This is a genomic window from Paenibacillus sp. GCM10027630, from assembly GCF_042676305.1.
Taxonomy (GTDB): domain Bacteria; phylum Bacillota; class Bacilli; order Paenibacillales; family NBRC-103111; genus Paenibacillus_S.
Genome location: NZ_JBHTGY010000060.1, coordinates 288,358 through 346,028, shown reverse-complemented (window position 1 = coordinate 346,028; position 57,671 = coordinate 288,358). Strand labels below are relative to the sequence as shown.

At 46.0% G+C, this 57,671-nt stretch carries 44 protein-coding genes (2 of these 44 only partly in view); 11 read left to right on the top strand and 33 right to left on the bottom strand.

Annotated elements, in window-relative coordinates:
• The 3 genes from ACFQ0C_RS31490 to ACFQ0C_RS31480 form a co-directional block, all read right to left on the bottom strand.
• Positions 1-3,172: the 5' portion of a glycoside hydrolase family 44 protein gene (locus tag ACFQ0C_RS31490; RefSeq protein WP_379372784.1), read on the bottom strand. Its footprint begins 173 nt before the window's first position; 3,172 of the gene's 3,345 nt are visible here — the first part of the coding sequence; it begins with the start codon at positions 3,170-3,172; its stop codon lies beyond the left edge, outside the window.
• A gap of 264 nt (positions 3,173-3,436) precedes the next feature.
• Positions 3,437-5,920 carry a tol-pal system YbgF family protein gene (locus ACFQ0C_RS31485; protein WP_379372782.1) on the bottom strand — a complete coding sequence of 828 codons (2,484 nt, stop codon included), beginning with the start codon at positions 5,918-5,920 and terminating at the stop codon, positions 3,437-3,439.
• A gap of 73 nt (positions 5,921-5,993) precedes the next feature.
• On the bottom strand, positions 5,994-6,734 hold the full coding sequence (locus ACFQ0C_RS31480) for an SDR family NAD(P)-dependent oxidoreductase (protein WP_379372780.1): 741 nt from the start codon (positions 6,732-6,734) through the stop codon (positions 5,994-5,996).
• Positions 6,735-6,861: 127 nt separating this feature from the next.
• Here ACFQ0C_RS31480 and ACFQ0C_RS31475 point away from each other — a divergent pair, with 127 nt between their 5' ends.
• Positions 6,862-7,392, top strand: a complete 531-nt coding sequence (locus ACFQ0C_RS31475) for a LysR family transcriptional regulator (RefSeq protein WP_379372778.1) — start codon at positions 6,862-6,864, stop codon at positions 7,390-7,392.
• Positions 7,393-8,160: 768 nt separating this feature from the next.
• Here ACFQ0C_RS31475 and ACFQ0C_RS31470 read toward each other — a convergent pair.
• Together ACFQ0C_RS31470 and ACFQ0C_RS31465 are read right to left on the bottom strand one after the other, a co-directional pair.
• Entirely contained in the window at positions 8,161-8,553 is a 393-nt protein-coding gene (locus ACFQ0C_RS31470; RefSeq protein ID WP_379372776.1) for a response regulator, read from the bottom strand.
• An 87-nt stretch (positions 8,554-8,640) separates the two neighbouring features.
• Positions 8,641-9,042, bottom strand: coding sequence for an HPr family phosphocarrier protein (locus tag ACFQ0C_RS31465; RefSeq protein ID WP_379372774.1), 402 nt, complete (start codon positions 9,040-9,042; stop codon positions 8,641-8,643).
• Positions 9,043-9,421: 379 nt separating this feature from the next.
• Between ACFQ0C_RS31465 and ACFQ0C_RS31460 the strand changes: the two genes are divergently transcribed.
• The 6 genes from ACFQ0C_RS31460 (at position 9,422) to ACFQ0C_RS31435 (ending at position 17,514) form a co-directional block, all read left to right on the top strand.
• The gene (locus ACFQ0C_RS31460; protein WP_379372772.1) at positions 9,422-11,341 is read left to right on the top strand and encodes an aliphatic sulfonate ABC transporter substrate-binding protein; all 1,920 of its coding nucleotides are present in this window, start codon (positions 9,422-9,424) and stop codon (positions 11,339-11,341) included.
• A 173-nt stretch (positions 11,342-11,514) separates the two neighbouring features.
• Positions 11,515-13,056, top strand: coding sequence for a spore germination protein (locus ACFQ0C_RS31455; RefSeq protein WP_379372770.1), 1,542 nt, complete (start codon positions 11,515-11,517; stop codon positions 13,054-13,056).
• Complete coding sequence (locus ACFQ0C_RS31450; RefSeq protein WP_379372768.1) at positions 13,053-14,153, top strand: GerAB/ArcD/ProY family transporter; 1,101 nt, start codon at positions 13,053-13,055, stop codon at positions 14,151-14,153. Before ACFQ0C_RS31455 ends, ACFQ0C_RS31450 begins: the two co-directional genes overlap by 4 nt.
• Positions 14,150-15,274, top strand: a complete 1,125-nt coding sequence (locus ACFQ0C_RS31445; RefSeq protein ID WP_379372766.1) for a Ger(x)C family spore germination protein — start codon at positions 14,150-14,152, stop codon at positions 15,272-15,274. The genes ACFQ0C_RS31450 and ACFQ0C_RS31445 overlap by 4 nt, the downstream gene beginning before the upstream one ends.
• Positions 15,275-15,295: 21 nt before the next feature.
• Positions 15,296-16,393 (top strand): GerAB/ArcD/ProY family transporter, encoded by a 1,098-nt coding sequence (locus tag ACFQ0C_RS31440; RefSeq protein ID WP_379372764.1) that lies wholly within the window; start codon positions 15,296-15,298, stop codon positions 16,391-16,393.
• Entirely contained in the window at positions 16,393-17,514 is a 1,122-nt protein-coding gene (locus ACFQ0C_RS31435; RefSeq protein ID WP_379372762.1) for a Ger(x)C family spore germination protein, read from the top strand. Before ACFQ0C_RS31440 ends, ACFQ0C_RS31435 begins: the two co-directional genes overlap by 1 nt.
• Before the next feature lie 86 nt (positions 17,515-17,600).
• Here the strand turns inward: ACFQ0C_RS31435 and ACFQ0C_RS31430 are convergent, their stop codons facing one another.
• From ACFQ0C_RS31430 to ACFQ0C_RS31410, 5 genes are read right to left on the bottom strand one after another with little or no spacing between them, the layout of a single operon-like run.
• Positions 17,601-18,809 (bottom strand): VWA domain-containing protein, encoded by a 1,209-nt coding sequence (locus ACFQ0C_RS31430; protein ID WP_379372760.1) that lies wholly within the window; start codon positions 18,807-18,809, stop codon positions 17,601-17,603.
• Positions 18,810-18,812: 3 nt separating this feature from the next.
• The gene (locus ACFQ0C_RS31425; protein ID WP_379372758.1) at positions 18,813-21,209 is read right to left on the bottom strand and encodes a DUF5682 family protein; all 2,397 of its coding nucleotides are present in this window, start codon (positions 21,207-21,209) and stop codon (positions 18,813-18,815) included.
• Positions 21,167-22,258 carry an AAA family ATPase gene (locus ACFQ0C_RS31420; RefSeq protein WP_258211620.1) on the bottom strand — a complete coding sequence of 364 codons (1,092 nt, stop codon included), beginning with the start codon at positions 22,256-22,258 and terminating at the stop codon, positions 21,167-21,169. Before ACFQ0C_RS31420 ends, ACFQ0C_RS31425 begins: the two co-directional genes overlap by 43 nt.
• Positions 22,234-24,033 carry a HEAT repeat domain-containing protein gene (locus tag ACFQ0C_RS31415; RefSeq protein WP_379372755.1) on the bottom strand — a complete coding sequence of 600 codons (1,800 nt, stop codon included), beginning with the start codon at positions 24,031-24,033 and terminating at the stop codon, positions 22,234-22,236. Before ACFQ0C_RS31415 ends, ACFQ0C_RS31420 begins: the two co-directional genes overlap by 25 nt.
• A gap of 23 nt (positions 24,034-24,056) precedes the next feature.
• Positions 24,057-25,499 (bottom strand): SWIM zinc finger family protein, encoded by a 1,443-nt coding sequence (locus ACFQ0C_RS31410; protein ID WP_379372753.1) that lies wholly within the window; start codon positions 25,497-25,499, stop codon positions 24,057-24,059.
• 187 nt (positions 25,500-25,686) lie between these two features.
• On the opposite strand from ACFQ0C_RS31410, the gene ACFQ0C_RS31405 reads away from it, so the two are divergent.
• Entirely contained in the window at positions 25,687-25,971 is a 285-nt protein-coding gene (locus tag ACFQ0C_RS31405) for a PsbP-related protein (protein WP_379372751.1), read from the top strand.
• Positions 25,972-26,163: 192 nt separating this feature from the next.
• Complete coding sequence (locus tag ACFQ0C_RS31400; protein ID WP_258211624.1) at positions 26,164-26,382, top strand: hypothetical protein; 219 nt, start codon at positions 26,164-26,166, stop codon at positions 26,380-26,382.
• Positions 26,383-26,412: 30 nt separating this feature from the next.
• On the opposite strand, the gene ACFQ0C_RS31395 is transcribed toward ACFQ0C_RS31400, so the two are convergent.
• Positions 26,413-27,669 (bottom strand): Gfo/Idh/MocA family protein, encoded by a 1,257-nt coding sequence (locus tag ACFQ0C_RS31395; protein WP_379372748.1) that lies wholly within the window; start codon positions 27,667-27,669, stop codon positions 26,413-26,415.
• Positions 27,670-27,963: 294 nt separating this feature from the next.
• Between ACFQ0C_RS31395 and ACFQ0C_RS31390 the strand changes: the two genes are divergently transcribed.
• Entirely contained in the window at positions 27,964-29,019 is a 1,056-nt protein-coding gene (locus ACFQ0C_RS31390) for a substrate-binding domain-containing protein (RefSeq protein WP_379372746.1), read from the top strand.
• A 2-nt stretch (positions 29,020-29,021) separates the two neighbouring features.
• Here the strand turns inward: ACFQ0C_RS31390 and ACFQ0C_RS31385 are convergent, their stop codons facing one another.
• The 20 genes from ACFQ0C_RS31385 to ACFQ0C_RS31290 form a co-directional block, all read right to left on the bottom strand.
• A complete protein-coding gene (locus tag ACFQ0C_RS31385) occupies positions 29,022-31,331 on the bottom strand; it encodes a helix-turn-helix domain-containing protein (protein WP_379372744.1) in 2,310 nt (769 codons plus the stop codon).
• 71 nt (positions 31,332-31,402) lie between these two features.
• Complete coding sequence (locus tag ACFQ0C_RS31380; RefSeq protein ID WP_379372742.1) at positions 31,403-32,773, bottom strand: ABC transporter substrate-binding protein; 1,371 nt, start codon at positions 32,771-32,773, stop codon at positions 31,403-31,405.
• Between the two features lie 360 nt (positions 32,774-33,133).
• Positions 33,134-33,760: a fumarylacetoacetate hydrolase family protein gene (locus ACFQ0C_RS31375; RefSeq protein WP_379372740.1), complete on the bottom strand. Its 627-nt coding sequence runs from the start codon at positions 33,758-33,760 to the stop codon at positions 33,134-33,136.
• 13 nt (positions 33,761-33,773) lie between these two features.
• On the bottom strand, positions 33,774-34,460 hold the full coding sequence (locus ACFQ0C_RS31370) for an RraA family protein (RefSeq protein WP_379372738.1): 687 nt from the start codon (positions 34,458-34,460) through the stop codon (positions 33,774-33,776).
• 102 nt (positions 34,461-34,562) lie between these two features.
• Entirely contained in the window at positions 34,563-35,396 is an 834-nt protein-coding gene (locus ACFQ0C_RS31365) for a carbohydrate ABC transporter permease (protein ID WP_258211631.1), read from the bottom strand.
• 10 nt (positions 35,397-35,406) lie between these two features.
• Entirely contained in the window at positions 35,407-36,291 is an 885-nt protein-coding gene (locus ACFQ0C_RS31360; protein WP_379372735.1) for a carbohydrate ABC transporter permease, read from the bottom strand.
• Between the two features lie 52 nt (positions 36,292-36,343).
• Positions 36,344-37,711: an ABC transporter substrate-binding protein gene (locus tag ACFQ0C_RS31355; RefSeq protein ID WP_379372733.1), complete on the bottom strand. Its 1,368-nt coding sequence runs from the start codon at positions 37,709-37,711 to the stop codon at positions 36,344-36,346.
• Positions 37,712-37,989: 278 nt separating this feature from the next.
• Positions 37,990-40,416, bottom strand: a complete 2,427-nt coding sequence (locus tag ACFQ0C_RS31350) for a golvesin C-terminal-like domain-containing protein (RefSeq protein WP_379372731.1) — start codon at positions 40,414-40,416, stop codon at positions 37,990-37,992.
• 194 nt (positions 40,417-40,610) lie between these two features.
• A complete protein-coding gene (locus ACFQ0C_RS31345; RefSeq protein ID WP_379372729.1) occupies positions 40,611-41,006 on the bottom strand; it encodes a hypothetical protein in 396 nt (131 codons plus the stop codon).
• 99 nt (positions 41,007-41,105) lie between these two features.
• The gene (locus tag ACFQ0C_RS31340; protein WP_379372727.1) at positions 41,106-42,461 is read right to left on the bottom strand and encodes an FAD-dependent oxidoreductase; all 1,356 of its coding nucleotides are present in this window, start codon (positions 42,459-42,461) and stop codon (positions 41,106-41,108) included.
• A 41-nt stretch (positions 42,462-42,502) separates the two neighbouring features.
• Positions 42,503-43,393 (bottom strand): carbohydrate ABC transporter permease, encoded by an 891-nt coding sequence (locus tag ACFQ0C_RS31335; RefSeq protein WP_379372725.1) that lies wholly within the window; start codon positions 43,391-43,393, stop codon positions 42,503-42,505.
• A gap of 27 nt (positions 43,394-43,420) precedes the next feature.
• Positions 43,421-44,323, bottom strand: a complete 903-nt coding sequence (locus tag ACFQ0C_RS31330; RefSeq protein ID WP_379372723.1) for a carbohydrate ABC transporter permease — start codon at positions 44,321-44,323, stop codon at positions 43,421-43,423.
• A 987-nt stretch (positions 44,324-45,310) separates the two neighbouring features.
• Complete coding sequence (locus tag ACFQ0C_RS31325) at positions 45,311-46,645, bottom strand: ABC transporter substrate-binding protein (protein WP_379372721.1); 1,335 nt, start codon at positions 46,643-46,645, stop codon at positions 45,311-45,313.
• 97 nt (positions 46,646-46,742) lie between these two features.
• Positions 46,743-48,335 carry a response regulator gene (locus tag ACFQ0C_RS31320; protein WP_379372719.1) on the bottom strand — a complete coding sequence of 531 codons (1,593 nt, stop codon included), beginning with the start codon at positions 48,333-48,335 and terminating at the stop codon, positions 46,743-46,745.
• The gene (locus ACFQ0C_RS31315; protein ID WP_379372717.1) at positions 48,310-50,088 is read right to left on the bottom strand and encodes a sensor histidine kinase; all 1,779 of its coding nucleotides are present in this window, start codon (positions 50,086-50,088) and stop codon (positions 48,310-48,312) included. The genes ACFQ0C_RS31320 and ACFQ0C_RS31315 overlap by 26 nt, the downstream gene beginning before the upstream one ends.
• A gap of 265 nt (positions 50,089-50,353) precedes the next feature.
• A complete protein-coding gene (locus ACFQ0C_RS31310; RefSeq protein ID WP_379372715.1) occupies positions 50,354-51,115 on the bottom strand; it encodes an SDR family oxidoreductase in 762 nt (253 codons plus the stop codon).
• 19 nt (positions 51,116-51,134) lie between these two features.
• Positions 51,135-52,154 carry a zinc-dependent alcohol dehydrogenase gene (locus tag ACFQ0C_RS31305; protein ID WP_379372713.1) on the bottom strand — a complete coding sequence of 340 codons (1,020 nt, stop codon included), beginning with the start codon at positions 52,152-52,154 and terminating at the stop codon, positions 51,135-51,137.
• Between the two features lie 33 nt (positions 52,155-52,187).
• Positions 52,188-53,162 (bottom strand): 2-hydroxyacid dehydrogenase, encoded by a 975-nt coding sequence (locus ACFQ0C_RS31300; protein ID WP_379372711.1) that lies wholly within the window; start codon positions 53,160-53,162, stop codon positions 52,188-52,190.
• Positions 53,163-53,383: 221 nt separating this feature from the next.
• Entirely contained in the window at positions 53,384-54,067 is a 684-nt protein-coding gene (locus tag ACFQ0C_RS31295) for a GntR family transcriptional regulator (protein ID WP_379372709.1), read from the bottom strand.
• Between the two features lie 84 nt (positions 54,068-54,151).
• Positions 54,152-54,994 (bottom strand): AraC family transcriptional regulator, encoded by an 843-nt coding sequence (locus ACFQ0C_RS31290; RefSeq protein WP_379372708.1) that lies wholly within the window; start codon positions 54,992-54,994, stop codon positions 54,152-54,154.
• A gap of 148 nt (positions 54,995-55,142) precedes the next feature.
• Here ACFQ0C_RS31290 and ACFQ0C_RS31285 point away from each other — a divergent pair, with 148 nt between their 5' ends.
• Complete coding sequence (locus tag ACFQ0C_RS31285; RefSeq protein ID WP_379372706.1) at positions 55,143-56,654, top strand: sulfatase family protein; 1,512 nt, start codon at positions 55,143-55,145, stop codon at positions 56,652-56,654.
• A 71-nt stretch (positions 56,655-56,725) separates the two neighbouring features.
• On the opposite strand, the gene ACFQ0C_RS31280 is transcribed toward ACFQ0C_RS31285, so the two are convergent.
• Both ACFQ0C_RS31280 and ACFQ0C_RS31275 read right to left on the bottom strand, forming a co-directional pair.
• The gene (locus ACFQ0C_RS31280) at positions 56,726-57,649 is read right to left on the bottom strand and encodes a cyclic di-GMP-binding domain-containing protein, MshE-related (RefSeq protein ID WP_379372704.1); all 924 of its coding nucleotides are present in this window, start codon (positions 57,647-57,649) and stop codon (positions 56,726-56,728) included.
• On the bottom strand, positions 57,642-57,671 hold the 3' portion of the coding sequence (locus ACFQ0C_RS31275; protein WP_379372702.1) for a response regulator transcription factor. It continues 363 nt past the right edge of the window; only the last 30 of its 393 coding nucleotides appear in the window; its start codon lies off the right edge, out of view — the gene reads right to left on this strand; it ends in the stop codon at positions 57,642-57,644. The genes ACFQ0C_RS31280 and ACFQ0C_RS31275 overlap by 8 nt, the downstream gene beginning before the upstream one ends.

Genomic DNA, 57,671 nt, shown 5'->3' with positions numbered 1-57,671 from the left:
TATCCTTATTAAATAACAGGATATAAACCTTCCCGTCTGCTCCGTGAATCGAGTACGCACCCAGCATATCCGCATTCGTGCTGACCGTTTTAACGCTGTCCCCGTTGATCCGGCTTCCTTTACCGTCATAGTCGAGGAACAGCTTAAACGCATCCTCCACCGACGTATTTGCCAAAGGCTGCCCCCAACGCGTTGCCAAATCCACACCCTCGCGGCCGAAGATGGCCATTGCTTCCGCCTGTGCCAAGCCGCTGCTGATGCCTTTACTATTGCCGAAGTTGTATTCGGTAATGGCCAGCTTCGTTCCGGGAGCCGTCTTATTGATCATTTCCCTCATCCGGGGAATGAGATTAACCGGCTCGCCGATCCATGAGGAGCTATCTTTGAATTTCGGATCGTACAGAGCCTTCAAAGATTTTAACCTCCGTGCCGCGATCGAATTAGACTCGTCCGTAGATAAAGCTACGCCTGCTTCCGTCGGATAATAATGAATATCCAAATAGTCGAGAAGACGGGTGCCTGTCCGGTCTTCGTACGCTTTTACTTTGGACAAATACCACTCCAGGAACGGCTTACCGTCATGAGCTTGCATATCCGGACCCGGCGAACAGCCGTCTGATGCCGAGTAGAAATAAGCACACCAGCCCCAGACGACCGGACCGAAAATTTTCCCTGCGGGATCCTTTTCTTTAATCGCTTGGCCGTAAGCCTGCGTATAACCCCATACCTCATCGTAAGTGGTCATCTGTGGATGCACATCGCGGTGAGTGTAAGGCCACAGCATCGGTTCATTATCAAGCGCATAATAATTAACTTGATTGCCTACGCGGCTTTGAATATGGCCGATCCAGCGGCTGACAAATTCGGGTCCGATTACTTTGGAGGTGTCCTTCGGATCATTGCCCTTCACATACTGGCCATTGGTCTTCACACCGTTGCCGGCATCAGGGTTGCACCACCACTCTCCCCAAGCGCATTCGGTTTGCTGTTGGGAGCCGTATTTTTTCACCGAAAAGCCGACATCGACCTTTCGCTCTTTAGGTGTCCAACCGATCGTAGGTACGGTTAACAGCACTTTGCCTCCGTTGCTTAACGTTTGATCGATCAGTTGATCCGTCCTCGAGCCGTTAGGAAGCTGAGTGTTCGGGCTGTTCTCCTTCGGCAGGTTCATGAAGAACCAGTCCGATGCGTGATTTTGGACATTTAATTCCCAATTGTAGCGGGTTGTAGAATTTCCGCCCCAACGGACAACCGGATACTTGGAGAAAGGCGACATGTCCTTCGGTTCAATCTCTTCAAAGTTGACGCCATAAATATCCGGATTTACAGGCTTGCGGTTCGCATTCGTATCAATCTGTATACTGACCTCATTAACGGGAGGCTTCGGATTCTGAACTCTGTCTTTATACCGGAGCAGCTTAACATCATCTATATAAACCAGCTCCTGCTCCTTCCAATCCCAAGCCTGGAATACGAGCGAGTCGAAGTAACCTTCGGTAATGCCCAAATCCGCCAAGCGTACCGTAACTTTATTCCATTTTCCCGCTTCAATGCCACGCGGCATAATATCATTCAGTACGACGGATCCCAGTATGCTGTTCATATCCTGTACGACGAAACGAATTTTTTGCCTGCCGTCATCCCCGCCGTGAATATAAAATTCAAACCCGTAATAGTCTTTTACTTCGTAATCCTCGTCATGATCGAGATAGACGCCCTGCCACCATCTTGGTAAAAAGCGGATCGAACGGTTCCCCGAGTGAACCACATCGCGCTCATTGAGGTCTACCGTTCCCCAGCTCCAGTTGGCGTAATTATTTTGCAGCTCATCGTCATATACAGTTTCACTGTCAACTTGAATTACATTTACTTGCAAGGATGCATTCAAGTTTTCATAGGTAGCTGTAAGTACGCTGCTCCCGGATTGCAAAGCTTTTATCGTACCGTCATTGTCAACAACTGCAATATCTGGCCGCGTAGAGGCCCAGTACACATTAGCGGTTACTCTTTCCGTATAGCCGTTGTCATAGTTTGCTGTGAGCAGAGACGGCTCTGAATTGCCCGCATACATCTGAATCGAAGGAACGGGAAATACGATCTCCTTGACCTTAGGCTGCAGGTAGGTTTCCTTGATAAACTTAATATCATCCAAATACAGCTTGCTTTGCTGCCCTGGCAGCCGGCCTTTGAATACGATACCGTCCATAAGTCCGTTAGGCAAATTAAGCTCATTTAGAGGTACTGAAACCTTTTGCCAAACATTCGCTGCAACCAAGCTATCAGGCAAGTAATCATTCACATGCTGCGTACGCATTGGAACACCGCCCGCTTGAATTACCATATCCAGCTGCTGTCCGCCGCTGGTGCCACCATGTATCCAAAACTCTAATGTTGTAAATTCGTTCGTATTAAGCACCCTGTCTTTATACAGATACAAGCCTTCCCATTCATCCGGAATTAACGAGACCGAATAAACTCCGCTGTGAACGGTTGTTGAATCATTCAGCTTACTGATCAGCGGTGAGCCAAAATGAAGAAAGCCTTGGTTCAACGCATCATCGTATACAACCGTTTGTTCCTTTACCGGTACGGGCGGCTTGTTGGACACCGGAATTTTGGAATAAAAGACTCTCACATCATCCAAGTATACATCCCCTTGACGTGTGTGACTTTGATCCATAAGCACAATCCCGTCATAGACGCCGTTAGGAATTTTGAGCTGGGTAAGGTCCAAATGAACCTTTTGCCAAACCCCGGCTGTGACTCGGCCATCCGGTAAATAAGCCGCCAAATCCAGCTTAGCGGACTGCTCCCCACCTGCTTGCACAATAAGGTTCAGCTTTTGCCCTCCTGCTTCGCCTCCATGGATCCAAAATTCGAGCGTGTTATACTCGGAAACAAGAAACGGATTTGCACTGTACAAGTACAGCGCTCCGTCCATGCTTGGATTCAGTCGGATGGAACGGCTTCCGGTATGTACCGTCTTACTTTCATTTAATGCATGATCTGCCCAGCTGTGGTCACTTATGCCCGGGGAGAGAGCGTCCTTATAAATCATTTGTTCGTTAACCGCATCCGCTTTGACGCCTGCTGCTGTAAAGGACGCAAGCAAGCTCATAAATACAAGCAAAGCGACGAAGCATCGGATCTTCTTCGCGTGAATAATTGCCATCACACCTTCCATGATTCGACTTTTTTCTACATCGACATTATATAGGCAACAAGTCTTACAAAGTAGGACCAAATTGACTATGACGCAGTCATAAAAATCATCATAGAAAGCCATGTTACAGCTGCCTGCTTATACTTACTGGCGCACGCACAAAAAAGCTAAGTCAATCCGTTTAGCGGATATCTGACTTAGCTTTTTTGTCGGCTGCTCGGCTGCCTTCGTTGTTAGGCACATTATTCCAAGCCAAAAATATCATTACAACGCTTAAGGACTATACAGTTTCCACGCCCAATCTCCATCAAGCACAAATTTTTTCTTAACCCGCGCCAGCAGCATATCCTGTTTATCAGAAACGGCATCCGCTGTCCTTTCCTGCCAGGTTACTTGCATTTGAAGTTTTTTGCTTCCAATGTTTATGTAATCTATTGATTTTCCCTCATCAACTGATAGCAATACATAAACCCAATCCCCATCTGCCAGAGTGCCATGATAGGATGTGCCCCGATGCTCTTCAATCCACTGGCTGACCGAGGAGGAAAGACGGCTGTCACCACGTTGAAGCCGCTCATAGTAAACTGTGGATATGGGCTCATACGGTCCGTATAAGGATGCAGCCCTCTTGCTTTCCTTGGCTGCCAGCTGTTCCAATAACTCCCTGGCTTTCTTCACCTGATCCCCATCCGGGTAACGCACCTCTACCTGCTCCAGCCATTGCTTATCTTGAGTATGAGCATATAACAGCAGCAACGCGTCGTCCGCAAGCTCGGACTCAGGAAAGCTTTCGACCAGCTGTTTGGCGTAAGCAGCAGCCTTCTCATTCAGTTGGGAGATCGTCAAATAATACGATGCCTCCTCCCCATAATACGTCAGCTTGCTATAGCTAAGCGCCGTTGAATACAACGACTTGGCGGCCGTCTGTTCGCCAGCTTCCTGAATATCGATTGCCTTAAACTGATCGATCGCTTGTATCAGATGATTAAACCTGCCGATGTAACGGTCCAAAGGCTCATAATAGTCCATTTCTTTAATATGGCCGAACCAGAAAAAGCTTTGACGTGTCTCTCGCCATAGGTGGTTATAATACATCAGCGGTTCCCTGTAAATCATCGCCGCCAACGCATACTGCCGGTCTGCTTTCTCCGCCCCTGCCGCCTGCTCTGCCTCTTCCACCAGCTTCGCAGCACGTTCCGTCAATTGAAGCTGAGCGTTAATTCGCTCCCAGAACGGATATCGATCCTCCGGGTAAATGACCTCCGCTTTATCTGCCCGATTAACGGCATAAGCCTCTGCAAAAATATCTTTCCCTCCGTATGTATCAATAAGAGCATGCAGCGCTGACGCTGCTTCCCGATACTTCCTCGCCCGTATGTACTCAACTGCCTGCGAATAGTCAATCCATGGCTTCATCCAAGACGGAAGCCTCTTTGAATCTACGGCAGCTAGAGCATCCGATGTCATTTCAACATCAAGTACAAAGATCAGCATCCCTCTGGCATCGTAAGTAAGATCCCGATCTCCCAAATGAACAGCTTCATTCAGCCAATAGAGCGCATTTTCGCCATCTCCTGCAAGCTGATAGCAGCGTGCCAGACGATATGCGGCATCATCAGCCGCCGGATGCTTGGGATACTGCTGCAGAAAGCCTTGCCACTGAGCTGCAGCTTGAACAGGCTGTGCATAATCATTTCCTTCCGGGCTGTACCACTGATCATCCAGACCGTAGAAATAGGGCTTCCCGCGGATCTTTTCATAGAGACGAATTCCGGCGGCTAGTTCTCCGTCAGGGTATAGATCTGCCAGCACCTTCTCCACTCTTCCATTCAAAGGCAGCATAAACCCGCCGCTAGTCCCGCTTTGATACAATCTTTCCGCTGCTGCGCGGTCTCCTTGATGCAGCACAAGCTCCTGATCAATCATTTGTTCAATCGATACGTTCTTTGTGGCAGCTGCCAACTGCTTCAGCCATTTCGAGGTTTCCTCATCGTAGTTTCGAATACTGACCAGAGCAGATATGACTGATTGCATCTGGGCTGGAGAAAGCTCATTGCGATCATAAATTCGTTTCAAATAGTTCGTGCTGCGGGAATAAATTAAATAATCAATAATGCCGTCATACTGCGGCTTACCTTTATAAGTTGCGAGCCAGCTATCATACTGGCTTTCGTCCAGCCAGCCTTTGTACTGCAGGATACTCAGCAGTACTTGAGTCCCGCGGCGATCAGCCGAATCCAGCTGCTGCAGCAGCCTATCCTTCTGACCATCCTGCAAGGCCTCGGCAACAAAACGGACATACAGCTCACTCTCATACATGTCGACTGGATAGTCCCGGGTCCAGTCCAGAAGTGCATTCAGAAGCCGGGTGTCTTTCCATGGCAGCGAAGCTTCAGCCCAAAACCGCCAATCGGACGATAAATCTGTATGCTCCTTTGATCGGTCAGCCTCCGCTCCCATTGGTTCTAAGGATAGCTGCTTCAGAGCGATGGGGATTAGCTGTTCTTTTCCCTCTGCTAATTGTTCCAAAAGGTCAGGCGGAATCGAATGATTGCTCTCGAATGCCTGCTTAGCCTCATTTACCGATCTAGCCAATTGCTGTGACAGATTGGAAGCCTCGCTATTTTCCATAGCATAAATACTCGCCGCGGGCTGTCCTGCATCAGTTAAGCTAATAACCGAAACCGCCGCTGCTACTGTCCATATGCAGAGGCCGAGAGCTAGCTTCGGTTTTTTCCTATTCTTCTTGTTCGTCATCTTCTACACCTTCTCATCTTCATTCCAATTCCATATAGAATAAGACGATGAGCCGCTGGGAAAAGTTGCTATTCTACAACGTTTGACCGCTGTCTACGGTTATGATTTGGCCTGTCATTGATTCTTGCTCCAAAACCGAGCATATAAGCTTGGCAATATCATCAGGTGCTGCAATTCGCTGAAGCAGCAAATTACGGGTTAGCTTCTCCATTTGTTCTTCCTTCCCCGCCCACCAGCGTGTAGCTACGGCTCCAGGCGCAACGCTGCAAACCCTGATTTCCGGCGCCAACGCACGTGCCAACGATTTGGTAAGACCATGCACAGCCGCTTTGGATACAGCGTATGGAAGTGAGGAGCCTGACCCTGATAATCCAGCAATGCTGCCGACATTGACAATGGCGCCTTGCTTATTCTTCTTCATCCAGGGAGCAACGGCTCGGGCACAGTAGAACATTCCTTTGACATTAACAGCATACAGCTCATCCCATACCTCCTCCGTTGCTGCTTCCAGATCGTCTAGAGGAATATGTCGAGTGATGCTGGCATTATTGACAAGCAGATCGATTGTCCCGAATTGTCGCACTATCGTATGGACCATTTCCCTAACTTCACTATCCTGAGATACATCGGCTCTTATCGCTATTGCACTTCCTCCTTCGTTAATAATCCATTCCACCGTTTCATCGGCATCGGCTTTAGAGCGTGAATAGTTCACCGCAACGGACGCGCCCTGTTCTGCCAGTGCAATACAGGTGGCCCTGCCAATCCCTGTCCCGCCGCCAGTGACGAGAGCCACTTTGTTTTTTAGATCCATGAGAGATCACTCCTCCTTATCGGTTTTAATATTTTTAGTTTATAGGGATATATCCATTTTGTATAATTGAATTAATGAAACCTTATATTCAAAAATATTGAACTAAAGTTCGGAGCTGAGAGGTTAAATGGATCTTAAAACATTAAAAACATTCCAAATGATTGTGACCTACGGAAGCTTTATCCGTGCTGCGGAGGAAATGAACTATGCTCAATCCACTGTCACCATGCAAATCCAAAAACTGGAGTCTGACTTGGGAGTTCAATTGATAGAACGCGGGAAAAAAATTCAGCTGACAGAAGTCGGCAGACTTTTTCATGAAAGAAGCTTGCATATTGTTAAGGATCTGGAGCAATTACAAAACACCATGTCGGATATGCAGCTTGGAGAAGCAGGCAGAAGCCCCTTGGACACTATGGAAATTGGAAGCATGGCCGCATTAAAATATTATGTCCAAAGTGGGCTTGGCATCGCCCTTGTTCCCGAAGTTAGCTTGAATCCAGCGCCTGCCGGCACTCTGATACGGACTTTGAACGGCAATGCCACCGACATGCCTTGCGGTATCCTCTGCAAATCTTCAGAATACCCATTGGGGTTAGCGAGCACAAAGCTCTATCAATTTCTCAAGCAAGAGCTTACTTGGTTAGCGGCCGTATAGTTTACAACTATTTTCACCGACTAAAGAGGAACCTGGATCCTTTATTTTTGAGTGCACACGTTACCATTCAAATTGGGCGGAACTACGGTCACTTATAGGTTCAGAAATCCTTTGAATAGCCTTATTCGTAACAAAATTCCTCTGCAGGTGTTCCAAGTACAGTTAGCATCACTATACTTTTAGTAGCGAAGAGATCCCTACACATAACCTAAACAACACGCCGTTACTGCATCCACGGAAGTGAAGGGTAATGCGGAAGTAATTGTTCCGTTATCACCTGAAAAGTCCAAAAATCACAGCAATAACGGAACAGCCAGTTCCGTTATTGCTCTGTTTTGTGCATAAATGCTCCAATTCGGCCAACATAACGGAATTCCCGCTTCCGCTATTGCCCCAGATTGGAGGCGGCAATTGGAATAGCGGAACTTTCAGTTCCGTACAAAATCCTCTTGGGCTCATCGCCGCTATCCCTATAAAAAATCCCCCTTGATCATGGGGGCATTAATGATCTTATGCTCTACTGTGTAGCTCTAATCTAAGTAAGGTCCTTTGACACATACTATCGGGTTCGCTCACTTGGATTAGGAGGATCAATCGTGCACGCATCAGCTTCCACAGTTTTCAGGAAAGACCGTGATTCTGACTGCCTTTTTCAACTGCTTTTCTAATTGTTTTTTCAATTGCTTTTTCAATTGCTTTTTCAATTGCTTTTCCAATTACTTTTCCCACTGCTTTTCCAATTACTTTATCAATTGCTTTTCCATAATATCAGCATGATTCATCTTCCAAATCCTTAATAATCTCCTTAAGCACATGGATGATTTCTTGCTCGTCGCAGGGCTTTAACAAATAATGCCTTACGCCAAGCTGCATCGCTTGAGCAGCCAACTCCAATTCACCGTAGCCCGATAATACGATAAAATGAATATTTGTAATTCCCTCCTTCACTCGTTGAATAAGCTCCAATCCGTTCATTTTAGGCATTCTAATATCAGTTATAACAATATCCGGACGCAATCGAATAATATCCTCATAAGCAATAAGCCCATCGCGAGCAGAGCCGATAAAATGAAGGTTTTGCTCCTCCCACGGGATCAAACTAGCGATACCTTCTCTAATCATTCTTTCATCATCAGCCAGAAATACTTTAAACCCGCTCACGGAGTCACCTCGCCTGCTTTTAAATTATAGATTGCCTAAACAGAAGAAAGTGCCCTCAGGTCTGAAGGCACTCCTATCTTTTAACTTCTATACAGGCACTTTGGCGGACCTAAATGCCAACCGGCCTTCCCTTACCATTCGAAATGAAGCTGGAGCTGGGGCTATATAAGAATTGGCTATCGAATCCAATGCTGTTATCCCTTCCTTTTTTACTGTCAAGGGTATGTAATCAGCAGCCACCGCGATATAATCTATAATTTGCACGAAGGCCTCACTGGCGTCTTCCCCCTCCACCTTTATATGCAGCGGCTGGTCCTGTTTGGCAATGAGGAAGAAGGAAACAGCCTGCGATACTTCTTTACAATCCACCAACGTACTATTGGAACCAATCAGAATGAGGCTTTTATAACAATTGGATAGTTGTACCAGCCTCAATACAGTTACCAGATCGAAGGGATGGGGCTGATCCCACTGCCATTGAATCGTCATGGGTCATTCCTCGCTTTACTATTTAATGTACAAGCCGTTTCTTGCATTCATTAGTCAAATCCTAGCTCAAAAAAGCCAATCCAATGTATTCAAAACAAAATAAGTATTCAAAACAAAATAAGTATTCAAAACAAAAAGACATAGTCCTTCACGGATACCATGTCTCCAGTTGACCGGAAGATGCTGATGATTATTCATACTTTTCTCATTGGTTTTATGTGTTTATGATAACATTGTTATTTGCCAACGTCAATCATCTGGAAACTAACTATTTGGAAAAAGCTTGACAGACACATACGTTTTTTGTATTATTCCGTTAAATCACATTGAATTACTATGTTTTAAATCAAACTATTTCTAATATGGCGGTGATATCACGATGAAGCCTGTATTATCCAATCTGTTTCCATTCCGGACCAAAGGGATTCCCCCTGAACAGCAGCCAGCATTGAAGGAGGGAGAGTTAAACGGTATTTGGGGCGCCAACCGGGCTCTGAGTGAATCATCTACAGCTCTTGAGCAGTTTGTTAAAGGCAACCTGCTGCACACGGAAGCCGTATCGCAAGCAGTGCAGCATATCGTTCAAGCTACTACTACACAAACACAACGAACGGAAGAAAGTCTCGAGCATACCGAGAAGCTTGGCCTCCTGCTGGATGCCTCCTTGCAGGATGTAGCTGCTGCCAACGAATCCGTCGCAGTAACTACTTCATCCTCGCGGTTAGGAGTCGAATCCATTCAGACCGTGCAGCTAGAAGCTGCCAAAAGCATCGAGATCACCTCCAATTTAATACAGGTGATGGGAGAGCTGCAGACGAAATCGAAGCAAATTTCCGAAGCTATCGATCTAATCTCATCCGTTGCAGCCAACATTCAGCTCCTTGCCTTAAATGCCTCTATTGAAGCTGCACATGCAGGGGACCATGGCAAAGGGTTTGCGGTGGTCGCTCAAGAAATTAGAAATTTAGCCACGGAAAGCAATGCCGGCGGGCAACAGATGAGGAAGGTGCTCGAAGAAATCCGCAAACAGATAGAAGCGTGCTCCTCCATTGTGAAAAAAACAGGGGTTTCTGCGCAAACCGTACATCACTCTGCCGAAACAGCTGCGGAAACATTTAGAGGCATTGATCGCGGACTTCAGGAAGTCAACGGCTATATGGGACAAGTCAATCATTCTCTATCTCAAGCAAACGAAGCGAAGGTCAGTTTATGGAATCAGGTTGTGACGATAACGGCTTTGTCTCAAGAATCGCTTGGCTCCGCGCTTAAGGTTGCAGACTTATCGGAAAGTCAGGCATCCTCGGTATTGTCATTGGCTGGAGCCGCTCAAGATCTTCAATCGGCTTCCAAGGATATCGATACGAGCATATCCTCCATTAGTCAAAGACTCCATCTCCATGTGAATAGTTTGCCAGCCTCTTCATTGCGAATTGGCATCATGCCTAATTTAACGCACGCTCCGGCCCTGTTAAGCAAGCATCTTAACTTTCTGGAGGAAACCTTTCACGAAGCTGTTGATACTCGTATTTTCTCAGCAGGCCCCGCGTTAACGCAAGCTCTTATTTCAGGACAGATCGATATTGGTTATGTCGGTCCCGGTCCGATTCTCAATGCCTTTGTCGAGCAAAAGGGTGTCCGCATCATAGCCGGTGTATGCCAGGGAGGAGCCGCGCTCTTGGTGGGAGAACATACAGACATCCGCACTGCCGGACAGCTCCACGGAAAAACAATTGCCGTCCCCCAATTCGGCAACGGCCAGCATATATTACTGCGCCATCTGTTCCGGGAAAACAGCCTGCGGGATGTATTCCGGGGAGGCAGCGTCCGTGTCATCCAAGCTAAACCGTCGGCTATTCAGGAGCTCCTCCAGAAGCGCGAAATCGATGGGGCTCTACTCCCTGAGCCATGGGTAAGTGTGCTTTTGAACAGCAAGAATGCACGCATATTACTCGATTGGGATCAGCTGTTTGTAAATGGTCGTTATCCTAACACCATCGTCGCCGTTAATGAAACGTTTCTGAAACAGCATCCTGATAAGGTTCAGCAGTTTATTAAGACTCATCGCGAGGCTGTGCAGCAAATCCGTCAAGCCAGTCCGGACAGCTACCGCGCCGTCATAGCCGAGCTTCAGGAGCTAACCGGAGTTTCCATGTCCACAGATCTGTTGGCCTCTGCCTTCAATCGAATTATATGGAATGATAAGATTGACCCCGATTCCCTGAAATCCTTTGCCGAACTGACCGAACGCGAAGGTTTTCTGCAGGATAGTGCGCGCATTCACGGGGTCTTGGTTGTTTAATGTAGCTTTTCTATAGGATAGGATGAAGCCTTCTCAACCACATCAATCTAGTGGGATAGAAGGCTTCTTTTTTATTGCCTCAAACATCGTTACATAAAATAACATAATTTTGTAAATTATATATTATCAGGCATGGACTGGTTTTGTATTTTGCTAATTCGAGGTGACGGTCAATGGGATTTGCGAAATGGTTCGGTAAGCCAAAGTACCAAACAGCTCAGAAACAAGATAATCAGAAGCAGCAGCAAGTATCCTTGAGCGGGAATTTAGCTGAGAATCTGGCCGTTATTCATAGCATCTTTACGAAAACCCCTGATCTTATTGTAAGGCAAATTACAATCAAAGAAACTGGGGACTTAGCTGCACTTGTTTATTTAGACGGTCTTGCAGATAAAAACTCAATCAACAACAACGTCCTTCGGCCGCTTCAATTCGATTCCGGGAGCGGCGATACAAGCGTAGGCTTTACGGTAACGGTCGGCCACTACGACACGCTATACGATTGGACGCAGATTGAAACTGCCATTTTGCACGCAAGCAGCATCCTATTTATTGCCGGCCGAACAGAAGTGTATGCCCTGGATACGGCAGGATGGCCGCAAAGAGCTATTGAAGATCCCCAGATTGAGGCTTCGTTAAGAGGCGCTCATCAGGGTTTTGTTGAAACCGGAAGTCAGAATATAGCTTTAATCCGCCGCTATATCCCGAACCGCGAACTGAAAACCTTGGAGTTAAGGGTTGGACGCAGGGGGCAAACCAAATTATCCATCATGTATTTGGCTGATGTTGCGAAGCAAGAGGTGCTCGAAGAGCTAGCAGACCGCCTCAGCCAGCTGGACATCGATGTCGTTATTAACACAGGCGAATTGGCCGAACTGATCGAGGACAACCCCTACTCCCCTTTCCCGCAATTTATATTGACGGAACGGCCGGATGCCACTGCTTCGCAAATTATGCAGGGCAGATTCGCTGTTGTTGTAGACCGTTCTCCAAGCGTAATGATTGCGCCTGTAACCTTCATCTCTTTTTTTCAAAGTGTAGACGATTACAGCACCCGCTGGTCGATCGCTACATTTATACGCTTACTGCGTTTATTTGCGTTTTTCACAGCTATTTTCTTGCCAGCCTTCTATATTGCTGTCATTTCCTATAATTTCGAGATCATCCCCATCAAGCTGCTGCTCTCGATTGGCGAGTTCAGAGGACGTGTGCCGTTCCCGCCATTCGTTGAGGCGATTATTATGGAGGTCACTCTCGAAATGATGCGGGAGGCAGGGGTTCGACTGCCCGCACCTGTAGGCCAAACTGTTGGCATTGTCGGGGGCATTGTTATCGGACAAGCGATTGTTCAAGCAGGACTTATAAGCAATACGATGGTTATCGTCGTAGCTTTCACTGCCATTTCTTCGTTCATCCTGCCGAATTACGATATGGTAGCCGCCGTCCGTCTATTACGATTTGCCATGATGCTGGCAGCTTCAATGTTTGGCATTGTCGGTATCATAATTGGGTTAATGACACTCATTGCTCATCTCATAGCGCTTGAGTCACTTGGTACGCCGTATGGAAGCCCGTTCGCACCGGTACGATATGCAGACTGGAAAGATACCTTCGTGCGTTTACCTCTATGGTCAATGCTAAAACGTCCTTTAAGCGCAAGGGCAGTTCAATTGAAGAGACAAGGCTCAAACCGTCCAAAGGGTGATGGAAAATGAAAAAATACGCTTTTAATGAGTTAACGCTTATGCAGTATATTTTCCTCAATTCCGGCATTCAAATTAGCGTCACATTCTTGTCGCTACCTAGAAAATTGGCCGAGCAAGCCGGAACTGACGGCTGGATCGCGCTCATATTGGGCTGGATTCTAAGCCTTTCGGCAAGCTTAATCTTAATTCAAGTTATGAAAAGGTATCCTGACGATACTGTGCTTGATTTATTAACATCACTGTCTGGCAAATGGATCGGCAGAATGGCTGCCATTCTGTTTACGCTCTACTTTTTGTTTTTCGGCTACGAGGGGATCGTCAGGGCGATTCTGGTAATAAATATTTGGGTGCTTCCTCAGACTCCGAATTATCTCATAATGATAATACTGCTGATTCCTGCGTACCTGATCGCACGCAATGGATTCACGATATTAGGCAGATATGGAGAGCTTGTTATACTTTTGTCCTTGTGGATTCCATTTATTTATTTGGCGCCAATTAAAGAGGCACATTGGCTTCACCTGCTACCTGTGCTTAAAGAAGGCTGGACGCCCGTACTATCAGCCCTGCCTGCAACCATTTATTCCTTTGTCGGCTTTGCCAGCACGTTTATTTTATATCCGTTTTTACGCAATAAGCGCAGGGCTGCTCTAGGAGTAGTTGTTTTTAACACAATGTCTTTGTTAACCTACTTGTTCATTACTGCAGCCTGCTTCGTTTATTTCAGTCCCGACGAAATAAGCGAATACAACGAGCCGGTCGTTACTTATCTGAAAGCGGTTGAGTTCCGATTCATTGAACGGATCGAAATTTTATTTGTCACCTTCTATTTGTTTATTTTTTCCCTTGCCTGGATCCCTGCCTTCTCCATAAGCGTATTTTGTACAAATTGGCTCGTTGGCAAAAAGGATTCTCGAGGTCCAATGCTATTGTTGTGTGGAATCCTCGTTATTACGACCTATTTCTTTATGCCTTCCTACCATCAGAGCGATTTGATGAGTTCCGTTCTTTCCAAGGCTGGATTGGGTGTCGAATATATTTTACCCGCTTGTTTGCTTGTATACATATGGATCCATGATCGATTTCTAAGGAGAAAGGCTCTATGAGCAAAAGACTGCTTTATGTTGGGTTTATCATCATGGTTATTATCTGTTTGGCTGGTTGCAGTGACCGGTTAGATATGGAAGACGCCACCTTTCCCCTTGCGCTAGGCTTGGACATCGATGACAATGATAAATTTCATATCTACATAACCAATCCTGTATTCAACAAAAACGTCAAAAAGAAAAGCCATGAAATCAGCGAGCCTGCGCATACACTTCGTCAATCGCGAGTCCAGCAGGATGCCCATTCGCCAGGAGTATTCCAGGGCAGGAAGTTTCAGGTCATTCTTGTCGGCAATCGCCTGCTGCAGCATAAAGACTGGTTTCGTATGCTGGATGTTATTTTTCGTGATTCAAGAAATACAGTTACCGACAGAGTCATTGCTATCGATGGACCTGTATCAGAAATTATATACTTAAACCCCGATGATCAGCCGTATTTGCCTTTATTACTGAGAGGTATGGTTGATACGAAAAGCGCCCGCTCGGAAACAGTCAAAACAACCGCACAGGAGCTGCATCGCGAAATTTTCGAAAAAGGGATTACCCCTTCCCTATCAGGGGTCAAATTGGATGAGAACAAAAAAATCCAGCTGACTGGAACGACACTGCTAGATCACTTAGGAAAATATTCCACAGCACTTGAGACTCAAGAAACCGTTCTGCTAAATATATTGCAAAACAAAACTAGTAGATCGGTCAACTTAACCTTACCCATTGCAGGCATTACTAAGAAAGGCCCTTTTGATAGGGATAGGGTCAGTGTTAGCACCGGAAAAATAAAAACGAAAATAAAAACCTCTCACAAGCAGAACAAATTTCTGTTTGATGTACATATTCAAATGGAGGTCGTCTTGAGCGAAGTTTTGTTTCAAGTTAGTGTCCGTAAAGCAGGAGGGGACCTGGAAAAATGGATTAGTGAGCAGATACAAAAAGAAACCGTTGCTCTCATCCGGAAAATACAGAGCCATAAGATTGATCCTGTAGGATTTGGACTGTACGCTCGAGCTTATCAATACAGAAACTATAAGAAAGCAGAAGATCACTGGGGCCAAGAGCTTGCAGACGCTGATATTAAGGTTTCCGTAAAAGTATCCATTCAGGCAATGGGTCCCGTGAAGTAAACTTCCAAAGGGTGATAATAATTGAAGAAATATGCCTTTAACGAGATTACTTTCATGCAGTTTATTATCATCCAATTTGGTATCCAGGTGAGCTTCGGATTGCTGTCACTGCCCAAGGAGCTAGCAGAAAGGGCGGGTACTGACAGTCTGATCACGATCATCATTGCCTGGGCTCTTTCTATAGTGGCCAGTTTAATGGTTATTAAAATCATGAAGAAGCATCCCGATGGTACTTTATTTGATCTGCTATCCACATACATAGGCAAATGGGCGGGTAAAGCAGCAGCTCTAATTTTTGCCGCCTGGTTCCTTGCTTATGGCTATGTAGGCGGTGTAAGGACGATATTGTATATAAAAAGCTGGCTTCTGCCTCAAACTCCCAATTATATGATCATGCTGCTTCTGCTCATCCCCACATATCTCATTGCGCGTAATGGACTTCGTATTTTGGGGAGATACGTCGAGCTTGTTTTTATTATTTCCTTGTGGATTCCCTTTGCCTACTTGCTACCGCTGAAGGATGCACACCTCCTCAATCTGCTTCCCGTAGTCAAGGATGGATGGCTCCCTATCTTTTCAGCTCTGAGAGTCACATTTCTATCTTTTGGAGGTCTGGAATCAGCCTTTATCATGTATCCTTTTTTGAAAAACAAGCAGATGGCCGGCGCTGCTGTAATCATTTCCAATACTATGGCAATGCTTGTGCTGTTATTCATTACGTTTGTCTGTTTTGTCTTTTTCAGTCCAGATGAAATTTTACAGTACAACGAACCGGTGGTTAATGTATTGAAAACGATCGAATTTAAGTTTATAGAAAGGATCGAAATCTTATTTATCGCCTTTTATTTATTTATATTTTCATTATGCTGGATCTCCTCTACGTATATGGCTGTATTTTGCACTAGCTGGATCGTAGGAAAGTCGGACCACCGCGGCCATCTAAGGGTGCTCTGTATCGGTATTGCCATACTGACTTTTTTCTACCTGCCTACCTTTAACCAAAGCGACCAGTTCGAAAAATATTTGGGTCTCAGTGCAATTGTTATCGACTATGTATTCCCAGCTTGTCTATTGCTTTATTTATGGATGCATCATCAATTTCAGTGGAGGAAGCGCTAATGATCAAGCCGCTGCTGTGTGCTTTACTATTCGTCTTCGTTTCCCTAACAACCTCCGGCTGCGAGGACAGGCTGGATATGGAGGATGCCGTCTTCCCTCTTGGGATTGGTATCGATTTGGACAAAGATAACAATCTGTTACTCTATGATATGCACCCTATTTTCAGTAAAAATGTTAAGAAAAAAAGCCAGGAAGTTGAAGTGAAAACATCTACGCTTCGGGAGGCCAGAGCAAAGGTAGATGCCTATGCACCAGGTTCCTTTCAAGCCAGAAAAGTACAGATCCTGCTGATCAGCAAAAAAATATTGCAGCAGGATGGCTGGTTCCCTATGCTGGATGTTTACTTTCGTGATCCGAAAAACCCATTAACTCCACGAATTATTAGCTATAACGGACCTCTCTCCGATCTGGTATTTTTAAAGCTGGAGGACGAGCCCATTCTCCCCCTGCTGCTGCGTGGAATGGTCGATACGAAGAGCGCCCGGTCGGAAACGGTGAGCACTACCGTACAGGAGCTGCATTGGCAAATGTATGAGCGGGGCATTACTCCCTGTATATCTGAGGTCAAAATGGGGAGCAATAAGGAGATCAAGCTGCACGGTACTACCTTACTTAATCATAAGGGTAAATACGCATTTTCTATTAGCTCCGAAGATAGTGTTCTGCTGGCCATCCTGCAAAAAAATTCCAAAACCGTCAGCATGACGCTTGTTATCCCTTCTGAATCCAAACAAGCTCCGTTTGATACGAACAGAGTAAGCTTTAACGCAAGCAAAGTAAAAACTAAAATAAAACCCTCATACCAGCAGGATAAATTTCATTTCGATATTCAAATCGAGATGCCTGTTGTTTTAACCGAGCTCTTATTCCCATTCGATTTGCGAGCGAACGAAACGCAGCTGGAGGAAATGATGGCTAAACAAGCCCAGAAAAGGTTTGAAGCCCTTGTTAAGCAGATTCAAAAGCATAAGATTGACCCATTGGGGCTCGGCCGCTACGCACGGGCTTATCAATACGATCATTTCAAGAAAGTGAAGGATCATTGGGGTGAGGAGCTGGCCAAAGCGGAGATTCATGTATCGGTCAAAGTAAACATTCAAGCTTCAGGACCGGTGAAATGAACAATAGAGCAGCCGGAAGTGATCCACCTCCGCCTGCTCACACCCTGTACCGTTCAGGGGTAGTTCAGTTCATTCATTTAATCCCGCTAATGGATCTTGCCTGTCGCAAGGCTCTCCGCAAGCGTCTGTAAATCCTGTCCCTTAATGGCCTTTTCCACCAGTTCGGGCAGACGGTCGGGTGAGCAGCCAAAGCTCGGGATGCCGAACTGGGATAGCTTCTGAGCGAGCTGGTTATCGTAAGAAGGAACGCCATTATCGGAGAGTGCAAGCAGACACATCACTTTGACCCCGGACTGCTGTAAAGCCTCCATTCTGCGAATGAGTGCTGATTGATTTCCACCTTCATACAGATCGGAAATTAATATGAAAAGCGTTTTTTTCGGCTCTACTATATACTGCTCGCAGTAGGCAACAGACTTATTAATATCCGTACCACCTCCAAGCTGGATCCCGAACAGCATGTCAACCGGGTCATTGGCGCACTGCTCGCTTAAGTCCACTACTTCCGTATCGAAAACGACCACACGGGTATCCAGGGAAGGCAGGCTGGCAAATATAGAGCCGACAACAGAGGCAAAAATGACCGAATCAGCCATTGAGCCGCTCTGATCAATATCAAGAATCACGGTCCATTCCTTACTCCGTCTCGCTCTATCGTAAAAGTATACCCGTTCCGGAATGAGCTTGCCCAACCCTTTATCGTAATGCTTTAGGTTTTTGCGTATCGTAGTTTTCCAATCCATACCGCTGAGTGATGGCAACGGCGAATGCTGCCTCCGATTCAGCGCACCTGTTACCGCGCGGCGAATATCCTGCTCCAGCCGCTTGACGATGTCATCGACAACTGCTTTCACCAGCTGCCGCGCCGTATCCTTGGTCTTCTCGGGGATTCGTCCCCTCAATGCCATGAGCGTAGCGACCATCCGGATATCGGGCTTGATCTGGGCGAGTGTTTCCGGCTCAAACAGCAGCTGCTTCAGCCCTTTTCGTTCGATGGCATCTGACTGAATGACCGAAACTACATCCGGCGGAAAAAAACTGCGTATATCCACAAGCCACTTGGCTAGCTTGGGTGAGGAGCTTCCTAACCCCGCAGAACGGCGGCGGCCTCCGGTCGCCTCTCCCTCGAATGCTGAGCCCCCGGAGGTTCCGTCATATATGGCCGCAAGCGCTTCGTCCATAATCTTATCTTCATCGTTCAACAGCTCTCCGCCTGAAGAATACTCATTAAGGCTCTGCTGAACCTCATGGCCGAGCACAAGACGCCAGCGTTTCATCTGCTCTCTATCACTCATAGTCTACAAGTCTCCAAAGTCAAAATCATTAAGCTCATCCAGCTTCCCTCTTTCCTCTTCGCTCAACGGCTCTTGAAGCAGTACTCCCGCGTCGGGCCCTGACATCCCCCAGAACTCTCCGAGCAATTCCGCAATCGCCGTCTTCTCTCTCGCTTCAAACGAACCGAAGGCTCTGCGCAGAAACACAAGCGACCTCTTGAACTGATCGCCGTCCAAGGATTGTATGTAAGCATCCAGCTGCTGCCATAAATCCGCTCGTGATAGCAGCGCATACCTGTTCCTCATCGACAGCCCCTCGAACCAGCCGGCTCCCAAGTCCGCAGGTATGCCTGGCGAAAGGCGGCGTGACACCTCACCGGCGCACTGCTCCTGTGTGATTTGATTGCGCTCCAGCAGCAGCGCAAAGGCAAATCCGGACAGCTTCGCGTTCCGGTCATCATGTGCGGCCAACAGCGTAAGCTGTTTAACCCATTGCTCGTCATCTACGATCTCGAAATGCTCTTGAGAAACAGCATGCATTTCATTCATGGCGACGACGAGCTCCTGAGCCGCTTCATCGCTGCATATGGCTGCATCCACAAGCAGTAAGCAGCCCCTCAGGAACAGCTGCTGAACGAGTGGAACCAGCGTTCTTGTATCCGCCCTTCGAACATCGCCATAACGGATGATGAGCGAAAGCTCTCTTGCCGCTGCCGCGATGTGGACGAAATTCGCAGCTTCCGTCGTTATTCGCTGCAGCATTTGCCGGGCTTCCTCCAGCATCTCCGGCAGCTCGCATTCGCAAGCCATATGAATGATATGCGAGGCTTGCTTAAGGTCTCTGCACTGCTCCAGCAGTTCCTTCAGCACAAATGCGCTTGCCCATTCGATCGTTTCGCCCTTGAGCGTCGATTCCACCATCTGGATTTCCGCCTCAGGGCTCCACTGAAGCACCCAATGCTCCGCCCAAGTTGCAGCGTCCTGGCTCAGCCGCTTCTTCTGCGCGAATCCGATTTGCAGCAGCTTCAGACGGTGCAGGAAGGTCGAGCGGTGCAAATCCAGGTAAGCAGCCTCCTCCGACTTGACTCGCCGGTTTTCGCGTAAATCAAGCTCGAGATCCTGGCTGACCAAGGACTTATACTTTTCCAGCTTAAGCTTCTTCAAGTGGCGGTTTAAGTCATCTTGAATCGGAGTTTGACTGACTCCCTCCGGAAGCTCTCCAATTGCGGTCCCGATATCGACCTGAGCAAGAGCTTCGGCAATTGGAGAGAGCTCCCCTAAACCTAAAGTGACAACGGCCGCATCCTTCAAATCCTTCCATGTAGGCTGGCTTCCGTCCTTGAGTGAAGCAAGTGCTTCCGCCAAGCGAACCCCTTCGATTACAGAGGCGGTCGAGCGGTATGTGCCCGAACTCCTTAACTTCTTCACTACCCGAGACAAATATAGCGATGGCAGCCGTTCCATATCACCTTTTTGCAAGCATTGCCACAGCAGCTCAAAATAGGCCGGAGCCGGATTCCCTGCTCCATATCCGGAATGCGTTGATAATTTATAATATGAATAAGGCATAAGCGTTAGTTTGGTTGAGGACCTTGGGAGTGCAGCCACCTCCTTATCCGTCAATCCCGGAAGTGCCAGATGCAGCGCTGAAGCATGATGAGCACCGGTTACTACAACAATTCGATCCTGAGCACCACATGTCTGGAGAGCTTGTAATATGCTTCGTCGCATATAAGCCTCACGAATGGAGTTATACGCCGCCTCCAGCGGGTCTGCCGACCATTCATCCTGCTCCTGAAGCTGCCGCATTTGTTTGGAATACTCCCCTATAGCGCTTCGGTAAGCTTCAGGGGTCGTATTATGCTCGAAATTTCGCTCCCAATAGCTTTCATAATCGAGCTCACCCGCTAGCTCGGCAATCCGTTCATATATCCAGTGCTGCTGACGGTAAAATTCATGGCGCCTGCTTTGTCGGTCGCTATGCTCTTCCTGCATCTTGCCTTCTTGAGGATGATCCGGCTCTGCCCGCGCTTTTTCACGTTCCTTATACATCTGAACCGATACATCCGAGGGCAAATCGATAAACTGTGCCTTCGCCCCGTGCTCCGCTGCCCATAGAAAAGCCTGATACTCCGGAGAATAGGCCGCAAAAGGAAACAGGAGCGTCCTGATAGGCAGTGCATCCGTATAAGCCAATAGAGCTATCGGAGGTACGACTCCTTTCCCTGTAACCTGACCAATAAAGGGAGTCGCATCGGAAGGTCCCTCCACTAAGACCATTCTGGGCCGGATTCGATCCAAATAGGCTCTTAATTGATAAGCTCCGGTCGGGGACAAATGGCGAATGCCAAATATGTGGACCCTATCGTCCCCGCTGCTCAATCGTTCATCTCCCGGCATGCATGATATAGGCTTCGCCATTCCGATCCCCGCTTTTTCATCACGTTTTCCAAATATTCCTTCCAAACGATTTGATCCTTCTCATCGTCCTTCACAATGGCTCCCTGCAAGCCGGCAGCAAGATCCTCATCCTGGATTTTGCCGCTTCCAAAGCTGGCCGCCAAAGCCATGCTGTTCGTAAGCAAGGAAATCGCTTCAGCCGTTGAAATCACACTGCTTGGAGGCTTAATCTTCTCCTTACTGTCCAATGTCATACCGCGGCGCAGCTCCCGGAAAATGGTAACAACCTTACGTATAGCTTCCTCTTCTGGCAACGCCGCCTTCAATTCGTAGCTCGCAGCGATTTCCTGCACCCGTTTACGGACGATGCTTACTTCTGTCTCCAGCTCAGAAGGAGCAGGCAGCACGATGATATTAAACCGCCGCTTTAAGGCGGCTGACATGTCATTGACTCCGCGGTCCCTTGTATTGGCAGTGGCAATAATGGAAAAGCCTTTAGCAGCGGCGACCTCTTTGCCAAGCTCCGGAATCGAGATCGTTTTCTCAGACAAGATTGAGATCAACGCATCCTGCACCTCCGAGGCGCAGCGGGATATTTCTTCAAAGCGGGCAATTCCTCCGCCTTCCATAGCCCGGTATATAGGACTTTTCAAAAGCGCTGCATCGGAAGGGCCGTTAGCCAGCAGCATCGCATAGTTCCATGAGTAACGGATCTGCTCCTCACTCGTTCCTGCTGTTCCTTGAATCACCTTGGAGGAGTCTCCATGGATGGCAGCGGTTAAATTCTCGGACAGCCATGATTTAGCCGTTCCCGGCTCCCCTATCAAGAGCAGCGCGCGATCCGTAAGAAGTGTAGCAATCGCAATTTCTACCAAACGGGAGTTCCCGATGTATTTGGGCGAAATGGTCGTACTGCCTGCCATTCCTCCTGTAATGAACGTCAGGACCGCCCGCGGTGACAGCTGCCAACCGGCAGGCTTCGGGCCTGTATCCATTTCTTTTAATGCCTGCAGCTCACGCTCATACAATCGTTCAGCCGGAAGCCTCATAACAGTTTGCTTTTCATCCATTCGATCCATCCCGCTCCTTTGCTCTCATTCGATTCATCCTGCACGTTAGCTTTGACGCTTTCCACAACCTCAAGCATTTGCTGCTTCACACTCTCATAAGTCAGCTTTTCTGCAAACTTCTCAAGCCTTTCCGTATATTTGGCAGGAAGAAGGCGAATAAGCGACAGCCAGTCGCGGTCCAAGTAATAGATTTGTCGAGCAGCTGCCCCCTCCAGAGATTGCAAGAGCAATTCAGGTGTTTCCTTGTACCTTAATTTATACAGCGCAAATAGAATCGAAGCGGTTCGCGGCTTCAGCATCTGGGGCGCAACCTTCCATTTATCTGCTAAATAAGAAATCACCTTACGATCCTGCTCATCGGCAAGCCGGCAAACAAGCTCCTCTTCGTTAATTTCTACGAATACATGCACCCAGCGGGAATCCCATTGTATATCGGCTGTTTCTTTAGGTGCCCTGCCCCACGCGTGCATCAGCGGTTGCGTCCTATTATACATAACTCGCAGCAGCTCTTTGGCTGCGAACTGCTCCTTATTCCGAAACTGCGGCGAATAATCTTCATACACGGTTGCGGGCGGCAAATCCCTTAAAGCCGCTTCAAAGCTGTAAGCAATCAGACGTTGGTCCGGCAGAGTGTGTAAATTACGCAAGAACGCATACGCTTCCTGCCGTTCGCTATGGAGCAGCAGCTTTGCCGCATGTTCCCGAACAGCATCGGTCTCCTTTCGATTAAAGGCGGGGTTGGATACCAAGCTTATTAAATAGTTTTCAACCATCTCTGTCCTTCTCCCCTCCAGGCAATGTACGGTTGTTGCTAACCGCTCCACTGTTTGTTCATCGAGAGTGCCTTCCGTCACCTTATTGAACAACTCATTTGCATGGACCAGCAGCCGTGCCGTAAGGCGATCGTCCAGGCAATCCTGAATGGGCTCCAGAGCAATGCTGTAATCTTTTCCTGCTAATGCATTCATAAGCGCGTCTATCGCTTTGTCCGATGGATGTTTGGCCAATGCGAACAACGCGGCACGCCGCACTTCTTTCTTTTTATCTCGAGAAAGCTCTACCAGTCTGCCTTCAAATTCAGCATAATTACTCCATATATCGATTGCGGCTAACCGCACATCCGTAGAGCCGGCATCTACCGCCTGCTGAAAAAGCTCCCTGTACTCAATACCGCCGATTCGATGAATCAGAAGCAGCTTGCGAGCATCCGCTTTTCCTCCGTTTAATTGGAACTGTTTCATCAAAATAGGCAGCACCGGAGCACCTATAGAAGGTATAACAGCTTCTGCCAAATAATCGGCTATCTCAGCATAAGTATCCTCCAGGCCAACGACTGCCGGGATATGCGTACGCATATCATGGAACAGCCCTTCCTCCTTGGCTTGGCGGACGATCTCAAGTCTCCCGGGTCCCCGTTGTGTCAACGCATCGATTAACGGCCGTAGCTTCCGGTAATGTACATTGGTTATCCCAAGGGACCCGGACGGTTCAAACCGCTTCAGTTCCCCTGATAGCTCAGAACTCCCCTGCGTATACAAAATAGAATGAAGCAATGTTCCCAGCTCAAGCAGCTTGACTGAAGAGCTTTCGGCATTTGCTTCCAATGTTTGCTGAATGACTTCTGCTAAACGCCGGAAGACCGGTGCGCTCTCTCCAAGCTTCTGCAGCTGAGGCAGCAGCTTGCTTAATCGAAAATCACCTGCAGCCACCCCGCTTCCAGCTATAAATAATCGTCGAACCTCCTGATGCACTTCATATAAAACAGCTATGCTCATGACCTGACTCCTCACTTCACCGACTAATAAATAAAACGTAAGATTTTGCGTTTTGTAACCAAGCTGAGCGGCTGCGCAATTAACCGCCCACTGGATAAATCATGCTCGAACAAAACCAGCATCGCCTGGTTCTCGGCCAGCTCCGGAGTTAACAATGACAGCAGATGTGTCGTGGCATGATCCAAGTAAGCTGTATCATGGAGAGCGATCTGTTTACCCTGCTCATCCAGCAGCACATAGCTTTCATCATCCCCCACTACTATTTCGCTATAACGAAGAAGTGCTACGGGATGCTTATCTGACAACGGATTTTTCAATTGATTTTTCACCAGCTTGATTACCTCGGTAAATGAACTCCTGCTATAAGAGTAAATTCTGTCGAAATCCTCTGCTTGCATAGACCGTATCGGCCCATCCTCCCAGCGTATCCGCGGATTCAGCTCTCCCGGATAGGTGAACAGCTCTCTCGCCCTTACAATGTCAAAAACAGAATCCTCTTCCTTCATATGCTTCGCTGCCTTTATCGGCCTGTAATGGCGTGTAGCGTACAGCTTGCCGCTATCCATATCCAGCCAAAAGCCTTCGTCAACATACTCGCTGCGCGCAGCATCCAGCTTGGAGCGAAAAGTAAGCTGGGCCAGCTCTACATCAGTCTGCACGCGACCACAATCACGCAGTTCCGCCAGCTGCCAAGCATGCCCAATGGCTTCCTCCAACCCTGAATCGGTATCCATGGCAAGCTCAGGGTTCTGCTGACGCGAAGTCAAATATACTCCGCTCTTTTTTAGTAAGGCATGCAAATACGTTAGCTGATCCATCGCTTCCGTGTACCAGCTCTCGCGGTCCTTATTTTCCTTAATTAATAAAATCAGCTCCCGCAGTTTATTCTGGATGCCCGGGATATAGAAATTGCCGAGCTGCTTGGCCTGATCGTCCATCATCTTCAACGCTTTACTATCGATCCCGGCAAGTCCGTTCTGAACCAGCTGCCGGATTAATTTGTCACACAGCTCGACCCCTTCCAGCTGGGCATTTATTTTTTTCACCAATGCCGCTTTATTCGTCTTCCGCTTTGGAACCGCAGCATCATCGCTGCCGGCAGCTTCCTTTTTTTTCTCCTCCCGCCTGTCGGCCTTGTCTCTCTTCTCCGCAATCTCTTGCGGTACCGCTTCAATACTGAAGGTTTGGCCTGCGGCAGAAGCATACAGAAGCCCTAAAATATGCTTGCAAGGAAATTGCCTGCTCGGGCAAGTACAGCGAAACACTGGACTTTCAGGTTTCAAATAATCCACTGAGCAGCGATACGGCTCTTTACCGCTCCCTTGGCAATCTCCGAACAGCAGCGTCTTATCCTCTGTGCGGCATCGTTTCGTAATTTTATTTTTCTTAACCAAGTCACGACCGTTCTTCACGGCAGCTGCGTTCAAGGCTAATGAATCTACATAAGCTTCGTTTATCGTTATCATAGGAGACCTCACATTAGGAATGATAATAAACAACTTCAACATTTACATATATTTTCCTTTTATTTGAGCTCAGAGTGTATGAATAAATTTATATGCAAGGCTCTCCTTGTCTATGAAAAAGCAAATTTCATTTGTCGAACAAAGGTAATATGGAAAGTTTAAACAGGAACTGCCGGATGGTATAAATTTGGATCAATTTTATAAAAATATAAAGACACAGATACTTGCCAATACCGATTCAAAAACCTATCTGATAGAAGAAAAGGAAGAAGTTTTCCAAAGCTACCCCGCCAAGCGATTGGTCTACCACAGAACTGAAGAAGGTTGGAAAAACTTCGTGTATACGATTCTCTTCTTTGAAGCAAACGGAAGCTTTTACCGGATCACCACTGGGGCCAATGAAGAAATTTTAAAGGAGGCTCAAGTGGAACTACAAGGAATCGTGGACAGCTTTCAATTTATTAAAAAGTAATGGTTTCATTAAGAGAAAAGGATAGTCCTTCTCTGCGTGACCGCAGTTTGGACTATCCTTTTAACGCACCAGCCTCTCTAGGCCCCCATGCCAAGTGGATGGGACAAAAAGCAAAAAAGTGGATGGTTACTCCGGAGCCACAGCCTGATATATTATGGTTGTGAAAAAAAGAACAGCATGGGGTGAATGATCATGTCCTTACTAATTTATTACATTCTAATTGCAACTATAATGTTTATAGCTTTAGTTTCAACCATACTCGTCGGCATCTCCAAAACAAATAAAGAAGGCAACCCTAATTATGATTCCAAAACAAAAAGCAATTGGTCCAGGCTCTCCTGGATTTATATTATCGTCATCGTGCTAGGTTATGTAGCCTTTATTGTATACATCACAAGGTCCCCTAGTTGAATAAGGCTCCGCCGACTTGCGGTTACAAATTTACAGCTGAGTATTTTGCAAATCTTCGATATAGCGATCTAAATTCACATTTCTACCGGTCAAGCGGGAATGCTCGGCAGCGAAAGCCATAATATGTCCTCTCGCCGATACTGAAGCCGATGTTTTCCCGCTAAGCTCTTTGTTTTGTACCTGTCTGATAAAATCCCTCATAGTCAAATAATCCGCTCCGCCATGACCGCCTTCAAACCGCTGTGGGCGGATAATTTCTTTGCGACCTGAAAAATAGTTGATCTCAATTTCGTTATTTTCATGATGCCCCCTAATTTCGCCCATGGTTCCCATAAATTTAAAAGTACGCGTATTTTCAGAAGTAAACGCTGACATTGTGAAAGATACTGTTACCTCATTATCAAAATACATATTTACTACTTGATGATCGACCACGTTGTTATCGCAGCGGAAGACACATCTTCCGTAGGGTCCCTCTTGTATAGCTTTCATCCGGGCCTCAAGCGTCGGAATAGGCGATGCTACCATTATAAAGCTGTTCTTCTTCTCGTTATGGTAGTGCTTGATCGCAGAGTATGAACATTCATGCTCTACCGCACAGCCGTCTGTACATCGCTCCGTCGAGCCCGGAGGTGCATTCTCCGGACGGAAGTAGCTCAGCTTGCCATAGGACGACACCTCCAAGCACTTTCCTCCTATAAACCATTGCAGCATATCCATATCATGGCAGCTTTTTTGCAGAATCATCGAGCTGGTCTCATCCGAGTTACGCCAATTTCCCCTCACAAAGCTATGCGCCTGATGCCAGAAACCAACGTTTTCCGTCCACTGCACACTCATGACCCTTCCAATGGCCCCTTTGTCCAGCACTTCCTTCAAGGCGCTATAGTAGGTATCGTAACGCGACACGTGACACACGGATAAGATTTGCTGCTTTCTCTCCGCTTCTTCAGCCAATCGTATCGTTTCCAGCGGCTCTGGAGACATCGGTTTTTCAAGCAAAATATGATAGCCTTGCTCCAAAGCCTTCATGGCTGGCTCATAATGCTGTCGGTCCTGTGTACAGATCAACAGTACTTCGCATAGCTGCGGCTGTTGAAGCATTTCCTCCCATGAGGTAAACTGCATTTCCGGCGGTATTCTATGCTGGCTGGCAAACAACGATCTTCGTTGCGCATCAGGCTCGGCAACCGCAATAAATTGAATTTCATCAGGTCTCTTTAATGCATAGGAGGCATACGCATGCATACCTCTCTGTCCTGCTCCAAGCAAAGCCGCTTTAATCAATTAGAACACCTCTTTTTCAAAAATGTTTCATAAAACAAACAGAAAATGATCGTTTTATTTCATTTTGACATCAAAACACCTAACTTCTTTTATTCAATTTCACTTTTTTCACAAAAATTTGATCAATATGTTTCATTTCTATGATTAATTCCAATCATAAATGCTTCAATTCTAACCGTCAACATATTATTTCATCCCTATACAAAAACAGCTGAGATGCTTGACATGGGGCATTATATTCTTTTAAATGTAAAGAGAGCCACTGTGAAAAATTTCGATCAAGGGATTGAACATATGAAAAACAGACATGAACGAATTCTACAGCTACTTAAAACGAATTCCATGATGAAAATAAATGATCTATGCGAGCAGCTTAATGTTTCTCAAGCTACGATTCGCAGAGATTTGACTGAGCTGAGAGAGCAAGGCGTGGAACGTGTAGGGGGTGCTGCTTTTTATAAACAATCGTCCTCTGGCTCCACTGCCAGCAGTACCTTAACCATTGAATCCGGCAATCAAGTCGGTTGTATCATTGCAGTCTCACATAAACATATGCATTCGTATTTTTTATCCATACTGGAAGGAATTGAGCAGGGCCTCGCCAACCTCGGCTACTCGCTTGCTTTTATGCACAACCTGGACGATATTCAAAACGATGCAATCCTTGACAACATACTTAAGGACAACAAAATTAAAGGAATGATCATTGTTGAGGGAATTAAATCTGAAATTTATGCACGAATAAAAAAACAGTTTCCTACTATCGTTGGAATCGATATTTCTGACGGCACAGTACCCGTTATCGCATATGATCGGATTAACGCAGCCAAATCTGCCGTGCAGCATCTTATTGACCAAGGTCATCAAAGCATCGGTTTTATTGGAGGAGCTGGCCTTACAGGAGACATGGAACGGGAAAAGAGATACCGGGGTTATAAATACGCTCTGCAGGAAGCGGGGCTTGAGCTGAACTCGGAGTGGATCATCCATTCAGGCTGGGATGTAAATACGAGCTACAGCCGTATGCTGGAGCTGCTTGACAGCAGCAGCCGTCGGCCCACGGCCATATTCGCAGCCAGCGATTTGCTGGCGATCTCCGCTATGCGTGCGGTGACAGAGAAAGGACTGCGAATCCCGGAGGATATTGCTTTTATCGGCTTGGACAATATTGAAATTTCCCAATATACAACGCCGCCGCTATCCTCCGTTCACATCCCTAAATACGAGATTGGCATGGCCGCCGCCAAAGCATTGGTTGATTATTTACAAGCGGCCTATACGCTGCCCTTTAAGATGCTTATGCCTTATGAGGTTGTAGTACGGGAATCCTCAATTCATACGAAGGGTTAAACTTATTTTTCTCTGAATTGACCAGGAGTCATATTCTCACGTTTCTTGAAAATTCGGTTAAAGTAGGTCGGCTGATAGCCTACCAATTCGGCAATTTCATTGATGCGAAGATTCGTATTTTTAAGCAGCTCTTTGGATTTACGAATACGGAAATCGGTGACATAATCAATAAAATTGATCCCCGTTACCTCTTTAAAAGCTTTGCTCAACCGAAACGGATCGACATGATGAAGATCCGCACACATCTCTAATGACAGATCGGTCATATATTTGCTATGAATCGTTGCTTTTATGTCCTCGGTCAGTTGCACCAGCTTAACATTTTGAGACTCTACAATATGCTCGATAAACGGCTCCATAACGATCTTCACAAAACTATCGCACATTTTCTGTAGATCACTATGCTGCAGTAATTCCTCATACAAGTTACTTAGACCAAACACCTTTTGCGGGCTGTGTCCTGTTTGATACACCACATGAAGCACGCTGCCAAGCAATTGCAGCAATCCTTGATGAAGCACCGTTTCGATATCGGCACTTTCCTTGAAAGTTGAAACAAACCGCTTAAACAATGCAGTCGATTCTTCCGCATTTCCGATACGCAGCGCCTGCAGCAAATCCTTCTCCAGCTCAAACGGATAAAAAACCTCCTCCTCCCCCTGGATGATCAAATCTTCCAGATAAAGGATTTGCGCCGGCTCATGAACACTTCGAAAGCGCAGCGTTTGCTCGGTCTGCTCATAGCATGCATGCATACCACGCAGCTCATCTGTAGGCTGACCGACGACCACCGTCACATCTGTCTTTAACAGGCGCTCCAGTGTTTGGATCATCTCTCCTGCAAGCTTCAAAGCGGTTTGCTTCTCTTCTTCTGCTGACATCCCATCTGGGAGCATGAGAATATAACCCACCGTCATATCTTGAAAATTGAACACAGATACGTTTAAGCCAGATGCCACTATCATCTCTTGAATGATGTTGTATGCAGCGAAAGTAACTAATTGCTCATCATCCTCGTTAAATTTACCCATCAGCTTCGAAATGCCGGAAATTTGGATCAATACAAATTGTACGCGGGCGTTGCCCAGATCCAAATTGTAATTTTTTAGCCTCTTGCGAATTTCCGCCTCGCTCAAATGATAATAGTGACCATAAATAAGCTGATACATGAAACCTTCTCTAAGCGAGGGCAGCTGTGTATCAAGGCGAACCTGCATGATTCGGCTCTCCGTCGTCAACTTCGCCCAGCGAGATTCAATAAATTCGATCTCGTCTTGATGAACCGACGGCTCCGACTCCGATTCCTCCGATACAAATAAAGACATCATCCGCGATATAGGAGAGTATAGCTTCCTTGAAGCGACCCACGCAAGGATGACAAGCATGATGAAAGTAACGGCTGAAATACCAACAATAACTCGGGTAATGACAGCTGCAGGCTCTGTTAATTTGGAAATGGGTGTAGCCAGAAGAAAATTCCACTTCATACGGGGAATGATTCCATCAGAAATGAGATATTGATCCCCATTCCACGAGAAACCATAAGTTCCCGTACCATTGTGTCTCATCAGTTCTGATGCAAGTATCGCTGCATCCTCCCGTTTCTCAAAAGTACCGGCGGATAGAAGCTCATGATTTTCATTAAGCAGCAGAGTATAGCCTTCCCGATATGGATTAATTTGACCGATAAATGATGAGAACTTTACCGGATCCACTTCCACAATTATGGCGCCAAAAGGATGTGAGGATTCAGACGGAATTTTATGAATTAATGCCATGCTTTTATTCAACGTATTGCTTGATACATTCAATCCATAAGCCCAATACATGTCACCTGGTCGTTGAAAAGCTTCCCTGTAACGGTCGCGTTTTTCCATATTGTATATTCGGGAAACACCGTTCACATTCGAAATCAGCAAATCTTGAGTCGAAATGTACACTTCAATGTTCTTAATGAAGGAGATCGAATTCTCCATGGCGCCTAACGCATTCATAATGGAGCGGATCGTTGTTAACTCCTGATAATAATCCACATGCTCCAAATATTCACCGAAAATCTGGTTAATAGCCCAGTTGCGCACTGTAAACTCAAATTGAGTCAGCTGTTGATTAACACGCTGCGTCATTTGTTGAATCAACGTTTGATGCGTCTGATTGATCTGCTCCTTCAGCTCTTTCGTAGCCATTACATGGATACTGACTGAAAGCAGCATGGACGGCAAAATGATTACCGCCAGCATTAGCAGCAGACTCCTCCGGAACCACGCCTTCCTCTTATCCATGATGCCGCTTGTTCTCGCGAATAGTCCCATATAGTTCCTCCGATGATGAAGGTTGAAATCCAATTGATTTGTTGAATGTGTGAAGCCATCTCTATGGAGAGTCATTTCCTCAACTGCTTATTCCCTTCATCCAGCAGCTTCTGAGCCTCTTTCTCGTATCCGGCCAAGGCATCTTTAGCTGTCATTTTCCCATTATTCAACATCGCCTGTTGAAAATAGTTGAACCACACTTTACGGATTTGTTGGTAATTCGGTATAGCAGCAGGATTGTTAATAGCTTGTTCCGGCATTGCCGCCCACTCTTTGCCTTGTGAATCTGTAACAAGAGCTTGCAATGATTTTCTCGATGGGAGCTTGGAATACTTTTGATAAATGAGTTTGTTCACAATCTCAGACTTACCGCTTGAGAACCATAGCGCAAATTTTGCCGCTTCTTTCTCCTTCACTTTATCCTCTTGCTTCTTTACCGCAATCCCTGATCCGTTAACGAACAGCTTGCTTTTTGAACCGTCGTCTGTTGGATAGTAGGCATTCATGAACTCGAATTTCTTAGGAATTATACCGTCGTTAATCTCCCTGCGTAAATCTCCTCTGTCGTTCATCATAATGCCTACTTTTCCTTGCTTGAATAACTCATACAGATTAGGAATTTTATTGCCTGCTGCCCCAGGAACAGCATAGGGTGAGGAGGACAGTTGAATCAACCCTTCCAATTTTTTTACATTACCCGGCGAGTTGTAAGTAATTTTGGTGTAATCCTTATTCGTATATTCATCCCCATCGCTATATATATAACCGTCAACGAACTTGTCATAAGCTACATCACCTGCTACCATTCCCAAACCGTATACCCCGTTTCCAAGCTTACCGACCGCTTCTACAGCTTTGGCAAAAGAGTCTCTTGACCACGTTTTTGTCTTTGAATCAGGAAGCAGATGCTCAGCGCCTGCCTTGATAAACAAATCCTTGTTGATTAGCAGCACTTCACTTCGGATTTCCATCAGTATCATAGCCATCTTTCCGTCAATGGTCATTAAATCCTTGGCACTGTTCATATAGTCCGACAAATTGTAGTCTTCTGTAATATAGGCATCTAATTCGGTGGTAACACCACGGGTGAACAGGGGGACCAAGCGGTTAACAGCGTCAACATACAAGTCAGGGAACGATCCTGAAGCAATAGCAACGTTTAGCTTTTCATCCAATCCTGTAGTTGGTACAGAGCTAAAGTTTATAGTAACGTGAGGGGCAACTTTCTTATACTCCGCTAACACCTGTTGAAATTCCTCTTCCTCCACGAGTCCCAACGAAGCACTGCTCCACCACTCTAGCGTTACAGCAGTTGAGCCCGTACCTTCTTCTTTTCGGGGAACTGTTGTACTGCTATCTGTGGAACAACCGCTGAACATAATACAGAGGATCAAACTGATCATGAGTACGGTTCTTCCTTTCCTCCATGTTGACCCGAGCATGAGTTAACCCTCCTTTGCATCCCCTACATAAGGCGTCTTTAGCGGTCATTTTGAATCCGGGTATTCATTGCATACTCCAAAGCTTCTGACCGTCTCACTCCACTATAAAGAGTAGGACGAATTCCTTCAATAAGATTTTGTTGTTATTCTTATATTGCACACTTGGACTTTTTTGTTTTTCCTTACTGATCGTAGATATACCTGCCTTATTTGATAAACTTCATCTCCGGCGGCTCGGAAACAACCTCAAATAACACAGGCTGCCGCAGCTGCCTGTGTTATTTATTGCCGAACAACTTCTACTGAACACCAATTCCGAAATGATTTATACAATAGGGTTACCCGTCTTCTGCTGAATTCTTAAGACAATTTAATTGTACAACCTCCAACAATTTGTTCCCCCCATAATAGTGATAGGTGATCGCCGTCGGTGACTGGCCCTGCCCCTTCCGGAGCTCCAGTAAATATAATATCACCTTCGCCTAATCCAAAGTGACGCGCTATGAAATCGATAATGATTTGTAAATCAAAAAGCATATGTTGAATGTTACCAAGCTGAACCTGCTCACCGTTTTTTACAAGTGCAAAGTTAACTTTTTTACATGCTTCTACGCCTGGGAATTGCATTAATTCACTCAAGACAGCAGAGTTGGGAAAGCCTTTTGCCATTAGCCACGGGTAGCCTTTTTCCTTCAATTCATTCTGCAGGTCACTCAATGTAAAATCTATCCCTATAGCCAAGCCGTCCACCAGTTCGTCCACCTTAATTCCTGTTTCATATGGCCTACCTATCCGAATGACCAGCTCCGCTTCAAAATAAACGGAACCACATTCCCCGGGAAGGATGATTTCCTGTCCCTTCGCCTCGGTAAGCGCATGAGTAGGCTTAGTGAACACAAGTGGAGATGTAAGAAATTCATTATTTGATTTATTTGCTTGCATGACATAGTTTCTGCCAACACAATAAATGTTTCGAGTGGAGTTCATACTTTAAACCTCATTATTCAATATTCCATTGGCATCCTTTTTGCTTGAGCATCTCGTCCACCCAATCGCGGTTTATAGATCCTCCCGCCTCAAGGGTACTGATAATATCATCTTCTATCTTCTGCGTTTGGCGGACCTTTTCCAATAATGCATCCGCAATTTCCACAGGTACCGCTACTAGACCGTCTTCGTCGCCTATGATGATATCGCCCGGATTGACGGTCATACCACCGATGGAAACCGGCACATTGATTTCACCAGGACCATCCTTATAAGGGCCACGATGCGTAACTCCTCTCGCATAGACCGGAAAGTTCCTTTGGCCAATAGCTCCGGAATCTCTGATAGCCCCATCGATTACAAAGCCTGTAACCCCTTGTTTTTCAGCCAATCGGGTCATAATCTCGCCAATTATGGAATTCGTCAAATCCCCGCCTGCATCTACAACGATCACTTCTCCCGGAAGCGCCATATCAATCGCTTTGTGTGTCAGAAGGTTATCCCCCGGTCTCGTCTTTACAGTCAGTGCCACACCGATCAGCTTTCCTCCGGCGTGATAAGGTCTCAACTGCGAACAGCTGGCAAATAACCGGTTTATATTATCGCTGATATGGGGCGTTACGACATCTTGAAATTGCTCCAGCAGTTGAAGATCGGGAAGCTGACGGCGGGGTTGAATTCTAAATCCGATTTTTTCCATTAAAATGATTTCTCCTTTGAAATACCTGTTATTTTGAATTTCATCTTATAACCTGTTGTTTCTGGTGCCGCTTGTTTGTTTGCTTATTATTGCTGCCTTGTTTTACCCTTTGACAGCTCCCATAGTAATGCCGGAAGTAAAATACTTCTGGAAGAAGAGAAACACAGCCAGTAAAGGAATAGCGCCAAGTGTAGCTCCCGCCATCAAACGCCCGAAATTGGCTGCCGCTTCCTCTTGCAGTCCTGCTACGCCTAGAGGCAAGGTCTTCATTTCCACAGAAGTAATGACAATAAGCTGCCACATATAATCGTTCCAGACATAAACAAAAGCGAAGATTGATAATGCCCCTAGAGCAGGCTTAATGATGGGCAGTAATATGGAATGGAACAGCCTGAGCGGACCGCAGCCGTCTATCTCAGCAGCATCAAACAAGTCCGCCGGGATGGTGCTTATAAATTGCTTCATTAGAAAAACAGCAAACGGCCAAGCCAGCGCGGGCAGGATAATGCCCAAATACGTGTTAAACAAATAATATTCCTTCATCATCATGAACAACGGCAGGAGCAGCGCTTCCTTTGGAATCGTCATGAAGGCAATAACAATCCAAAACAGTATCTTAACTCCCGGAAACTTCTTCTTTGCAAGCGGATATCCGGCCAACGCCGAGAAGTAAACGATGATAGCTGCTGCTATGCTGGAAGTAAACAAACTGTTGAAAAACCAGCGAATGATCTTTGTTTCCTTAAACAAGTGCTCATAATTGCTTAAAGTCAGGTTTTCCGGGATTAAACTGACGGTTATTCCCGTATTGTTAGGTTTAAATGATGTCAACACACCGAAATACAACGGTACCAGACTCAGTATGGCAAGCAATAATACAAGCACAACGAACGACTTTTGAATAATCCCTTGTTGCGACGGTTGAGTTTTATCCATGAGATCTCCCTTAATACTCGATGTCAGTTGACAAAAATTTGTACTGAATGATGGCAATTGCTGTTACCAAAAAGACGAGCACAGCCCCTACTGCTGACGCAATGCCATATTGGCCAAAAACAAATGCCTTTTCATAAAGCAGATAAGCCAACGTTTGGGTTGAGTTTCCGGGTCCTCCGGCCGTCATAATTTTGATTAAGACAAACACATTAAAAACTTGAATCGTCCCGGTTATGACCAGATAGAGTGTCGTCGGTTTCAGCAAGGGAAGGGTTACATTGTAAAATTGCTGCAGGACGTTGGCACCGTCAATTTTGGCCGCTTCATAAAAAGTTTCAGGTATATTGCCAAGTGAAGCCAAATATAAAATGACCGGTTTTCCAAGTACGAACGTAAACAGAACTATAATGATCGCAAGAAACGCATATTGGGGATCTCCCAACCAGGTAACAGGGGATAAACCAACCGTTTTTAATATTTGATTGGCTAGTCCGACCACCGGATTAAAGATGAAGCCCCAGACCAAAGTCAGAGATACGCTTGATACAACCAAAGGTAAATAAAATGATCCTCTGACAAACGTTTTCACCCATTGTGAGCTGCGGTATACAGCAACAGAAATGAATAACGCGGTAAAAATACTTGCAGGCACGATGATCAGAACCAGAACAAACGTATTTTTTAAAGCAATCCAAAATACATCTTCTCCGAATAAATACGCGAAGTTTTTGAAACCGACAAATGTTTTGGGAGAGCCAATATTAAATTCAAATACGGAATAATACAGCCCCTGTAACGCCGGAACGATCAAGAACAGGAACAACAATATATACATCGGAGCCAAAAACAAATAATTAATCCGGTTTTTATATATCTCTCGATAGAGCGGTATCATGATGTGAAAATCTCCTTTCTGAAACAGAGCACAAAATCCAGACTCCAGACAATTACTTTTTCAATTCCTTGTTTCCTTCGTCCAGCAGCTTCTGCACTTCTTTCTCATATCCGGCCAGAGCATCTTTAGCTGTCATTTTGCCATTGTTCAGCATTGCCTGTTGAAAGTAGTTGAACCATGCTTTACGGATCTGCATGTAATTCGGCATGCCTACGGGATTGACGATAGTTTTTACCGGCATATCCAACCACACCTTGCCTTGTTCATCTGCAATAAAACCTTCTAATGATTTTCTTGAAGGAAGCTTCGAATATTTCTGGTAAAGCAGTTTGTTCACAATCTCAGGCTTACCGCTGGAGAACCACATTGCGAATTTGGCAGCTTCCTTTTCTTTCACTTTGTCCGATTGTTTCTTCACCACAATCCCGGACCCTGTAGCAGCCAGCTTGCTTTGGGAGCCGTCATCTGTCGGGAAATGGGCGTTCATGTAATTGATTTTGTTCGTAATTGTACCTTCATTGATCTCTCTGCGGTAATCCCCTCTGTCGTTCATGATTACGGCTACTTTTCCTTTCTTGAATAACTCATACATATCCGTAACCTTAGTGCCGGATGCGCCGGGAACGGCATACGGGGAAGTAGCCAGCTGAACCAACCATTCCAACTTTTTGACATTGCCCGGTGTGTTGTAAGTAACCTTAGTGAAATCCTTATTCGTATATTCATCGCCGTCACTATAAATATAACCGTCCAGAAATTTGTCGTTAGCAAGATCGCTTGCTACCATGCCCATACCGTACACACCGTTTCCAAGCTTACCGATTGCTTCTACAGCCTTGGCGAAATTGTCTCTCGTCCACGTTCTTGTCTTAGGGTCCGGAAGCAAATTCTCAACGCCTGCCTTGACGAACAAATCTTTGTTGACCAGCAGCACTTCACTCCGGACTTCCATCAGGAACATGGCCAGCTTTCCATTGATCACCATGATATCTTTGGCGCTTTTAACATAATCGGATACCTTATAGTCATCTGTAATATACGAATCTAGCTCAGTGGTAACCCCCCTATTGTAAAGAGGTACCAAGCGGTTAACCGCATCAACATACAAGTCAGGAAACGAGCCTGAGGCAATCGCTACGTTCATCTTCTCATCCAGCCCTGTAGTCGGTACTGCGTTATAATTAATGGTTACGTGAGGAGCGACTTTCTTATACTCGGCCAGTATTTGCTTGAACTCATCCTCCTGCGAGAGCCCTAAGGAAGCACTGCTCCACCACTCCAGCGTCACAGGAGTATCCTTCGTGCCTTCTTCTTTTTTCGGTGCTGTTGTGCTGCCTGCGGAGCACCCGCTTAACATGATAATGAATACCATACAAAGTATAAAAATATTTCTTCGCTTATTACGTGTCGAACCGAACATTGGTTGACCTCCTCTTAGTTAAGTAAATCGTTTTGTTTTGGGCTTTTCGAATCGGCTTCGTTATCAATTGTTCCCTCCTTTCCTCACTCACTATAGGGAGCCGGTCAATTTCCGGCAATTAGATTTTGTTGTTTTTTAACCATTGCACACTAGGATTTTCTTGGTTTTCTTGAAAGCTGTAAGTATATATAGAGTTAAATGCGTTTTTTAAAAGCAAAGAGCCGTCCCTTAGTCTTTACAGACTAGTGGGACAGCCCTCTTCACATTCAAGTGACTCTTTATTTCACAGTCACTTTAGCTTCCGCATAAAGAGACGTCAGTGGATTAGTGGCGCGGATCACCGCACTGCCTGCCGCCAAGGCACGAAGATGCCCTTGAGCATCAATGACGGCCACATTGCTATTCGTGCTGCTCCAAACGACCGTTTGATCCGTTGCATCATTCGGAGCAATCCAGACCGAAAACGCGTGTGTACCCCCCACTTGTAATTCAAGCGCTGCGCTGTCCAGACTTATACCTGTGGCAGGAATCAGCTCGAACTTGGCCGCATCCGCCCGAAGCGGTCTGTCATGGGCAGAACTCGCATCCACCACGGTGATGTAGCTGTTCGAACCTTGAGGTAAGTCGTAAAGGCCAAGCACCTGCCATGAGCCCTGTAAAGTAAAGGGGTCCATAAGCTTGGAATCATACTTAGCTCCATCGATGTATACCGAGTATTCGACTGTTTTCGTCGTATACACTGGAGTCGCCGGCGTTCCCGGCAAATAGACTGATACCCTGTAACGACCTGGCTGTGAGACGGTTGGCGTCCAGCTGGCTGACGCTCCCGTCGGATTCGTAATCGCTCTCGAAATGCCTCCGTCGTAACCTTTGAGAACTGTAGAGGTTACCCATTTATTCGTAGCCGTACCCAGAGTGCCGTTAACTTCCGTGTAGCCTCCGTTGGCACCATAGCTGTTATAAATCGTGACCGGTTGAATGACAGGAATCAAACCAACCCGAACTGTCGCTTCCGCATAAAGGGAGGTCAGCGGATTGGTAGCGCGAATGAGGGCTGTCCCCACTCCCGTAGCATTCACTCGCCCCTGATCATCTACCGCCACAATCTGACTGTCCGAGCTGCTCCAGATCAGCCGCCGGTCCGTCGCTTCCACCGGAGCTAACGCAGCCGTGAAGGAATACGATTGCCCGATACCCAGGTCAAGCGTAGCTTTGTTCAAGCTAATTCCCGTGGCCGGAATCAATTCAAACTTGGCCACGTCCGCTCGAAGCGGCCGTTTCGTAGGTTCACTGCTGCTATCCTCGACAACCACGTAATTGTTGATGCCTCTTGGTAAATCATATAGGCCCAACTCTACCCATTTGCCTTGATTATCCGATTGGTTGACTGTCTTCAGATCGGTTTTAATCCCGTTCAAATAAATGGAGTAGGAAGCGCTCCGGGTAGTGTTGGCAGGAGAGCTTGAATTGCCGGGCACATAAACCGTAACGCGGTAGCGGCCTGGAACATTGATAGTCGGCGTCCACTTCGCCGATGCTCCGGTCGGATCTGTAATAGCCCTTGACCCGCCACCATCATACCCTTTGGATACGGATGAAGTCACCCACTTGTTCGTAGCGGTCCCTAGCGTCCCATTCACTTCCGTGTAACCGCCGTTAACCGTATAGCCGTGATATAAAGCAATAGGGCCTGTTGGCTTAGGTATAATATCTTCTATTGCAGATAAGGCGCCTTTGACATATACGGGATCTTTCGTAAGCTGCACTTGTACAGCCCCATTAACCGGCATGAGGATGCGGCTATTTCCCATCATATCCGTCACCTCGATACCACTCGTGGTGTGAAGCTTGAGCTCTGCGCCAACCGGGGAGTACATCACCCTCATATCTTCGTTTCCTTTACTGAATTTATGGACATAAACCAATCCGGGAGAAATCTCCTCGGTTTGCTGGAATTGTGCGCCCGACAATAGACGTGTCATTGCAGCATAAGCAGCAAAGGATGGCTTCGGGACGTAAGCTCCTAATACATCATCCGGATTTCGGATCAATCCAAACGTACCCTCAAATTCATTGGGAACCGTCGTTTTATTTTGCAGATTATATATATTGATCTTCTGGATATCATTGGCCAGCGCCGTGACTATTCTTCTGACTGTGTAATTCGCCTGCACGATTTCATCAAAATTGAAGTTAGTAAACCCCGTTTCGGAGAGATTCATTGGGATCGTTTGGTTGTTGTTATATGCTTTCATTATTCTTTTGTGCCTATTGATATCTTTGACGATCTCTTCGGGGTTCCTCGTATAGGAATGGAACGAATACTCATCCATGTAATTTAACGCACCCTTTTGATAGAGCGCTTCCAAAAAAGAGTCTGAACCCAGCTCACCGAATACGAATCCGGTAATTTTCACATTCGGAAAAGCGGGATGCAGCTGCTCATAGGATGTTTTTAACAAATTAAAGTAAAAATCAGCTTTTTCTGCCTCCGTGGTCAACCCCTTCCCAAATGAAGGAATATCCGGTTCGTTCCAAATTTCCACCTGACCGATCTGGGGATATCTGCCTAACACTTGCTTCCCATATTCAGCAAAAGCCATTCTCGCGTCGGAACTGACAGGAACCAGCCCTCCATCATATAAATTATTGTACAGTGCAAGTGTAAGGTAAGGCTTCAGATTATTAGTAGCCACACGATTCATGAAATTATCGTGAAACGATTTAAAGCTATAAACCCCTTTAGCCGAATCCTCTATATCCTCCCATCTTAAGGAATCCCTTACGTACTTTACCCCCAACTTGGCGGCGATAGGCAAGAGAGCTGCTGAATCTTGAGCAATAATGTCCGTCCGGGCGGCATGCGTCTGAACAGAAAACTTCGAATCTTCAAACTGACTCAGATCAAAATTAGAAACGACCGCAAACGTTGTTTCCCCTTGCTTGCTATAACAACTCCATTTAGTTTGGCTGAGATAACCAGCTTAAACCAGCCGTATCTTTGGGGGCTCACCGTCAAAGTAGTCTCCCCGTTCATCACCGTCTGGCTGCCGCTTGAAACCGCATTTCCCCAATAATCATAATAAATCCAATCGATTTCATCACCATCGGTGGCAATTCCAAAGCTTTTGGCATCTGTTTCATAAAAAATGTTTCCTGTAACCGTTTGCAGGATTTGCAAAGAAGCAGCGTGGGCTTTATTCCCACCTGAAATAAAATCCGCACCTGCAAAAACGATCAGCATGCTTGCTGCCATGAGCATGGTCAGCATTTTTTTCAGCTTGCAATTTGACATGACTCTCTTCCCTTTCCTTATTTGTTATCGATATTGCAGTCTACACCTAAGGTGCAAAAAAGAAATCACCTCCTTTCGTAACCCAATCGCGATATCTGTTTAATGCAAAATAGCACCATGAGCCAGCAGATCATTTTGCAGCGCTGTCACTGAAAGCTCTCCAGGGGCTAATCGAAGCTTCACGGAAAGCGCCGCTGCCGTCCCCGCCGCTTCACCCAATGCAATAGAAATGGACATCACCCGAAGGGAGCTGAACGCCTCGTGGGTCGCGGAGATGCATCTGCCAGCAACAAGCAGGTTCGACACTTTATTCGGCAGCAAGCAGCGATACGGAATATCGTAGGATGTACCCTTGTTCAGATGGACGATATGGGTTCCATTCCCCTGCGGATCATGAATATCGATCATATAATGGGCCTGAGCTACGACATCGTCGAATTGCTTCAAGCCGAGTACATCCTGCTCTGTAAGTGTATAAGCTCCTTTGATCCGGCGGCTTTCCCTAACTCCCGCTTGACAGGCTACACGCTGCAGATAGCTGTCTTTAAAGCCCGGCATACAATCTCTGAAAAACCGCAGCGCCTCTTCGACCTGATACCTTCCTTCGATCTCGGCGCGCGTCAAATCCTCCACATTGGTTCCGTTAACCTGCTGAATACGGGCCATGTTCAAATAAACCACATCCGGCCTGCCCGGGAGCATCCAGCCGATGGCAATATCCTTGCGCGGGACATTGAATAAGTAGCCTTCCGATTTGGCCTTGGTGACCCTCTCCTCCTGACTCTCGAAGATCATATGGTTCATTCCGCTAATATGACGATTGAACGGCGCTCCCTCGATGGGTTCTACCTCTTTAACCAAATGGTCAGCGTCTACACCGCCCAAAGCGAACATTAACGATACCGGCTGCATGAGTCCATCGCGGGGTCTTCCGATTTCATATGAAACGCCCGCACGAGCGCTGACATCCCCATCTCCCGTTGCATCGACGAACGTTTTGGCGCGAATGGCCTGACGGCCGGATTTGCTTTCCACAATGATAGCCTCCAGTCGGTCTCCCTGCATCACTACGTCCGTTACCAGCGTGTGCAGCCGCAGCTCGACACCTGCATCTATCAATGTTTTCATATAATAAAATGCCAAAGCATCAGGGTCGAACGGCTCGTAATTATCCGTCTTCAGCAGCGCTCCCTTAAGGTACAACGCCTCCCTTAACTGCTGATAGATCCCGCCGATGATCAATCTCTCTCCGTCATGGAATCCGCTGGCAAAGCCTGCAACCAGACTATTCGTGCCAACGCCTCCAAGAAATCCGTAACGTTCGATTAATAACGTGGTGGCCCCGCTTCTTGCTGAAGCCAATGCAGCCGCAAAGCCAGAAGGCCCTCCACCTGCTACGACCACATCCACCTCACGGACAACCTCGATTTGATGCTGCGGAAATAAAATATTCATACTGTTCCTCTCCTTCTATTGGAATTGGATATTAAATGCGTTCAACCCTTTAAGCCCGTATTAGCAATCCCCTCAACAAACCATTTTTGAAAAAAAGCGACCACCGCAATTAAAGGGATCAAAGCGGAGACGGAAGCAGCCATCATCAACGTATAATCAGTTCCATTTTCATCAACAAAATTAGTAAGTCCGATAGGCAATGTGTAGAGGTCCTTGTCACGAAGAAATATCAGCGGATTCTCATAATCATTCCAATGCCAAGTGAAGGTTAGGATCAGCAAAGCAACCATCGCCGGTTTAGCCAAAGGCAGGCAGATCTGCCAATACATCCTCCAATATCCTGCACCGTCCACCTTGGCTGCCTCCAGAAGCTCGCTGGGAATCGTAATAAAAAACTGGCGCATCAAAAACGTTCCGAACACCGTAAACATGCCGGGCAAAATAATGGACAGATGCGTATTGACCAAGCCCAGATGATCGAACACAATAAACCGTGGAACCAGCAATACTTGGGAAGGTATGATCATTGTAGCCAGATATAGCAGAAACAACTGCTCTCTGCCTTTAAAATTCAGCTTAGCGAATGCAAAGCCCGCCAAAGAGCTGGTGATCAGCGATCCCGCCACAGTCAGGAGAGTAATCTTCGCCGTATTCCAGTAATACAAAAGAAATTGGTATTTACCGCCCCACACGGTCGTATAGTTATCCATGTTCCAGCTGCGCGGAACCCATTCAATCGGATATTTGAAAATATCCGCCGGAATTTTGAAGGATGCCGATAGCATCCATAGAAAGGGCGAGACAATCCCAACAGCCAGAACCAGCATCCCTATAGTGACACCGAGCTTTGTAATTTTCTGAACAACCGTCTTTTGCTTCCTAAGCACCGTTCTGTCGGGTATCGTTGCTAATTTGCCGCTTATTTCACTCATTATGATGTGTGCTCCTTTATATACAATTTAAAAATGCTGCTGCCATTTTTTCTGGCCTCTCCATTGAATGAGGGTGACAATAAAAATAATGATGAACAAAAGCCAGGAGAGCGCCGCCGCATACCCCATTTTGTAATACTGAAACGCTTGTAGATAAATATGGTACGAAATGACCATCGTAGAATTCAATGGCCCACCGTGGGTCATGACGTTAATAACTGCAAACACCTGAAAAGTAGAAATAATCAGCGTTATGGCAATCAAGAAGCTGGTAGGCTTAAGCATGGGAATGGTGATTTTCCAAAACTGGAGGAGTTTATTGGCACCATCGATTGCAGAAGCTTCGAACAGATCCTTCGATATTCCCTGCAAGCCGGCCATGTAAAGCACCAGTGTATAACCGATATAAGTCCATGCGACCAATATAATGATAGCGGTCAGCGCCCAATCCGGACTCGTCAGCCAACCAGGCGGATATTCAACCCCCAACGTACGAAGGAAGCCGTTAATCGGACCCTTGCTCGGATTATAAAGCACGCTCCAAACAATCGAAATGACAACCAAGCTGCTAACATACGGCAGGAAAAACAAGGTTCTCAGCAGGCTTTTCAAGTAAACGTACTGATTCAGGATGACAGCTATCGTCAAGCCAACGACCATGGAAGCAGGAACGGTGAGCGCTGTAAATAAAAAGTTATTTTTGAGCGCGGCAATAAGGTACTCATCTCCCCACATCTTCACTATGTTACTTGCACCAGCGAAGGATAAGCCCGCCAATCCTTTCAAATAATCCCAATCCGTAAAAATCAAAAAAAAGCTGAATACAAGCGGTAGCACGATAAACACAGTCACTCCCAGCAAATTGGGCAAAATAAACAAATATCCGGCCACATTCTCTCTCAGGAGCTGGTTCCCCATCTTCGATTTCACAATCTGTCACCTCTTCAAAGTGTTGTTTAACCTAGATATTAACGGCTAGGCTGGCAAATAAAAACGGAATATTTATGGCAAAGTCAGGTGTATTTATACACGGGCTTTTTCCCTTAATGCTAGGAAAAATTCCTTAGAGTCCTTGGTTTACAATCTACGTTTGTACGTTTTGGAGGGATGGATGTGGAATTCCGGCCGCTGTTGAAGTCGTGTTCCTTTGAATTTATGGCTTAGCAGCGGTAGGAATACAAGTGTAAAAGAATCGTCAAGCTTAAGGATTCTTTAGCACATTCTATTGGATCATTCACTCACTAGGGTTTACCTTTTTGAGATAGCCCTTCTTGGATATTCTTAGCGAATAGCAGTGATGAGCCCGCTTTCCAATACGTGCTAATCGCGGGGTTCGGGGTTCGTTTGCAGCATGGCATGGCAGCCTAGCGAACCCCACGCAATTATCAGGAAAATGTCACGTTATTTTCTCCCAAAATAGCGTTTCAAGCCCTATAACTGGAATTTCTCATGTTAATTCTAAGGATTTTGGCTGATATCATCCCTATCACCTCTATTAGCAGGAGTTTTTCCAGTTAGCTTGCTTTCAAACGATATCCAGCCTGAATTAACGGGAGGATTTCCATCTATCGTCTTTCTTACGGCAGCCGTAAGAGAATCCTGTGCCTCCTTTAGTGGGAACGTCATTCAGCTATTTGCCCTGCCTCCCATCGAATTCATGATTGCACGGAATTACGATGCGCTATTTCATCTCCAACCTGCCGAATTGCCCACATTTCAAGCAAATAAGTGATCGTACTTCCGTTTCACTTCAATGTTTACGTGTGCACATTAAAATAACACATCCCTGTTCCTCAAACCTTCACCTGGGTGGTGACTACGCTCAGTTGGTCGGAGTTTACCCCTTTTGTCCATCATTCAGTTAACCCAATAAAAAAAACACCTGCTCTCCATTTGGAGTTCAAGTGTTTTTCAGCTTTATTTTTTGGCTGCCTGGATAGCTTGATCAGCCCGTGTTTTGATGGTTTGCATCGTTTTATCGATCGGCTGGACATTCATGAAATATTTTTCCGACTCTTCGGTCAAAATCTTCGTTAATTCTGCGTAAGCCGTAGATTGCACTTGGGCAGGGAATACATATTCCGTCTTCAAAATCTTTTTAAGAGATTCTACATCCATTAACGCGGCGGCATCGCCTACGAACAATTCCACCACTTTATCCATATCAGCCTTCTTGTTAGTCGGGATTCTCCCCCCGGCAATCATGGCTGTATTTCCTTCGCTTAGGTACCACGCAATGAATTTCATCGCTTCTTCCTTATGGGTGCTCTTGCTGTTGATCGACATCAGATCGTTAAATCCGGCTATATTTACTTTCCCTCCCGATTCGAGCTGAGGATTGGAAGCGAAAGCAACTTTAAAATCGCGCGGGAAATTTTTAGTATCCTTCACATATCGAATCAGATGCGTTCCGCCCAGAATCATATTTGCTTTTCCCGTGAACAATTCACTGTGGGTGGCAAGCTTACCCGAAACCGTTTCCGCCCAGCTTACCATATTTCCTTTGTCGTACAGCTGCTTTTGAAGCTCCAATCCCTTTTGCAGCGATGGACTGTCGAAGTTGGATGATCCCTTATCGTTATAATACGAGTCTTTGGGCTTGGCTAAGGTTAACGTAATCTTGGGCAAAATTTCTCCGGGAGCCTGGATAAAGCTGCCCTTGGCTTCCCCTTTGGTCAGCTTGCCTGCCAACTTGACATAATCGTCCCAAGTCCATTGATCAGGCAGCTTTTCGCCTGTGGACGTTAGAGCCGTTTGATTGATCATTACCATAGAGAGCTGTTTCATAGCCGGCAAATAGAAGGTCGTATTGTTCGACTTGATGATATTGCTGCTCCCTATGATTTCATCAACCTTAAACCCATTTTTGGCAATCAGATCATCCAACGGAGCTGCCATTCCGGCATTCATTCTGCGGTTGTAATAGGTTTCTCCGTAGCTGATGAAGATGTCCGGGGCATCGGTCTTACTAATCAAAGCCGTATCCAGCTTCGTATTACCGCTGTCGTCATTCACATAACGAATGTATTCGACTTGAAGCTCCGGATTGGCTTTGTTCCAATTAGCGACTACATCCTTAGGCCCACTCTCTTCAGGCACGCCCCCCCAGATCGTCAGCTTAACCGGTGCCTTCTTAGTTCCCGCTGCATCTGATGAGCTGCTCGCCTTCTCCGAACCGCTGCCGGAGCATCCGCTGAATGCAAGCAATGCGGCTAGCGCTGCGAGCGGTATTCCCTTTCTAATCTTATTCAATTAAACCCCTCCATCTCATTTTTCTGAAACTGTTAACATAATAACAATCGGGGGCTTATATCTAAAGAGCGGATTCCTGCATAAATCCGTCTTATTTTTATTTGTTAAAATACTTCCTTTTGTACTCCTGCGGATATATACCTTCTACCTTTTTAAACAATTTACCGAAATAGTTCGGATCCGTATATCCGATAGCCTCCGAAACCTCATATATTTTCATGGCAGGATCTCTAAGCAGCTCTCTGGCCTTCTTCATTCGATGACGAATAATAAAGTCCATTAACGTCTCTCCTGTTTCTTTTTTAAACAACACACTCAAATAGGCCTCCGTAAATCCGATCACTTTGGCTAAATCGGACAGCTTGATGGTTGACGTATACTGCTCTTGAATGATTTTGACCACGGCCTGTATTTCCGGCCTCCATTGCTGATTCGAGCATTCCTTCATATACTGAACGTACATCGGGACCCAACCTTGAAACCATTGGTACATATCATCCAATGTTTCAACCGCTCTTACTGCATGAAAGGGATACCGTCCTTTGTAGGGCGGCATGGAGTAAATATCTCCGCCAAGCTCGTGCAGAGACTGCGAAAAAAGATGGATCAGCTTGATCCACTGCTCCTTCAGATCATCCGGATGCCATTTTCTCTCCCGATCCATCCGTTCGTACAGCTGCTTCACAGCATCAAGCAATGCCTCTTCATTTCGCTGCTCTATCATCCGCATCCATTCCTCGTTGTGAATGATCGCCGGAATTTCTACGCGCAGCGTATATTGAGCCTGTCGGTAATGAACAATTTGCCCAAGCCCTGTGTAGAAGTAATACTGCAGAGCTTTATCGGCTTCCAAATAAGCCGCATGAATCTGATAAACATCTTCGAACGTATTGGAAACTCCGCAGCAGACCGACAGCTTTAAATATTTGTAAATGCAATGCTTGATTTCATCCAGAATCGACTCGGAGTAACGATGGAGAAACAAGGTGAATTTGCCATTCTCAAGCTCAATGAGCTCGCCTTCAGCCTCATTCTTCAATAATTCCAGCACGATGTTAGCAACTGAATAGCTGAGCAGCTTTTCGCTTTTAAATTTATTTTCGTCCAAAACCTGTTCATATTGATTAATTTGAATATTTACAATGTGAAAACTGCCTTGCACCCTATATCCGAACTCTTGAAAAACCTCATCGATTTCCTTATTGGAGCATTGTTTGGTTATAATCTCTCGGAGTCTTTTTTCCCTCGCTTCTTTCTTAAAGACGTTCAGCTTCGTGCTGATTTGCCGTGCTTGGTCCAAACCCTTTCTTTCCTCCACGATCTGCCGTTTCACGCTCAACAGCTTTTCTATCAACTCCTGCGGCTCCATCGTCAGCTTTAACACATAATCAAGGGCTCCGATTTGAAGCGCCTTCCGCACATATTCGAAATCGTCGTGATTGGATAAAATAAAACTGCGGATATGAGGGTATTTATCCTTCACATGCTGAAGTAAGGTTAAACCATCCATTTCGGGCATACAAATGTCCGTCAATATGATATCGCAGGCGTTATTGTCAAGCAGGTTCATAGCTTCCAATCCGTTACTCGCCTCTCCGATTAATTCAAACCCTTGTTCCTCCCAGGAAACAAACGTCTTCAGCCCGACTCTTACCAAAAACTCGTCATCCACGATCAGTATCCGAATCATGTTGAATATCCCCTTTCAAGAAAGGTATCCGCACCGTTACAACGACACCCTCCGTCTCTCCGCTTTCAAACGTTAAGCCATAGGCTTCGCCAAAATGCATCTTTAAGCGATCGTTGATATTATTCAAGCCAATTCCGCTAAATTTGGAAGAGGTCAGCTGCTTATCCTCAACCGATTCTAACAATGGCCTCTGATTGCCTATCCCATTGTCCTTAACGACAATTAGCAAATCTCCTTGGTCTATATACGCTTCGATCGTAATGCTGAGAGGTGACCGTTTTCCATGGATGATGCTGTTCTCTACAAGCGGCTGTAAAGTAAATTTCAAAAGCTTAGCCTCTAGCAGTACCTCAGGAACGCGGATATCCAAAGAAACTTCATTGTTAAAACGAACGTTTTGTAAATTGACATAGCTCTGCAAAAAATCCAGCTCTTCTTTCAATATCGTAACTTCCCTGTCATTGTTCATGGCGTAGCTCAACAGCTTGCCTAAGGATGTAATCATTTGGCTAACATGCTCCGCACCTGAGAGGCGGGCCGTCCATTTGATCGAATTTAACGTATTGAACAGGAAATGGGGCTTCACCTGGGCTTGAAGTGCCTGAAACCGTGCTTCTTCTTTTCTTTGCTGCTCTTCCGAGAGACGTTCGATCAGCTTGCGCAGATTAAGGACCATCGCATTAAATTTGTGGCTCAGCGTAGCGATCTCATCATTCCCTTGTATATCCGCTATGGAAGCGAAATCTCCGTTGCCCACCTTGACCATGGAGCGGTGAAGAATCTTGATCGGCTTGATCACCTTAAACATAACCAGAATAAACAGGATACAGAAAAATAAAAACAGGAGGGTTAACCATACGATCGATTTATTCCGCAGAGCTTGAAGCTGGCCTGTGAATTGCTTTTGCGGCGTAGCGCTGACCAGCTCCCACCCCAGCTGCTTCACCATACTTTGATTGATGAGATAGCCAGCTCTTGTCGTCGTATCCGGATTCAAAGAGTCCAGGGACAATTGGCTGAACAGTTCCTTGCTGCCCAGCATCAGATTATGGTTTTGCATAAGAAACAGCTGGTTTGGAGTCATTTGGGTTGTTGATTTGTTCACGTCTTCATGCACAACAATCTCAGGCAGTACCGCTTGGATAGGCACGCCGATAAAAACAATGCCATAGCCTTTACCCGTGTCGCTTTTAATCAGTCTGGTCATAATAAACAGCTGTGTATTTTGCGGCACATAATCATTTTCAATATTATTCGTATAGGCGAGCTGCCAAATCGGGGTACCTGTCGCCATCTGAGTCTGCTGAAACCATGGTTCCTTTTGAAACTCCTGGTAGGATTTCGCTGCATTTCTGCTTGTCCAGGTTGAATACATATGGCCTTTGAAGTCGAGTACGGCAACGTAGGCTTCGCTTTCCAGTAGAAAATCCCGGATATTCGTTATTTTCTTGTTAACTCCCAAATATTTCTGAAAGGTTGGATAATCATTAATTTCTATATCATGGTCGTTTCTGATCAAATCCAGAACATCCGGGTCGTTTACGATCAAATGAGAGGCTTTCACGATACGCTCCGCCGTAGTGTTTATCCTCTCCGTTATTTTCCCAAGAACCTCCGCATTCGTCTGATTGATCTCATGGACCAACAGCTGCTTTGAAACTTCATAGTAAACCATAACGGTTATCAAAATCGGCAGCATAATAAAAACAACAAAGGAAAGCAGCAGCTTATAGCGTATACTCGACAGAAGCATAGGGAGCCTCCACTTCACTATGTCACCATCCTTACTATTAAAAATAGCAACTGCGTGACAGCTGCCGTTAAAGAGTCGCAAGCAAACAAAAAATCCTCATCCATTTACCTCTGTAATCTGTATATGATACACCAAAACCCCGCATAAACATACAGGTGAATTTCGTGCTTTTTCTGGACTAATTTGTGAAATGCGAATAACCGCATCGCTTTCGCAATGCGGTCAAGTATAACTACTGTGATGGTTTTATCCGCTGATTACAGCTTTAACGTCCCAGCCATCCTCCATCCACTGCCAGCAGGTGGCCATGAACATAATTGGATGCCTCTGATGCCAGATACACCACCGTTCCTTTAAAATCGTCAGGGTTCCCCCAGCGTTCCGCCGGAATCCGATTCAGTATTTGAGTGCTGCGCACAGGATCATTGATCAGCGCGGTATTCATATCCGTAGCAATGTAGCCGGGAACAATTGCATTTACGTTCACATGATACTTGGCCCATTCATTCGCCAGAGCTTTGGTCAGCTGGGCTACGCCGCCCTTGGCTGCAGCATAGGCTGGAACGGTAATTCCACCTTGGTACGATAGTAAGGATGCTGTATTAATAATTTTCCCTTTGCCTCTTGGAACCATATAACGCCCGGCTTCCTGGCATAATAGCCAAACTACCTTCAGATTAATTTGCAGCACATCATCCCAATCGGATTCCAAAAAATCAACAGACGGTGATCGGCGTTGAATTCCGGCATTATTGACCAATATATCGATGGTTCCAAACTGATCTATCACATTCGGAATCGCAGCCTTCACCTGCGCTGTATTTTCTAAATCACAAGGAATAATCGCGCATTTTCTACCAAGACTTTCGATTTGCTCTTTCAGCTCCATTTGATCCGGTGATCTCTGGAGCAGGGCAATATCCGCACCAGCTTCTGCAAGCGCCATAGCCATAGAACGCCCGATTCCTCTTGTAGCCCCTGATATTGCAGCTACCTTGCCTTCCAGGTCAAATAAATGATGCCCCATATTTATAGTCTCCTTTTTATTATGGATGAAATAACACTTTGAGTGAAACATCTGGGTTAGACATAAATTGAAACCCCTCCTCAATGCGGTCAAGCGGGAGGTCATGAGAAATAAACGATGATACATCAATCGCTCCATTGTGCATTAGCCGGATTGCTTTGGCAAAATCACCCTTGCTGTAGCATCTTGTTGTCGTTAATGAGATCTCTCTAAAATGCATGGCCGCCAGATCAATCATAGGAGGTTGCTTGTATACGCTAACAACGACAACTTGTCCTTGAGTTCTTACCGTTTCAATCATTTGCTTAGCTGTAATTTGGTTACCTGCCACCTCAAAAACAACATCTGCGCCATTCCCAGCCGTTCGTTTCAACACATCCTCGGTAATGTTTACATCCTTGGCATTAAGGGGAGTTAATCCTAGCTGCTTTGCTTTTTCCAAACGATATTCACTGATATCCGAAATTATAACCTCGCTTGCTCCTGCGTGCTTGGCTATGGCCCCAATGAGCAGACCGATCGGACCGGCGCCTAATATTACGACACTGTCCCCTATTTTGAGATTGGAACGACGGACGGTATGAACAGCTACAGCTACAGGTTCAGCAAGGGCCGCATGGGCATCCGATAATCCTTCGGGAATCAGGTGAAGTCCGTCTAAGGGAACCGCTGCATATTCTGCAAAACCGCCATGCTTATCAATGCCAATGAGCTTTAATGTTTTACATACATGATGCTCGCCTGCCATACAAGCGGCACAAGTACCACAGCTAAGTGTAGGTTCAACAACGACACGGTTGCCTATTGCAAAGGATGTTTCACCATTTATTCTCTCAATCACCCCGGAAAATTCATGTCCCATGGCTAGTGGTGCTTGAGCCCTTGGATGCTTGCCGGAATAAATCATCATATCTGTGCCGCAAATACCTGCATAGGCAACCTTGATCAGCGCTTCTCCCGGCTGCAACTCGGGTATTTCGATTTGACCGACCATTACCTGCTTCTCCGAAATATATAATCCTGCTTTCATAACAGCCATTTAGGTATGCTCCCTTGTAATCATATTTATTTGCTATGCAAAATTAACGGATGTATTTACGCAGGCTGGAAGTTTTTTTCTATCAAGCCCTGCCAATAAATTATCTGCTGCTAAATTCGCCATTCGATTTCTTGTCTCGAACGTCGCACTGCCTACATGTGGGGTTATTAATATATTCGAAAGACCGAGCAAAGGATGATCCCCGGAAATGGGTTCCGGATCTGTGACGTCAAGTGCGGCGTAAGCAATTTGTTTATTTCTTAATGCCTCATAAAGCGCATCGGTATTCACTACAGGGCCACGGGAAGCGTTGATAAAATAGGCGGATGATTTCATCTTGGCAAACGCCTCGGTTCCGAACAGCCCCCGGCTTTGATTAGATAACGGAACCAGGACAATAATAAAATCTGCCTCGTGTAGCAAGTCATCGAATCCGACATATCTCGCTTGGAATAACTCATCATCCTTTCGCTGAGAGCGATTATGATAAATAATGTTCAGCCCGCAAGCCTTGGCTCTCCTAGCCACAGCGCAGCCGATGTCCCCCATACCAACGATACCGAGAGTTTTCCCGAACAGGTCAACGCCAAACGGAATTCCACTTCCGCTTTTCCAATTTCCGGATCTTACATGGTCCCATCCTTCATGAATTCGACGAGCTGCTGCCAGTAGCAACGCAAAAGTTAAATCAGCTGTTGCCTCAACAAGCACACCTGGTGTATTGCCAAAGGGTACTCCCCTCTCGGTACAAGCATCGATGTCTATATTGTCATATCCTACTGATGCTTGAGCTACAACTCGTAATTGAGGAGCAGCAGCCAACAATTCCGCGTCTACTTTGACATCACCGGTACTGAACAAGCCTTCCGCTTCCTTTAACCATTCAAGTAATAAAGCCCGGGGGATCGGATTGGCTTCTTTCCAAACTTTTACTTCACATTGTTTTTCAATTTTCTCCAAAGCAGAAGGCCATGTTTGTCCTGTCAAAACCACTTTAAATTTACCCATAACAGCACCACCCTTTCAAAACCAAATTAATAACCAAGCAACCGCAACATTAACTATTCGAACGAGTGGCAGCTGCTGGTGAGGATCCTCGATCAACTTGTATACTTGTCGACAACTTAATTATAAATAAGTTCTTTCTGCTTGTATAGACCCTTTGGTAAAACTTTACTTCAGGGTAATTATTATACGTTCACAGTTATGTGGATACTCTCATAGTTACCTCAAAGAAATAAACTCTCATCTACTGTTTTCTTCGTATCCATAAAATGTTCTTGAACGATCTTTTTAATGTGTGAACTATCACGTGAAACCAATGCATCCACTATCCGCTTATGCCGATTGATAAGGGGTTCTATCTCCTGTTTGTTTTTCGAGAATCTCCGCCCGGTCGCCACTAATAAAACCGTCAGTACGACGTATCGTATACTATTCCACAAATGTAATATCCTCGTGTGCTGGGCCCTTAAAATAATAGTCTCGTGAAACAACAAATCATAATAGGCGAATTGTACAGGATCATCGTGGCTTGCAGCCAATTCCATTTTATCAATAATATGATGCAGTTCTTTGACCTTAAGCTCATCATAAGCATCCGATAAGATCTGTAGAGCAAACCCCTCCAGCAAGAAACGAACATCATTCAGTTCTTCCATATCCTTTGGTTTAAGACCAATTACTATTGCACCCATTCTCTCCATTCGTATTAGACCCTCATTGGAGAGTGCTTTCAGTGCATCTCGAATCGGAGAACGGCTTGTACCAAACTCTTCAGCTAATTGGTTTTCTGTTAATATCGCTCCATGTTCAAGCGTTCCATTAATAATACGTAAGCGTAGTTCACATGAAACTTTCTCACCAAGAGAATCCCCTTGTAACCATATCGCAGGAAATTGCAACCATTTCACCTCATTATGTCTACTTGTCGACAATTAGTAGTTATATAATACAAGAAGTTAATAAACGAATCTACTACTTTCTGTAATTGGCTATTAGAGACTCCACTGGCTCGGTGAACAGCCAAAATATTTTTTGAAGGCACGTGAGAAGGAATACAGATCGGAATAGCCTACTGAAAGCGCAACCTCTGTAATCGATAAGGAGGCTTCGCTTAACATGGCAGCAGCCTTATCCATTCGCATACGGAGTACGTATTGCTGAGGTGAAGCTCCGAGCTCTCTGGAAAATAATGCGGAGAAATGAGAGCGGTGCACCCCGGCTGTCGCGGCCAGCTCCACAATACTTAGGGGTTCGGCGAAATGCAGCTGCAAGTAGGCCTCCGCTGTTTTGACCCAGCTTTTACGCAGCTTTTCTTGGGTATGGAGCGGCTCCTCTGGAGGTTCCATCAAGCTTGCAAAAAGCTGCAGCAGCAAAATTTGCCTTTGAACAGGCTCCGACTGATCCGTTCGCAGCAATTCGATTATAGCTCGCAGCTGATGCGTTGATGAGCGATTCAATCGATTTCTTGTATAGGGTGTATTTCTATTAATGCCTATGCAGGATAACAGTTCAGGAACCTGTCTGCCATCCAGCGTCAGCCAAATCATCTCTAACGCTTCTGAGGCAGGCTGAATCCCATAGACATAAGAAATGCCCGGCAGCAGACAAAATATATCATGTTTGTGCAGCAGCACCTGTCTTCCCTCGTACTCCAATTGGAGCTTGCCTTTGAGAACAAAATGAAAGCCAAAGCAGTCGATCACTTTGGGGCCGACGGCATAGTTAGGTTTCGCTCTATTCCTGCCTGCCCTCACCAACCACAGCTCACCTGCCCGCTCCAGGGCATTCGGCACATTCAGCCAGAGTTCAGCAAACTCATTCGTATATTCCTGCATGCTTTCCTACCCCCGATTAAATAGGACATGATCCAAACACAACATAATGCCAAATACATTCCAACATTCCTGTATCGCATCAGCTCGGATATAATCTGAATATATAAGCATTTTTATTTTATCATGATTATGATTGGAGTAAAACAATATGAGCAAACCCAACATTTTGCTGATAACAAGCGATCAACAGCACTGGAACACAATAGGCGCGTTTCAGTCCGAAGTATCTACGCCTAATCTGGACCGGCTTGTAAGGGAAGGCACTACTTTTACACGAGCCTACTGCCCCAATCCAACCTGCACGCCAACCCGCGCATCCATCATTACAGGGATGTACCCTAGTCAGCATGGCGCATGGACACTCGGGACCAAGCTTCTGGAAGACCGTCACACCATTGGTGATGATTTCAGCAGCGCCGGTTACCGTACTTCGCTTGTCGGCAAAGCGCATTTTCAGCCGCTGAAAAGCACGAAAGCTTATCCTTCGTTGGAATCATATCCTATCCTACAGGATTTAGAGTTTTGGAAAACCCACCATGGCCCGTTCTACGGCTTCGACCATGTTGAGCTGGCGCGCAACCATACTAATGAAGCTCATGTCGGACAGCATTATGCTCTATGGATGGAGGAGAAGGGCTGTACAAATTGGCGTGATTATTATGTAGCCCCCACCGGTACAATGGACCCTTCCCTCCTCCATAAATGGCCTATTCCGGAGGAGTTCCATTACAATACATGGATTGCTGAACGTACGGGGGCACTTTTGGAGCAGTACAAGCAAGAGAATACTCCTTTCTTCCTATGGTCCAGTTTCTTCGATCCGCATCCGGACTATCTGGTACCAGAGCCATGGGATACGATGTATGATCCTGATCAGCTGACGATACCCGTCGTGACCCCTGGCGAGCATGATCAGAATCCCCCGCATTTCGGCATGACGCAGCAGAAAGCACCGGATTTTAGCCATTTGATGGAATCGGGCTTCGGCATCCATGGGTATCATTCTCATACGAAGCTTTCCGAATATGACCGTAAACAGATTGTCGCAACCTATTACGGGATGATCAGTATGATGGACAAATATATCGGGAACATTCTCGATAAGCTGGAGGAGCTCGGATTAGCAGACAATACTATCATTGTCTTTACGACCGACCATGGTCATTTCTTTGGCCAACATGGCCTTCAGCATAAAGGCGGGTTCCACTATGAGGACCTGATTAAAATTCCATTTATCGTCCGCTATCCGGGACAAGTTCCGGCGGGTCAACAGTCTGACGCCATTCAGTCGCTCGTCGATCTGGCTCCTACCTTCCTGAGCTTTGCCGGACTGGATATTCCTTGTTCCATGAGTGGGGTAGATCAGAGTAAGGTGTGGCGTGGGCTTGAATCGCAGGCCAGAGATCATGCCATATGTGAATTCCGGCATGAGAAGACGACCATTCACCAAAAAACCTATGTTGATAAGCGTTATAAAATAACCGTGTACTATAATCAAACCTATGGTGAGATTTTTGATCTACAGGAAGATCCCGGAGAAATTAATAACCTGTGGGACTCACCTGCCTCAGCCGGTTTAAAAACGGAGCTGCTGCTGAAGTATGTATGGGCGGAGCTCGGGAAAGAGCCTCTCGCTATGCCGAGAATATGGCATGCTTGAGTATTCTGCTTGTTTGGACCGCACAAAGAACCCCAGAGTCGTTCCCGGGGTTCTTCGTGCTGTCATTAGCATTAGACACCTATGGCAGAGGATAAAGCTCCGGTATGAACAGGCTCGGTGCTCAATATAAAATCAAAGGATTTGTCCAGGTAGTGAACCTTTACCAATACAGCGGATGGAGACTGCTCAACGGAAACGGAGGATTGAGCGATCTGCGGAGTCAAGCTCAATTCGGTTCCACGATCAGACATGTTGACAAGAAATATACCGTTATGCAAATTGAGGAATTCGCCTACCGATGCTTCAGCCATTTCATCCGCTTCCGTGATAGGCTCCTGAGCATACCTGGCAGCTAAGTCTATCCAATTCGCTTGGTTAGACAGAATATAAGCGTACATATTAATTTCACCTTGGATATGCTGAAATGTCGACCAATCATAGCTGCTTACAGGAACAAGCCAATCCTTGATTTCCAATCGTACGTGCGGATCTATAAAGCGGATGACATTTTTGGCAAGAAGCGTCAAATAATCAACAACTATGGACCTATGGACGCCTTCATTTTTATGCAGCAGTGAATCGACTAGCGCGCGGATATCACCGTTTTTAATAGTGGAAAACTGCTCATCTGACAACCCATGGTCTTTCTTGTATTGGAACAACGTTGTGGAAATTTGATATAAGCTCATGTAGTTTCTTTCCACAAGAGCTTGTCCGAGCAGCAGATGGTTGCTTTTTTGGGAAGAGAGCAATTTATTCAATTGCAGCTCCGTCAACAAGCCTTGCTCAACCGCAATTTCCCCAAATTTCATATCCCTCTGTGTCTGCTGAAGATGTACCCGCTCCACCTGCTCCGCACTCATGAAGCCTTCGTTGATCGCAAGAAGTCCTAGCTTGACATGTGTCTTTTTTTGATATTCCCATACATCTTCCAGCTCAGCGAAATTAATATAGCCCTTTTCCAGCAAATAATGCCCGAAATATTGACTAAACATTTTGCTCCTCCTTCCCATAAAT

Coding starts and splice junctions, on each gene's coding strand:
- ACFQ0C_RS31485 (WP_379372782.1), bottom strand. CDS start 5,920: ATGACGAACAAGAAGAATAGGAAAAAACCGAAGCTAGCTCTCGGCCTC.
- ACFQ0C_RS31480 (WP_379372780.1), bottom strand. CDS start 6,734: ATGGATCTAAAAAACAAAGTGGCTCTCGTCACTGGCGGCGGGACAGGG.
- ACFQ0C_RS31475 (WP_379372778.1), top strand. CDS start 6,862: ATGGATCTTAAAACATTAAAAACATTCCAAATGATTGTGACCTACGGA.
- ACFQ0C_RS31465 (WP_379372774.1), bottom strand. CDS start 9,042: ATGACGATTCAATGGCAGTGGGATCAGCCCCATCCCTTCGATCTGGTA.
- ACFQ0C_RS31460 (WP_379372772.1), top strand. CDS start 9,422: ATGAAGCCTGTATTATCCAATCTGTTTCCATTCCGGACCAAAGGGATT.
- ACFQ0C_RS31455 (WP_379372770.1), top strand. CDS start 11,515: ATGGGATTTGCGAAATGGTTCGGTAAGCCAAAGTACCAAACAGCTCAG.
- ACFQ0C_RS31450 (WP_379372768.1), top strand. CDS start 13,053: ATGAAAAAATACGCTTTTAATGAGTTAACGCTTATGCAGTATATTTTC.
- ACFQ0C_RS31445 (WP_379372766.1), top strand. CDS start 14,150: ATGAGCAAAAGACTGCTTTATGTTGGGTTTATCATCATGGTTATTATC.
- ACFQ0C_RS31435 (WP_379372762.1), top strand. CDS start 16,393: ATGATCAAGCCGCTGCTGTGTGCTTTACTATTCGTCTTCGTTTCCCTA.
- ACFQ0C_RS31430 (WP_379372760.1), bottom strand. CDS start 18,809: ATGAGTGATAGAGAGCAGATGAAACGCTGGCGTCTTGTGCTCGGCCAT.
- ACFQ0C_RS31425 (WP_379372758.1), bottom strand. CDS start 21,209: ATGGCGAAGCCTATATCATGCATGCCGGGAGATGAACGATTGAGCAGC.
- ACFQ0C_RS31420 (WP_258211620.1), bottom strand. CDS start 22,258: ATGGATGAAAAGCAAACTGTTATGAGGCTTCCGGCTGAACGATTGTAT.
- ACFQ0C_RS31415 (WP_379372755.1), bottom strand. CDS start 24,033: ATGAGCATAGCTGTTTTATATGAAGTGCATCAGGAGGTTCGACGATTA.
- ACFQ0C_RS31410 (WP_379372753.1), bottom strand. CDS start 25,499: ATGATAACGATAAACGAAGCTTATGTAGATTCATTAGCCTTGAACGCA.
- ACFQ0C_RS31400 (WP_258211624.1), top strand. CDS start 26,164: ATGTCCTTACTAATTTATTACATTCTAATTGCAACTATAATGTTTATA.
- ACFQ0C_RS31390 (WP_379372746.1), top strand. CDS start 27,964: ATGAAAAACAGACATGAACGAATTCTACAGCTACTTAAAACGAATTCC.
- ACFQ0C_RS31385 (WP_379372744.1), bottom strand. CDS start 31,331: ATGGGACTATTCGCGAGAACAAGCGGCATCATGGATAAGAGGAAGGCG.
- ACFQ0C_RS31380 (WP_379372742.1), bottom strand. CDS start 32,773: ATGCTCGGGTCAACATGGAGGAAAGGAAGAACCGTACTCATGATCAGT.
- ACFQ0C_RS31375 (WP_379372740.1), bottom strand. CDS start 33,760: ATGAACTCCACTCGAAACATTTATTGTGTTGGCAGAAACTATGTCATG.
- ACFQ0C_RS31370 (WP_379372738.1), bottom strand. CDS start 34,460: ATGGAAAAAATCGGATTTAGAATTCAACCCCGCCGTCAGCTTCCCGAT.
- ACFQ0C_RS31365 (WP_258211631.1), bottom strand. CDS start 35,396: ATGGATAAAACTCAACCGTCGCAACAAGGGATTATTCAAAAGTCGTTC.
- ACFQ0C_RS31360 (WP_379372735.1), bottom strand. CDS start 36,291: ATGATACCGCTCTATCGAGAGATATATAAAAACCGGATTAATTATTTG.
- ACFQ0C_RS31355 (WP_379372733.1), bottom strand. CDS start 37,711: ATGTTCGGTTCGACACGTAATAAGCGAAGAAATATTTTTATACTTTGT.
- ACFQ0C_RS31350 (WP_379372731.1), bottom strand. CDS start 40,416: ATGAATCGTGTGGCTACTAATAATCTGAAGCCTTACCTTACACTTGCA.
- ACFQ0C_RS31345 (WP_379372729.1), bottom strand. CDS start 41,006: ATGTCAAATTGCAAGCTGAAAAAAATGCTGACCATGCTCATGGCAGCA.
- ACFQ0C_RS31340 (WP_379372727.1), bottom strand. CDS start 42,461: ATGAATATTTTATTTCCGCAGCATCAAATCGAGGTTGTCCGTGAGGTG.
- ACFQ0C_RS31335 (WP_379372725.1), bottom strand. CDS start 43,393: ATGAGTGAAATAAGCGGCAAATTAGCAACGATACCCGACAGAACGGTG.
- ACFQ0C_RS31320 (WP_379372719.1), bottom strand. CDS start 48,335: ATGATTCGGATACTGATCGTGGATGACGAGTTTTTGGTAAGAGTCGGG.
- ACFQ0C_RS31315 (WP_379372717.1), bottom strand. CDS start 50,088: ATGCTTCTGTCGAGTATACGCTATAAGCTGCTGCTTTCCTTTGTTGTT.
- ACFQ0C_RS31310 (WP_379372715.1), bottom strand. CDS start 51,115: ATGGGGCATCATTTATTTGACCTGGAAGGCAAGGTAGCTGCAATATCA.
- ACFQ0C_RS31305 (WP_379372713.1), bottom strand. CDS start 52,154: ATGGCTGTTATGAAAGCAGGATTATATATTTCGGAGAAGCAGGTAATG.
- ACFQ0C_RS31300 (WP_379372711.1), bottom strand. CDS start 53,162: ATGGGTAAATTTAAAGTGGTTTTGACAGGACAAACATGGCCTTCTGCT.
- ACFQ0C_RS31290 (WP_379372708.1), bottom strand. CDS start 54,994: ATGCAGGAATATACGAATGAGTTTGCTGAACTCTGGCTGAATGTGCCG.
- ACFQ0C_RS31285 (WP_379372706.1), top strand. CDS start 55,143: ATGAGCAAACCCAACATTTTGCTGATAACAAGCGATCAACAGCACTGG.
- ACFQ0C_RS31280 (WP_379372704.1), bottom strand. CDS start 57,649: ATGTTTAGTCAATATTTCGGGCATTATTTGCTGGAAAAGGGCTATATT.